Consider the following 57,671-nt stretch of genomic DNA (forward strand, 5'->3'; position numbering starts at 1 on the left):
CCAGACCGCGAGGTTGATGAAGGTGGCAGGGATCGAGGGCGCAAGGCGCTCGAAACGGGTGAAGACGACCAGGCCGGATCCGGCGTCCGCGCGACACCCGGATCTGGTGCAGCGGGAGTTCACCGCGACCGCTCCGAACCGGCTCTGGGTGACGGATCTGACGTTCGTGGCGACCTGGGCCGGTGTCGCGTACGTGTGCTTCATCATCGACGCGTTCTCCCGCATGATCGTCGGGTGGCGGGTCGCGTCGCACATGCGCACCGAGATGATCCTCGACGCCATCGAGATGGCCCGCTGGTCCAGAGGTCACCGCCACGCGGACCTGCGGTGTCACAGCGACGCGGGGTCTCAATTCACGTCCATTCGCTACGGCGAACGCCTCGCGGAGATCGGCGCGACGCCGTCGATCGGGACCGTCGGTGACAGCTATGACAATGCCCTGGCCGAGACGGTGAACGGGTACTACAAGGCCGAACTCGTCCGCGGGCCGGCCCGGTCCGGGCCGTGGAAGACGGTCGAGAATCTCGAGCTCGCCACCCTCGGTTGGGTGCACTGGCACAACACGCAGCGCCTCCACAGCTACCTCGGCGACGTCCCGCCCGCCGAGTTCGAGAACGCGTTCTATGCTGTCCAAGCCGACCGCGAACACCTGGTCGGAATCAAATAGCGCGAGTCTCCATCAGACCCAGGGCGCTTCACATCATGACCTGCGCACCGCGTTTGAACACGAGCTCCCGGTCCACGGGGATCTCGAACCCGTCCAGCTGCCCGGTGAGGATCGCGGAGTGGTGCACGGCCGGCTCGGGGATCTGCTCGAGCATCCCGCGGTTGCGGGACGTGGCCATCCGGTTGGTCGTGGTCAAGGTCAGCCAGAACTCGTCGATGGGCGGGGTGAACTCGGGGTCGGTGCGGGCGTTGAGCTCCCGGCGGGCCTCCTCGAGCAGGGCGCCCTCCCGCACGGCATTGAGGATGTCCACGAGACGGTCGTCCCCGAGCTGACGGAACACCGTGGTCAGTTCCACCGTGGCGAAGTCGTCCCGGTGGTAGGTGTCCGCGGAGAAGAAGTATGGGGTGGAGTAGCGGGTCGCGAAGTACTCGCGTTCGTGATCGGTGACCACGGGCGGCAACTGGTAGAGGTCCCCCACCAACACCAGCTGCACACCGCCGTACTTGCGCCCGGGTTTGGGGCCGAAACGTTCCAAGGCGGCCACAAGGCAGTCGAAAAGATCCGCCCGGACCATGGACGCCTCGTCCACGATCAGCGTGTGCAACTCGCGCAGGGTGGCCGCGAACCGGCCGGGGTAGTACCGCCCGCGCCGCACCTCCTCCGGAGACATCCCCGGGGCCAACGAGAGCAACCGGTGGATCGTGTACCCGCCCACGTTCAACGCCGCGATACCCGTGGGTGCCACGACCACCACGTTGCGCCGGGTGTGGGCCATGAACTCCCGGATCAGGGTGGACTTACCGGTCCCGGCCTTGCCCGTGAGGAACACGCTCTCCCCGTGGTGCAGCCGCTGCAGGGCCTCCCGGAACTCGCCGGTGAGAACCAGCTCGGAGGGATTGGTCGCGTTCACCCGGGCATATCCTTTCCATGCGGCGGTGCACGTGTGACCCTACCGCGCCCACCGCGGGGTCCGGCCTCCCCGCCCTGAATGAGGCTGACCAGCGGCACCCACCACCGGCCGCATCCACCACCCGCGAGTCCGAGGACGGTCCACCCGTGAGCACCCAGCACACATCCCAGTCCCACGGCCCCGGGACGGATGTGCTCGCCGAGGACTTCGCGGCACGGATCACGGCCGCCGTGGTGGCCAACGGCGGAACGGTTGCTGAAGCAGTCCGCTACGGTCGCGAGATCCTCTCCCGGGCCGGCGTCGAACACTCGGACCTGGACGTTAGCTACGCCGCGGTGGGGCCACCTCCAACGCGACGGACTCGACGGCCGTGGGGGACGACGGCAACCGCGACGGCACACGGTAGCAGGCATCCCGAGCGTTCGACCCCTCGCCCCGACGGCGTCGGCGACGGCGCGCGGCAAGCCGGGCCCGCCGACACGCTCCCGCACCCCGATGGTCTCCTGGCATCCCCGGGGAACGGGACCCCCGCTCGGTGGACCGCCCTGCTCCCTGCTGGGTGAAGCATCCCGTCGCACTTATGGTCATAACGACTTTAGCAAGTTAGAGTCATCTTGACACTAACGATCCGGCCCCGCGGGGCGTCGAAGACCGGGGAGCCGCCATGACCGATCAGCGCGTGCTGCTGGCCGTGTCCACGGTGATCTTCACGGTCCGCCCCACGGGCGAGAACAGTGCCCACGAGCTGTGGTTACCCCTGGTCCGCCGGATTCGCGATCCCTACCGCGGCATGTGGGCTTTGCCGGGCGGTCCATTGCGATCCACTGAAGATCTCGAGGACTCCGCCCTGCGCAGCCTCACCCTGACCACCGGGTTGGCCCCCACCCACCTGGAACAACTGGCCACGTTCGGCGGACTGACCCGCTCCGCCGGGGCCGAAGAACGCCAGGTCACCGTGGTCTACTGGGCCTCCCTCCCGCCGCACGAGGCCGCGATGGGCGAGAACGACCTCAACGTCACGTGGCTGCGCGTCACCGACCTGCCAGACCTCGCGTTCGACCACTCACTCATCGTGGCCCACGCCCTGGAACACCTGCGCGGTCGCATCGCCGAGCCAACCGTGGCCCGGGCGTTCCTGCCGGAGACGTTCACGATCGCGGCCCTGCGCGAGGTGCACGAAGCCATCATCGGCAAAGCCCTGGATCCCCCTAATTTCCGGCGCCACGTCCTGTCCTCCGGCCAGCTCCGGGACACCGGCGAGCGCCTCGCCGGCGCCCGACACCGCCCGCCCACGCTCTACCGTTTCGCGGCGGCCGAGCCACCCCGCCTTTTCAGCCCCACCCCGTCAGACCGTACCGAGGAGACCCCATGACCTCCGTGGCCACCCGCCTCACACTGCTGCCCACCCGCCCGTCCGGCACCGCGGCGACCCTGGACGGCGGTTCGTGCAACGCCGCCCTCGCACAGGACCCGTGGGAGTTCCCCACCCCGCTCGCGGCGGGTTACGGCCCGGGCGCTTCCCAGGACGACGCCGCTCCGGCCGACTCCCCCGCACAGCCCACCATTCCGCAGCGCTACCGGGACGCCTCCCCCGAGGAACTGGACGCCATGATCACGGCGGCCAAGAAGACATTGGGCGAGCGCGCCGTCGTCATGGGGCACTTCTACCAGCGGGACGAAGTGGTCACGCACGCGGACTTCATCGGCGACTCGTTCCAGCTCGCGCAGCAGGCCAAGGCCCACCCGGAGGCGGAAGCGATCGTGTTCTGCGGCGTGCACTTCATGGCCGAGACGGCGGACATCCTCTCCCGAGACGGCCAGTCGGTGATCCTGCCCAACCCCGCCGCGGGGTGTTCCATGGCGGACATGGCGGACGCGGACTCCGTGGAGGAGTGCTGGGCGGATCTCATGGACGTGTTCGGCCCGCACGCCACGGACGCCCACGGCCGGACGCTCACGGACGAGAACGGGGAGCCGCTCGCCGCCGTGATCCCCGTGACCTACATGAACTCGTCCGCCGCGCTCAAGGCGTTCTGCGGTCGCAACGGGGGCATCGTGTGCACGTCCTCGAACGCGCGGACCGTGCTGCAATGGGCGTTCGAGCGCGGGCAGCGTGTACTGTTCTTCCCCGATCAGCACCTGGGCCGCAACACCGCCAAGGCCATGGGTGTGCCGCTGAAGCACATGCCCCTGTGGGATCCCCGCAGGGAACTGGGCGGCAACACCGCGCAGGAGCTCCGGGACTCCCGCGTGATCCTGTGGCACGGCTTCTGTTCCGTGCACAAGCGGTTCACGGTGGGCCAGATCCAGAAGGCCCGCGCGGAGCACCCCGGTTGCACCGTGATCGTGCACCCCGAATCCCCCATGGAGGTCGTGGACGCCGCCGATTCCTCGGGCTCCACCGACCACATCCGCAAGGCCGTGGAGGCCGCGGAGCCGGGGCAGACGTTCGCGATCGGCACCGAGATCAACATGGTCAACCGCTTGGCCGCGGAACACCCCGAACACACCATCTTCTGCCTGGATCCCGTGATCTGCCCGTGCTCCACGATGTACCGCATCCACCCGGGCTACCTCGCGTGGGTCCTGGAGGAACTCGTGGCCGGCCGGGTGATCAACCAGGTGTCCGTGGCCGACGACGTCGCACGGGAGGCGTCCGTGGCGCTCGAACGCATGCTCGCCGCCGTCCCGAGGGCCTGAGTCATGACTGACGTCCTGGTCATCGGCACCGGGGTGGCCGGTCTCAGCGCGGCATTGTCCGCAGCAGAGGCCGGTGCCCGCGTCACCGTGGTCACCAAGGCCGCGCTGAGCCACACCGCGACGGATCGCGCACAGGGCGGGATGGCCGCAATGACCGGATCCCTCCCCGGCGGAAACCCCACGGATTCGGTACGGCTGCACGTCCAGGACACCCTGGTGGCCGGCGCGGGCCTGTGTGATCCTTTGGTGGTGCACGGCGTGGTCCGGGATTCCGCCGCGGCCGTTCGGGATCTCACCGGCCGCGGCGTCGCCTTCGACCGCGTGGCCGGCCCCGACTCCCCGTGGGTGCAGGGCCTGGAGGCCGCGCACAGCGTCTCGCGCATCCTGCATGCCGGAGGCGATGCCACGGGCCACGCGATCCAGGAGGCCCTATCCGCTCGGGCACGCGAGATGGCGCACGGGGGACATATCCGTCTGTGCGAATACACCCTGGTCACGGACGTCATTGTGGCCGGTGACCGGGTCGTGGGCTGCACCGCCCGCCCGGTTCTTCCCGGCCGCGAGCTGGGCGGCGAGGAGTTCCTGCCCGCGGACCACGTGGTGCTCGCCACGGGCGGCGCCGGTCAGCTGTATCCGTGGACGACCAACCCCCCGGTGGCCACCGGGGACGGCATCGCACTGGCCCTGCGCGCGGGTGCCGAGGTGCGTGACCTGGAGTTCTTTCAGTTCCACCCCACCGCGTTGGCGGCACCGGGTTCGTTCCTGATCTCCGAGGCGGTCCGCGGTGAGGGAGCGGTACTGCGCAATCAGCACGGCCGCCGCTTCATGACCGATGTGGACCCCCGCGAGGAACTCGCTCCCCGGGACGTGGTGGCGCGCGCGGTCTTCGCGGTGCGCACGGCATCCGACGACGGCGCCGCGTACCTGGACTGCTCCACGATCCCCGTCCCGTCCGGGCTGACCCGCGCCGAGTTCCTGGCCCGCCGCTTCCCGTCCATCCACGCCGAACTCACGAGGCGAGGCATCGACTGGTCCACCGAGTGGGTCCCCGTGAGCCCCGCCGCGCACTACCTCATGGGTGGTATCGCCACCGATGCGCTGGGCCGCACCACCGTGCCCGGGCTGTGGGCCGCCGGCGAATGTGCGCGCACGGGCATGCACGGGGCCAATCGCCTGGCCTCCAACTCCCTATTGGAAGCGGCGGTCCTCGGACGGCGGATCGGCGAGCTACTCGGCGACTCGGGAGCACCTTCGGACGTGTGGCCCGTGGCCCGCGGCACCGATCCGGAGCCGCGCGAACTTCCTCACTGCGATTCGACCACCGCCGAATCGTTCTCCCGCGCAGCACTGCAGCGCACCATGTGGCAGGGCGCCGGGGTGTTCCGCACCGCCGAGGGCATCGAACGGGCGAAGGCGGGGCTGGAGAGCTGGCTCGCGGCGGCGTCGTCATCGGACGAGGAGGATACGGCGGCGGCCCCTGGAACCCTGACTGACGCGGAGGACCGGAACCTCCTGACCGTGGGGCACGCGCTCGTGTGCGCGACACTGGCCCGCGCCGAGTCCCGCGGGGCCCATCAGCGCGCGGACCACCCGGCCACCGACCCCCGCCTGGCCACGAGCACCGCGTGGATCGCCTCCGGATCCGCAGCACCCACCCCCGAAAGGACAGACCATGCTGACTCGCTCAGCCGTTGAGACCGTGATCCGTGCGAGCCTGGCCGAGGACGCGCCGTGGGGTGACATCACCTCCGAGCTCGTGATCCCCGCCGCGGCGACCGCCACCGCCACGCTCACCTCGCGTGAGGAAGGGATCTTCGCCGGGGAGGAGGTCATCCGGACCGGCTTCACCACGGCGGACCCGCGCCTGGAGGTCACGCTCCACGTGCATGACGGTGACCCGCTGACCCCCGGAACCACCATCGCAACCATCACCGGCCCGGCGCGGCCGCTGCTGAGCGCGGAACGCACCGTGCTGAACCTCGCGCAGCGGATGTCCGGGATCGCGACGCTCACCGCCCGGTACGTGGCCGAGGTCGAGAAGGCCGTGGCGGAGGTGGAACGCGCCAACAATCTGCCCGCCGGAACCATCACGCGCACCCGCGTGACCGACACCCGCAAGACCACCCCCGGGCTGCGAGCGCTGGAAAAACATGCGGTGACGTGCGGCGGCGGCCACAACCACCGCTTCGGGCTCTCGGACGCCGTGATGCTCAAGGACAACCACCTGGCCGTGCTCACCGCGGACGGCACCTCCGTGACTCACGCACTGCGCGAGCTGCGCAGGAAGCTGCCGCACACCACGCACGTGGAGGTCGAGGTGGACCGGCTCGATCAGATCGAGGACGTCCTGGCCGGCGGGGTGGACACCATCATGCTGGACAACTTCGCCCACGCGGACCTGATCAGCGGCGTGGCCGTCGTGGACGGTCGCGCCATCGTGGAGGCGTCCGGTGGCATCACGCTGGAGACCATCGGCAGGGTGGCCTCCGCCGGCGTGGACGTCATCTCCGTGGGCGCACTCACCCATTCGGTGCGCGCGCTGGACCTGGGTCTGGACGTGGCCGTGGCCTAGCCCTTGTTCACGAGCGTCAGCAACACCACGGAGTCCTCATGCGCGTGCAGGGAGTGACGCTGCTGCGGGATCACGGCGTGCTGGGCAGGACCGAGCTGCACGGATTCATCACCGGCGACCAGCTCCACCCGACCCGTGATCACCTGGATCGTGGCCTCACCGGGGTTCTCGTGTTCCTTGAGGTCCTGGCCCTGGACCAGCGCGATCATGGTCTGCTGCAGCGTGTGCTCGCGGCCGCCGTTGAGGTGGTGGGCGGAACGCCCGCTGGACGCCTCGCGCGCCTCGGTGAGCATGTCCTGGGCAATGGTGGTCAGCGTGTTTTCTTCCATGGTCCATCTTTACAGTCCGGCTCACCGCCCGTCACGGGCACGACACGTCCGTCATCACGAGAGGTCACATCATGATCTACCTGGATCACGCGGCGACCACCGCCCCGCACCGTGAAGTGCTCGAGGCCATGTGGCCGTGGTTGACCGGCGGGTTCGGTAACGCGTCCAGTCACCACGAGCGCGGCCAGCGTGCGGCCCGCGCCCTCGAGGGCGCCCGCGAGCGCATTGCCGCGGTCCTCGGGGCCCGCCCGGGCGAGATCATCTTCACCTCCGGCGGCACCGAGGCGGACAACCTGGCGGTCAAGGGCATCGCCCTGGCGCGCCGTGAGCGGCAGCCTTCGCGTCACCGCGTGCTGGTCGGCGCCATCGAGCACGACGCCGTCCTGGAATCCGCCCGCGCGCTCGCCCGGCACGACGGTTTCGAGGCGCTCGAACTGCCCGTCGATCCCTCCGGTGCGCTCTCCCCCGACACCTTCCGCGCCGCCCTCGTGTCCGACGACGACGCCGCTCACACCCTCCCCGACCGTGCCGCACCTTCCCGCGGCGTCGCCTCCCATGCCCCTCCCGGGAGCAGCGGCGTCTCCGATCCAGCCACCGTGGCCATGGCGTCGGTGATGCTCGCCAACAACGAGGTGGGGACCGTCCAGGACATCCCCGCCCTCGCGGAGATCGCAGCGGAGCACGGAGTTCCCCTGCACACGGACGCCGTGCAAGGGGCCGGGAGCCTACCGCTGAACGTCCGAGACCTGGGCGTGGCCGCACTGACCCTGGCGGGACACAAGATCGGCACACCACAGGGCATCGGTCTGCTGTGGGTCAAGCGGGGCACTCCCCTGCGACCGCTCATGAGCGGCGGCGGTCACGAGCGCGGGCGCCGCTCGGGAACCTCCAACGTGGCCGGTGCCGTGGGCATGGCGGTGGCACTGGAGCTGGCCGAGCGGGAACGGGTTACCTACGCAGCCCGCTCGACAGCCCTGCGTGACCACCTGATCTCGGGCATCCTGAGCCGCGTACCGGGCGCAATCCTGACCGGCCCGGATCCGCGACCGGAGCGCCTCGGACATGTGCACGCCCCCTCGGACCGCGCGGAACCGGCGGCCACCGATCCCCTTAGCCCATCCGCAAGGATGCCGACGTCGGGACGGAACGGGATCACGCGACTACCGACCAACGCGTCCTTCTGCTTCCCGGGCGTCAACGGCGAAACCGTCCTGGTGGACCTCGAGAACGCGGGGGTGCTCGTGTCCTCGGGCTCGGCGTGCGCGGCCGGCTCCAGCGAGCCCTCCCACGTGCTCACGGCCCTGGGGATCCCCGCGGAGCTCGCCACCACGTCCGTGCGCTACAGCCTCGGTCGGGACACCACGGAGGAAGAGGTCGATGCCGCCGTGCGGGCAACCGCGGAAGTCGTCCGCCGGCTGAGCGCCTAGGGCGTCACCTCGTACGGCGGCTTCTCACCGCGGGCCATGGCCACGGCGTTCTCCGCGGCCTTGCGGGCCATCCCCGCCCGTGAGCCCACTTCCGCGGAGCCCACGTGCGGCAACAGGAACGCGTTGGGCAGATCGGCCAGACCGTCCGCGAGCTGGGGTTCGTTCTCGAACACGTCCAGCCCGGCCGCGAAGATCTCCCCGTCCCGCAGCGCAGAAACCAATGCATTTTCATCGACCACGGGGCCGCGGGCGGTGTTCACGAGCACCGCGGTGGACTTCATCCGCCGCAATACGTCCGCGTCGACCAGGTGCGTGGTGTCCTCGGTGAGCGGCACGTGCAGCGAGAGGTAGTCACTCGTCTCGACCAGTTCGTCCCACGGCACCTGACGCACCCGCCCGGCCAGGTCGCCCAGCTCGTTGTCGGAGACCTCGCGGTCCTCGGGCGGGCGCTGCGTGAAGATCACCGTCATGCCGAAGCCCAGTGCGCGGCGGGCCACAGCCTTGCCGATCCGACCCATGCCCGCGATCCCCAGGGTGGCCCCGGTGATGTCCTGACCGACCAGCAGTTGGGGTCCGATCCCCGTGAACTTCCCGTCCCGCAGGTACTCGGCGGCCTCGTGGGCGCGCCGCGCGGCTCCGAGCAGAAGCAGCATGGCGGTGTTGGCGGTCGCGTCATTGAGGACGTCTGGGGTGTTGCCCACGGCGATCCCGTGTTCGGCGGCCGCCGCGACGTCGATGTTGTTGTACCCCACCGCGTAGTTCGCGATCCCCCGGATCCGCGCTTCGCTCAGCAGGTCCGCGTCGAACCGGTCGGAGACCTGCGAGACCACCACGTCGTACTCGCCGCCGGTCACCGCCTTGCGCAGTTCGTCCCCACTCATCCCGTCCCGGATCTCGACGTCGCCCGCGTCCTCCAGGATGGACGGCCCCGGTTCGGGGATCTCACGTGTGACCAGGAAACGCGGTGTCTTCATGAACTCTCCTCGGGTGCGACACGCACCGACTCATGCGGCACGGACCGGGCGGATGGGCGTGGGAGGTGGGGAGCGGCGTCGTCGGCGGCCGCCCGAAGGAACACGGAACCCCGCGCGGCCACGAGAACTGCCGTGCGGGGTTCCAATGCACCCCGTGGGGTGCGAACGTCACATCCGGATCAGATGAGGGACTTGGCGCCGCCGCGAGCCTTCTCGAAGCGCTCGGCCACGTCCGCCCAGTTGACGATGTTCCAGAAGGCCTTGACGTAGTCGGCCTTCACGTTCTGGTAGTCCAGGTAGAAGGCGTGCTCCCACATGTCCAGCTGCAGCAGCGGGATGGTGGCCACGGGCACACCGTTCTGCTGGTCGTACATCTGCTCGATCACCAGGTTGCCGGCGATGGGCTCGTACGCCAGGATGGCCCAGCCGGAGCCCTGGATGGTGGTGGCCACCGCGGTGAACTGGTCGCGGAAGGCGTCGAAGGAACCGAAGAAGTTGTCGATCGCCGCGGCGAGCTCACCCTCGGGCTTGTCGCCACCCTCCGGGGAGAGGTTCTTCCAGAAGATGGAGTGGTTAATGTGGCCGCCCAGGTTGAACTGGAGGTCCTTGGAGAGCTTGGCGGCACCGGCGGCGTCGCCGTTAGCGCGGGCCTCCTCCATCTTCTCGAGCGCGGTGTTGGCACCGGTCACGTAGGTGTTGTGGTGCTTGTCGTGGTGCAGCTGCATGATCTGGGCCGAGATGTGCGGCTCGAGCGCTGCGTAGTCATAGGGAAGATCGGGGAGAGTGAACTTTTCAGCCACTGTGAATCATCCTTCCTTTGCGGGTGCGTGATGCTTCAACTGTCCGTCGCTGCGGTTCGGCGGGTCAAGGACGTTCAGCCACTAGCGTATGTTTCATGGAGCCCGTCATCTTCCGTCACAACCGGTGCGTTGCCGCCCGGGCCGTGACCTATCCTCGGGCCCATGTCCACCCCCGATACTGCCCTGGAGGTCACCGCGACCGCGACCGGTTCCGGCGGCGCCACCGCGAGCGCCCACGCGCCGGGACGCGCCGCCGCCGCCCACGCCCCGTTGGCGGCCCGAACCGGCGAGGGCGACCCCGCGGGCCTCGAGATCGCGCGCGCGCAGGCTTCGCACGCGCAGGGCATCGTGAACCTGCGGGACCGTCTGGCGCGGTGGTTGCAGGGCCGGGGCATCGACCAGTGGCGCGAGGGCGAGTTCGACCCCGCCGAGGTGCGCCGCGAGATCGACCGCGGCGAGTGGTGGGTCGTGGAATCCCCTGTGCAGCCCGGCCTGATCCTGGCGAGCATCCGTGTGATCTGGGCGGATCCTGAGATCTGGGGCGAGCAGCCGGAGCCCGCCGGTTACACCCACGGGGTCGCGGTGGACCGCTCGCTCGCAGGCACCGGCACGGGTGCCCGGCTGATCCGCACCGCAGAACGGGTGATCGTCGAGTCCGGACGGAGCGTCTCCCGCCTGGACTGCGATGACGAGAACCTGGTGCTCAAGCGTTTCTACACGGGTCTGGGCTACACGCCCCGCGGTGCCGTGGATTTCACCGTCCCCCGGTTGGATTACCGGGTCACGGTCATGCGCATGGAGCGCCGCCTCAGCCCGTAATCCGGTGCCGACGGGCGCCGCGGGACACCCCCCGTTGGTCCCGGTGGCGTCCGCACAGCTCTCAGTAGTACGCGCGTTTCAAGCGGTTCACGCGCGTTGCGCGCGTCGCCGCCCCGTGGCCTTGCGGTGCGTTCCCGCGTGCCTGCCGTGGGCAACAGCCCGCACGCCGTGGCCGGTGCCGCGAGAGGGATGCTCGGTCGACGACGTCGCCAGCTCGCCTGGCTGCCCCGCGGCCAGATCCCGCCGCATGCGTTCCAGCCCCTGGGCAAGTCGGCGATGGGCCATCATCCGGGCCCACGGGCGCTTCCACCACAACCCCCCGCGCAGTCGGAAATCCGCGCGCAGCTGGACGGTCACCCCCGAGCTCGTGGGCTGCCACGCGTACTCCATGATCACGTCCGCGAACCCCTTGGTGGTGCGCAGCATGAGCGATTCACCGGGCACGCGGTCCGCGACGATCATGACGTAGTCGAACGTGAACGGCCCCACCGGAGCGTCGAACTCGATCGCCGAGCCCACGTGCAGTTGATCGTCCAGGGACGTGGGCCACGTGACGTGGATCCCGAACCATCGGCCCATCCCCCTGGGCCTGCCCAGGGCCAGATCGAACTCCTGGGCGGTGACCGCCACGTCCTGCTCCACGAGCAGCGAGAATCCGTGGTCGGTGGAATCGACCTCGGAGATGCGAACAGACATGTTTCCCCCTTGGTGCGTGCTTCCCCCCATGGCGTTCGTCCCACCGAACACCAACTACACGCGAGTAACTTATGACGCTCAGTCTGATGCAAAGACGACAAGCCGTCACTCCGCCGGGGGAAGTGTGACGCGTCCACAAGAGGTGGAGAAAAGTTATCCACAGGGGTGGAAAAGTCTGTGCACAATTCGAACACAGTTTCGACGCACACACCCTGGGCAGGCGCCGCAACGGCAGAAAACGACGCATGACCAGGGTAAATACCGAACAACCGTCCGGTCAGCCGGGTCGAATGACAGTCGTGTGACTTATCCACCCCTGTGGAGAAGCATTGTGGATAACGCTCGCTGTCCACTTATCTGCGTTGAGTTACCCCCTTTTAGGGGGACAGTTATGTGACGCTGTGATTTCCAGCGTGTCAGGAGGCGGGAATCACGCGCAGCCACCGAAAACCGTGGGCCTCCACCAGGATCCCCCCGCGCAGGTCCACCCGCTCGTTCTCGTGCAGCATGGTCGCCGAGGGCAGGAAACCGCTCAGCGTCTCACCTGTGACGAACTGGGGCCAGTCGCTGAAGTTCGCCAGGCACAGCACCACGCTGTGCTCGCCGGGACGCTGATAGCCCAGGACATGGCGGTTGTGCGTGGTGAACGGGATGAGCGCGGTGCCCTCGAACTCCGGGGTGGCACGGCGCACCGAGATCATCCCCCGGATCCCGCCGAAGATCCGCCCCTGCACCGAGAACAGGTCGTGGCGGCGTTCGTAGTCGTCGCGGGGGTAGCGCGGGCGGTGGACCCAGCGGGCGTCGTCCGCGGCGTCCGGGTTCTCGTCCCAGTGGACGTCGTTGCGCTGGCCCACCTCGTCACCCAAGTAGAGCAGGGGGACCCCGCCGGTGCTCATGGCCAACGAATGCGCCAGCAGGATCCGATCCACGGCCGGACCCGGTTCGGTCTCCAGACCCAACAGGGACGCGGTGGTGCCGCAGATCCGGCAATCGCCCGTGCGGGGGTTGCCCTGGAACGCCACGCCGTGCGCGAAGCTACCGGGGTGGCGCCCGGTGTAGAAGGCGTTGAGGAAGCGGCGGTGGTCGTGGCCATCGACACCCAGGCGAGCGGCGTCGTCGTCGGAGAACGTCCACCCGATGTCGTCATGGCCGCGCACGTAGTTGACCCACGCAGTGCCCGCTGGCGTCTCGTGACGTTCGGCGAGCGCGGCGGAGAGCAGGGAGACGTCCCGGGTGGCCATGGCCTCCCATGTGAGGGCCATCTGCAGGGGGTTGTAGGACAGCGCACACTGGTCCGGGTGGACGTAGCGGATGACCTCGTCCGGGTGGACGATCGCCTCCGACTTGAACTCCACGGCCGGGGCGGCCAGGGCCGTCACGGCGTTGAACGCGCGCAGCAGATCGTGAACCTGTGGCTGGGACTCGCACGAGGTGCCGAGTTGCTTCCAGATGAACGCCACGGCGTCCAGGCGCAGCACCTGGGCCCCCTGGTTGGCCAGGAACAGCATTTCCGCGGCCATGGCGTGGAAGACGTGTGGGTTGGAGTAGTTGAGGTCCCACTGGAAGTGGTGGAACGTGGTCCATACCCACCGGGGATCCGGGTCGTAGGGGCTCGCGTCCCGTCCCACCGGGGTGCTGTCCACGCGCGTGAACACCCCGGGGTGGTCGTCCGGGAAGATCTCCCGCGCGGTGCGCTCGAACTCGTCCGGCACGGTGCGCTCCGAGTACATCCAGTAGAAGCGTTCGTAGAACGGGTCCCCGGCGGCCGCGGCCCGGGCCCACTCGTGCTCGTTGGAGGTGTGGTTGAACACGAAGTCCAGCACCAGGGCGATCCCGTGGGCCCGCAGCTCGGCGGCCAGGTCCGCGAGCTCCGCCATGGTCCCCAGCTCCGGGTCCACCCGGCGGTATGAGGATACCGCGTACCCCCCGTCCGAGTTGCCGGCGGGGCTCTCGTAGAGGGGCATGAGGTGCAGGTAGGTCAGCCCGAGTTCCTCAAAGTACGGGATCTTCTCCCGGATCCCCGCGAGGTCCCCACCGTAGCGGTCCACGTAACACACCCCGCCCACGGCCTCCCGGGACGTGAACCACGGCGGTTGGTCCTCGCGGCGGCGGTCCAGGTCCTTGAGGTCCCGGGGGCGCTGCACGTAGGCCTCCCACGCGGTGAGGACCGCGCGGGTCACGGTGTCCCAGATGCCGGGCCCGGGTCCGTAGACCGCGTGCAAGGAGGTGATCAGACGGTCCAGCTGACGGCTGAGCCGACCGAGGAAGACGGTGAGTTCCTCGGGGGTCGCGCGCGTATCCAGAGCGAGATGCTCACGCACCGATTCGAGCACGTGTTCGCGATCGGTGGTGTCCCGGGGGATCGAGGGTTCGGACAGCACGGGAATGCCTCCTCGGTTGACGCACGTCACGTGCGTGGGGAGTCATGGTGCCCGGGATCCCCCTTGATGCCGAGCTCGGATCGACCGCCTCCGCGTTCCCGCGGGCCGGTTGCGTCCAGGATACGGGCGCGGTTCCACTCGACGCTCAGGTGACGTCCGCGTGACTCGTCCCCACACCCCGTGTTCACCCCACAGGTTGTGCACAGAGTTATCCACAAGTGTGGAAACCCCGACGTGTTCCACAGGCGGCCACGTGGGGCGATACCCCTGAAACCCCAGGTCAGAGCGATATGACGTGAATCCCCAGCGGGTGTGGACAAGCCTGTGCAGAACCGCGCACACGGCCGTGGAGAACATGCTCGGCCGGACGCGGATGAACGGAACATGACGGACGCCCGGTGCTTCCCCGTGCGGGGAGCACCGGGCGCTCCCACCCCGCGGGGTGGATCCCGGACGTCACCAGGTGACCATGACGGCGGTTCGTCAGCCGACGTCGCTGCGGAAGTCGCGGATCAGGAGGCCTTCTCGTACCCGTGGTCGGAGAGCCACTGCTTGGCGGCGTCCGCGGGGTTCTGTTGCTGGTCCCCGCTGACCTTGCGGTTGAGGTCGATCAGGTCCTGGGTGGTCAGCTTGGTGGAGAACTCGTTCAGCGCGTCCACCGCGTTCTGCGGCAAGCGGTCCGGGGCGGTGAGCGGGAGCACCTGCTGGGCGATGAAGTTGTTCTTGGGGTCCTCGAGCACCGTGAGGTGCTGGTCCTGGATGGCCGGGGTGGTGGTGAAGATGTCCGCCACCTGGGCGTCGTCCTGGGTCAGGGCCTGCACGGTGAGGGGGCCGCCGCCGTCGTTGATGGGCTGGAAGGACTTGAAGGAGCAGTCGTACTTCTGTTTCAACCCATCCACGCCGTAGGCGCGTTCCTGGAATTCGGGCGGGCCGGCCATGACCAGGTCCCCGCACACCGAGGAGAGGTCCTCGATGGACGTCAGACCGTACTTCTCGGCGGTGGCCTGCGTGACCACCAGGGCGTCCTTGTTCTCCGCGCGGGAGGGGTCGAGCACCGAGAGCTGCTGGCCCTCCAACGCGGAGGGCAGTGCCTTCATGATGTCCTCGGCGGAGGCCGCGGTGGCGTCCTTGTCCGCGAAGAGCAACAGGTTCCCGGAGTAGTCGGGGACCACGTCCACGGAGCCGTCCTTGACGGCACCCACGTAGGCCTCGCGCGCGCCGATGCCCGGCTTGGTCTCCACCGTGACACCCGCGTCCCGCAGCACCCCGGCGTAGAGCTCGGCGATGACCTGTGACTCCGGGAAGTCCGCCGAGCCCACGGTGACGGCGTCCGAGGAGCCACCCGAGGCGGCGTCGCCCGAGTTCTCCGCGAGCGGGTCGGAACCGCCGCCGCACGCGGTGAGTGCGAACACGGCCGTGGCGGTCACGGCGGCCCACGCGGCGGGGCGGAGGACGCGGTGCGCAACGCGCGTGCGCTGCGTAGAGGGGGACGGTGTCATGGTCGATCTCCTGCCAGTCTGAGGCCCGGCGACGTCACCAGGCGTTGTACGAGAGCGAGTACTGCATCCGCGGCCAGTGCGAGCACGGCCACGAGTACCACGGACGCGAGCATGCGCGCGTAGTCGCGCACCGCGAGCCCGTCGATCAGATAGCGGCCCAGACCGCCCAGGTTGATGTACGCCACGATGGTCACGGTCGCGAGCACCTGCAGCGCGGCGTTGCGGATCCCGCCCAGGATCACCGGCAGCGCCACGGGGATCTCCACGCGCGTGAGCACCTGACCCTCGGTCATGCCCATGGAACGGGCGGCGTCCACGAGCGCCGGGGAGACCGCCGCGACCCCCGAGTACGTGCCCGAGAGGATGGGCGGGATGGCCAGCAGCACGAGCGCCAGGATGGGGGGCATGAGCCCCAATCCCATGAGCAGCGTGAACAGGGTCAACAGACCCAGGGTGGGCAGCGAGCGCAACGCGCCGGCCAGGCCCACGATCATGCCGCCGCCGCGGCGGGTGTGGCCCACCCACAGGCCCAGGGGCACGGCGATCGCGAGCGCGATCCCCATGGTCAGCACGCTGTAGCCCACGTGTTCGAGCAGTCGTTGCGGGATCCCGGTGGCCCCGCTCCAGTTGGCGGGGTCGGTCAGGAACTGCGCGGCTTCCGAGAACAGGTTCACGCGCGATCACCCCGGGCTTCCACGGCGGCGACGGCGCCCGCGCCCCCGGGCGCACCGGCCACGGAATCGCGGCCCTCAGGATCGCCGCCCCCGGTCCGGTCGTCTCGGCCGCTCGCGCTGGCGTGCCGCGCCGCGCCGGCACGACGCCGCTCGCGCGCCGTCGTGGTCCCCGTGCGCTGCCAGCGGGTCAGGACGTGGCCGAGCAGACGCAGCAGCTGATCCAGCACGATCGCGATCAGCACGGTGGCCACGATGCCCACCACGATCTCCGAGACGATCGAGCGGCGCAGCCCGTCCGTGAACAGCGTGCCCAGGGACTGGATGCCGATCACGGCGCCCACGGAGACCATGGAGATGTTGGAGACCGTGGCCACGCGTAGCCCCGCGATCATCACGGGCACCGCCAGCGGCAGTTCCACCCCGAAGAGGCGGCGCACGGGTTTGTACCCCAGCGCGGTGGCGGCCTGCAGGACGTCCCGGTCCAGGGACTCGAACGCGTCCACGCACGAGCGCACCAGGATCGCGATCACGTACAGGGTCAGTGCCACGATCACGTTGACCACGGATGTGATGCCCGTGCCCAGGATCAGGGGCAGGACCACGAAGAGGGTCAGCGAGGGGATCGTGTACAGCAGTGACGAGCCCGTGACGAACACCGGACGCAACCAGCGTCTGCTCGTGGCCAACCGGGCAAGCGGGACGCTGATCAGCAGGCCCACGACCACGGGCACGATGGACTGGATCAGGTGCGCGCCGGCGAGGTCCAGGACCGTGGACCAGTTGTTCGACAGCCAGTTCACGAGCGTTCCGACCTGTCGTAGCGCGCCGAGCGCTGCTCTTCGATCGCGCGCATCACGTCCTCACCGGGCACCACGCCCGCCACGGAGCCGTCACGGTGCACGGCCACGGCCTGCCCGGACGGGGAGGACAGGGCGGCGTCGAGCGCGGTGCGCAACGACCCGCCGTCGTGCCACAGGGTCCCTCCCACGCGCAGTTCCTCGCGCGCGGCCGGTTCCCCGGACGCCGTCACGGGCAGCCAGCCCAGCGGGTGGCGGCGCTCGTCCACCGCGAGCACCCAGTCCGACGACGACGCGCCCGCCGCCTGCCACGGCGCGGGGTCCTCGCTGCCGGGGCCCACCAGGAAGCGCTCGCCGGTGTCCACGGCCAGGACCGTGACGGGCTGCAGTGCCACGGACGCGTTGTCGAAGCTCAGCGAACGGAACCCGCGGTCGCGGCCGATGAAGTCCGCGACGAAGTCGTCCGCGGGGGCCCGCAGCAGTTCCTCCGGGGTCGCGTACTGCGCGAGCCGGCCACCGCGCGCGAACACGGCCACGCGATTGCCCAGCAGGATCGCCTCGTCGATGTCGTGGGTCACGAAGATGATGGTGCGGTGCAACCGCTTCTGCAGGTCCAGCAATTCGCTCTGCAGGTCCTGGCGCACCACGGGGTCCACGGCGGAGAACGGCTCGTCCATGAGCAGGATGGGTGGATCCGAGGCCAGCGCACGTGCCACGCCCACGCGTTGTTGCTGACCGCCGGACAACTGCGCCGGGTACCGGGTGGCCACGGACTCGTCCAATCCCACCGAGCCCAGCAGCTGCCGGGCGTTCGCGCGGGACTCCCGTTTGGACACCCCGTTCAGCCGGGGGACCGTGGCGATGTTGTCCTCCACGGTCTTGTGGGGCAACAGACCCGATTGCTGCATCACGTACCCCATGGAGCGGCGCAGCTTGGCGGCCGGGATGCTCGCGACGTCCTGACCGTTGACCTCCACCGTCCCCGAGGAGGGCTCCACCATGCGGTTGAGCATCCGCAGGGACGTGGTCTTGCCGCAACCGGACGGGCCCACGAACACCGTGAGGGAGCCCGCGGGAACGTCCAGGTCCAGGTTGTCCACCGCGGCCGTACCGTCCGGATAGACCTTGCTCACCCCGCGGTAGCGGATCGCCAGATCGGTCATGGGGCCGTATCCCTTCGTAGCCGTGGCCTCATCCTAACGGAGCACAACCATCAGTGAGCGAACCATTTCCGGTTTCATGACCGTTCACCCGATGGCGACACCACAAGTGCCGCCGAAGCCGAAGCATGCCGCCCGGACGGAAGGCACGTGGAAGACGTCCGCGATGGCGTCCGAGGATCGGAACCGCGTGGGCAGCACCCGCGAGTCCGGGCCGGACCAGAAGATGTGCGAGCGGGGATAACGCACGGCCACGCACATTTCTCAGCCCCGACCACGGCGATGGGCGGAACACTCGGAGATGACCCACCCATTTCATTTTACACTCACGCGCGCCGCTCAAATGTCAGATTTGTATGATGTCCCCGGTCTGGATGAACACCGGGGTTGCCAGTATCCCACTGATGACGGAAACGCAGATCAATATGCGCCGGCCGGTCTTGAGGTCCCTGTCAATGTCCTGCTCACTCGCACTACCGGATCTGTAGGCGTTCGATGCCCACCGCATCTGATTTCCCCCCACGGTATCCGAAATCACGAGAAAGGATGTTATGAGAGATCCCAGACAGAAAAATGCCAGAGTCAGGGCCAAGGTGAACACAACCCCTTCAGAAATCAGCAACCATCCGCAAATGATCAATCCGATCACTGCAAAAGCACTGCAGTAGACCGTGATCGGGCTTTTGAACTTCACGACATTCTCTTTCTACGAGGTTCCACCAACCGAGCCTGCTATGGAGCATCCCTGGGACTTCGCCCATGCCCCACCGGAGTGGGTGCCGTTCATCATCAGTCAGTTCACCGATCATGTGGCGCATCACGTGGCGTGTCCCCGATGTCATCGGTCAGGAACTCCTCCGGGATCCGGTCCGCCCCGGCCACGTCCGCAAGGATCCGGCGGTCGATGGGAACCCCGCGGCGCAGCACACTGATCCCGCCCCCGGGTTCGTGCAGCACGCACGCCACCTCGCGGTAGGAGCGCACCCCCGCCCGACGCAGCGCCCCGTTGAGCTCCGGGTGCGTGATGTGTGCGCGGCGCAGGGCCTGCTCGTCCACGCGGTCCCCGATCATGAGCAGGCGGGCGGGTGAATTGAACACGCGCTGCCACCGGGCGCGCGTACCCAGGTGGCCGAACACCACTTCCAGCAGGAACAGGGTGCCCAGGCCCAGCACACCGCTCATGAGTGTGGGTGGATGCCCCAGGATCACGCGCCCGGCCACCGCGCCCAGCATCACGGTGATCACCACGTCGAACGTGGACATGGCCGTGAGCACCCGCTGGCCGAAGATCCGCACGAACACCAGGAACGCCACGTAGATCCCCACCGCGGAGAGCACCACCGCGATCGCGTGGGTGGGCGTGATCCCCAGTTCAGCGCCCAGGCCCTCCCAGGACGGCATGCCTCAGCCCCGGCCCGTGCCGCGTTCCACCGACGACGCAGGCCCGGCGCCGCCCATGGGCCGGGCGGCGTCATCGAGCTGGGCCGCGGCGTCGTCCTTGCGGCCCGCCGCGAACTGCGTGGCGTGCAGCTCCGCGTAGCGGCCACCGCGCGCGAGCAGTTCCTCGTGGGAACCGCGCTCCACGATCCGGCCGGCCTCGATCACGAGGATCTGGTCCGCCTGGCGGATCGTGGACAGCCGGTGCGCGATGACCACGGCGGTGCGCCCGGACATCGCTTCGTCGAGTGCGGCCTGCACGTGGGCCTCGTTCGTGGAGTCCAGGGCGGACGTCGCCTCGTCCAGGATCACCACGCGGGGTTGGGCCAGCAACAAGCGAGCGATCGTGAGGCGCTGGCGCTCGCCACCCGAGAGCCGGTAGCCGCGCTCCCCCACCACGGTGTCCAGACCGTCCGGGAGGGACTCGATCACGTGCCGCAACCGGGCACGGTCCAAGGCGTTCCACAGCTCGGCGTCCGTGACCCCCTCGCGGGCCACACCGAGGTTCGCGCGGATCGTGTCGTGGAACAGGTGCCCGTCCTGCATGACCATTCCCACGGAGCGGCGCAGGGACTCGAAGGTCGTGTCCCGCACGTCCTGGCCGCCGAGCCGGACCGCGCCGGAATCGACGTCGTACAACCGCGCGACCAACTGCGCGATCGTGGACTTGCCGGCCCCGGAGGACCCCACGAGGGCCACGGTGTGGCCGGGGGCCGCCCGGAAGTCGATGTCGTGCAGGACTTCCTCGCCGCCGCGCGAGTCCAGGACTGCCACGTCCTCGAGGGACGCGAGCGAGACCTTGTCCGCGGACGGGTAGGAGAAGCGCACGTGATCGAACTCCACCGCCACGGGCCCCTCGGGCAGGGCGCGCGCCTCGGGACTCTCGGTGATGAGGGGCTTGATGTCCAGGACCTCGAAGACGCGCTCGAAGCTGACCACGGCGCTCATGATGTCCATGTGGGCGTTCGCCAGCATGGTCAGCGGGGTATACAGCCTGGTCAGGAGCATACCCAAGGCCACGACCGAGCCCGCGTCCAGGTGCCCGAGCAAGGCCTGCGCCCCGCCCACGCCGTACACGAGCGCCAGCGCGAGGGCGGAGACCAGCGTCAGGGCGGTGACGAACGTGGTCTGCAACATGGTCGCGCGGATCCCGATCCCCCGGACGTCGTTCGCGCGGGCCGCGAACTCCCGCGATTCCTGCGTGGGATCGCTGTAGAGCTTGACGAGGGTGGCCCCGCCGGCGGAGAACCGCTCGGTCATCCGCATGGACATCTGCGCGTTGTACTGGGCGGAGCGGCGCTGCAACGCGGCCAACCGGCCACCCATGGCCCGGGCGGGGATCAGGAAGATGGGCAACAACAGCAGGGACAGCGCGGTGACCTGCCACGAGATGGTGACCATGACCCCCACGGTCAGCACGAGGGACACCACGTTGGACACCACACCCGAGAGGGTCCCGGCGAACGCGCGCTGCGCGCCGATCACGTCCGTGTTCAGCCGGGACACGAGCGCCCCGGTGCGCGTGCGGGTGAAGAAGGCGAGCGGCATGGTCTGCACGTGGTCGTACACGGCGGTGCGCAGATCGTAGATGAGCCCCTCACCGATCCGCGAGGACTGCCACCGGTTGAGCAGGGACAGCACGGCGTCCGCGACGGCCACCACCGCGATGGCCACGGCGAGCCACACCACCACGGAGACGTCGTGCCCGCCGGTGATCGCGTTGACCACCCGCCCGGCCAGCACGGGCGTGACCACGCCCAGGACGGCCAGGGCCACCGACACCAGGACGAACGCCAGGATCGCGTGGCGGTGGGGACGCGCGAACGTGATGATCCGCCGCACGGTGTCGCCGCTGATCTTGCGGCCCTTGTTCTCCTGCCCCTTCATGGTCCGCCACATGGCCATGTGGGCGCTCTGCATACTCACGCTCGCAACTGTATCCCCGGGTCAGGACATCAGGCGGGGCAGTCCAGCCCCATGGCACCGCGGGTATTGGAGCCGCGGTTGAGGGCGCGGCCGATCTCACTGAGCTGGCCCACCTGCTCGGGGGCCAACCGGTCGAAGACGATCTCCCGCACATGACGCACGTGGGCCGGAGCGGCCTCACGCAAACGTTCGAGACCCGCGGGGGTGATCTCCGCGATCACCACGCGACGGTCGTCCTGACGGCCCGCGCGGGTGACCAGCCCGTCCTTCTCCATCCGCGCGACGATGCGCGAGAGCCGGGACTGGGACGTGTTCGTTGCCGTGGCCAGTGCGGACATCTTGTGCCGGTGGTCCGGGGCGTCGGACAGCATGGCGAGGACCAGGTATTCCGCGAGCGACATGTCCTCCTCGCTGCGCAACTGCCCCTCCACGGCACCCGGCAGGCGGAACATGATGGAGACGAGCGCGAGCCACGCTTCCCGCTCGTCCTCTGACAGCCACTTGGTCTCATCCATACTCACGAGTGTAGTGAGCATATATTGACGCGGCAAATATTTCTTATATCTAAGGACCCGGGTGGCTCGACCCGCCCCGTGCAGTCCGCTCAGGCACCCAGCGTGCGACGCCGCCCCGCGAGCGCGATGAACACGCCCTGCGCCACGGCCACCCCGACCATCACGAGCAGCGGTACGGTCCAGGACCCGGAGGCGTCCTTCAACACCCCGATCATCACGGGACCGAGAGCGGCGAAGAGGTACCCCACGCTCTGCGCCATGGAGGACAGGGCCGCGGCCCGGTGGTAGTCCGTGGTGCGCAGCCCGAACAACGCCATGGCCAGCACGATCGCCCCGCCGGTGCAGAACCCGATGAACAGCGCCCACAGCAGGGACAGGGAGGGGACGAACAGCAGACCCAGCAGGCCGATCACCGCCGAGGCCGCGAAGACCGCACCCAGACCGGACTGCGCCCGGAGCCGGGGGATCATGAACGCGGCGAAGAGCGTCCCCACGAGCCCGCACGCCTGGAACGCGAAGTGGTACCACCCGGCCTGGACCGGGGTGGCACCGTTGGAGATCTGGATCGCGGGCAGCCACGTGACCATCGTGTAGTACACGGTGGACTGCAGGCCCATGTACACGGTCACCTGCCAGGCTAGGGCGGAGCCCAGCGGGAGCCGGGCCCGGGAGCGCGCAACGGACGCGGTGACGGCCGGGGGAACCGCCGGCGCGGCGTCGTCGTCCGCCCTTGGAACCGGAGTCTGCGAACCGGGCGTCGTAGCATCGGGGGCCGCCGAGCCGGGGGCCCCGGCCCGTGAGGCCGCGGGGCTCGAGCCCGCGCGGGAGGCCATCCCGAGGATCCAGGGCAGGAAGACGGCCACGCCGATGATCGCCACGGCGGCCCAGATCCCGAGCGCGAACCGCCACCCGGACGGCGCGACGTCCGCGATGGGCACCACCACGCCGGACGCGAGCGCCGCGGTCAGCGCCGTGACCGCTTGGTACACGCCCGTCATGGGGCCGATCCGATGCGGCCAGTCACGCTTGATCAGGGACGGGATGAGCACGTTGAGCACCGCGATGGCCGCACCCAGCAGGCCCGTGCCCACCCAGATCAGTCCGGGTCCGGGAACCGAGCGCACCACGATGCCCGCCGCGAGGACCACGAGCGCGAGACCCAGGACCCGCTCGAGCCCGAGCGCCTCCGCGAGCCGCGGGGCGAACGGGGAGATCACGGCGAACGCCACGAGCGGCAGGCTCACGAGCAGCGACGCCTGGGACGCACTCAACCCCACCTGGTGCTCGATCTGCGGCAGCACCGGACCCACCGCGGTGATCCCCGCCCGCAGGTTGGCCCCCAGCAGGAGCACGCCGACCAACAGCAGTCCCGCGCGGGGCCCACGGGCGGACACGGAACGCTCGGGGCGTGGATTGACTGCGGGCACGGGGCCACCTCTCCTGGACGTCCTTGCCACCATAATGGGAGGCATGGACTCCCACGACACCTGGCCCGCGCCCGTGACCGTTGACGACCGCGCGTTCGACGCCGCAGCCATGCGCCAGTTGGGCCGCGCACCCGCGTCGGGCGACGCCGCAGGGACCGGTTCCGCGGGCACCGGCACCGGGGCCCCGGGTGCCGATCCCGAGCTGTCCGCCAAGCCCACCCTGCGCGAGAAGTGGACCACGTCCCTGCTGCTCGTGATCCCCCTGGTCTCCGCGCTCGTGGTGGTGCTCAGCGCCATCCGGTACACGGACACCCGCAACGGGTTGTGGCTCGGGGTCATCGCGGTGGTGCTCGTCCTGGCCGCGCTGTCCTGGGTCGCGGTGCTGCGCGGCGCGTTCGCCCGCGCCCGGGGCCACCTGGCCGCGCGGTTGCCGGGAGTGATCGGCCACGGTGTGGGCATCGTGCGTGAGCTGGAGGTGTCCTCACCTTTCGACGAGAACGGGGTCTCGGACACCGTGACCGCGCACCTCACGCTGCGGGTCAATCCCACGCAGGGCAAGGCGTTCACGGCCCAGCTGGACGCGGTCTACGCGGTCGCCGACGCCGAGAAGCTCGCCGTGGGATCCCACGGTCTCGTCCGCTACCTGCGTTCGGACCCGGAGAACACGGTGGGGATCGAAACCCGCTTGCCCGAACTGACGGTGCAGCAGATCTACCGTGCCGCGGCCATGAACTGACCGCGGGGCGCGGCGCCGTGCAGCGCCGTCGTCATCAGCTCCGATGCTGCGCAACGACGACGCACTGCCGGGGGCAGGGTCAGTGGCGAGAACCCTCGCGTGCGTCCTGGACCCGCTCCTCGTCCCGGCGCAGGGACGACGAGCCCGCAGGAGACGATCCGGCGGGCGGGACCGCGGCGTGCTGCTCGGTGTCCGCCTCGGGCTCCACGACCACCCGGGTGCCGGCACCGCGAGCGCGGGACGCGGAGTCGGGAACGTCCGTGACGCTCACGGTCACCACGTTCAGGGCGATACCCAGGAGGAAGAAGATCCAGGCGGCCACGGCCACCGAGGCCAGGGCGAACAGCAGACCGATGAGCAGGAGACCCACGGACGTGAGGTAAGCGGGGGATTTGACGCGCCGGAAATTGAACTGCATACCCCTATTCCATCATGTTTCCGCGGGGCCTCCCGCCCGGATACCGGCCCCCACCAGGGACTTCACCCAGAACGTAAAGGGCTTGTCAGAACCACCCGGTAGGCAGTTGACTGAGCGGTAGTTGTCAACGAAAGGATTTGCCCTCATGCCCACCAACCAGACCGTGCAGCTCAACGACGGAAACACCATCCCCCAGTTCGGGTACGGGGTGTGGCAGGTCGCGGCGGACGTCGCCGAGGACGTCGTGAGCAAGGCACTCCAGATCGGCTACCGACACATCGACACCGCCAAGATCTACGGCAATGAGGAAGGTGTGGGTCGTGCGATCGCCAAGAGCGGGATCCCCCGCGAGGAACTGTTCGTGACCACCAAGCTGTGGAACGACGACCAGGGTCACGATTCCGCACTGCAGGCCATCGACGCGTCCCTCGAGCGGCTCGGCCTGGACTACGTGGACCTCTACCTCATCCACTGGTCGCAGCCCGAGAAGGGCAAGTACGTGGAGACCTGGAAGGCGTTCCAGGAGATCAAGGAGTCCGGTAAGGCGCGTTCCATCGGCGTCTCCAACTTCACGGAGAAGGCCCTGCAGGACGTCCTGGACACCGGCGTGGTCCCCGCGGTGCACCAGATCGAGCTGCACCCGTACTTCACCCAGGAGCGTCTGCGCGAGATCGGCGCCCAGCACCAGATCGTGACCGAGGCGTGGTCCCCTCTGGGCCAGGGCAAGGTGGAGCTGCAGGACGAGACCATCGGTGAGATCGCCCGCGCCCACGACGCCACCCCCGCGCAGGTCATCATCGCGTGGCACCTGGCCCTGGGCAACGTGGTGTTCCCCAAGTCCGTGACCCCGGAGCGCATCCAGGAGAACTGGGACGCCCAGGAACTCACCCTCAGCCAGGACGAGATCGAGCGGATCAGCGGGCTGTCCCGCGAGGACGGGCGCCTCGGCCCCGACCCCGCCGATTTCAACAACTGACATCTCCGACACGCGCGTCCCGTGACGCGGCGCACATTGCTGTAACGCGGCGTCGGCCGGTCACGAGGCGGCGTCGGCTCCCCGCGACACGGCGGCAACATACCCCGGAAACGTGCCCCCGAGGTCCTCACGAGAGGGCCCCGGGGGCACGTTCGTACGGCGTCAAAGGTCACCGCACCCGGCGCGCGGGTGCATCATAGAGAGTTATGAGTCACGACACTTCGGACGGCGGCCAGGCCAGCAGCGTGCCCGTCGCTCCCAATACACACGTGGACCCGCACAACCCCGCGGGTCGCAAATCCTTCTTCGGCCAGCCAGGAATGCTGGCCAATCTCTTCTCCGTGGAGATGTGGGAACGCTTCTCCTTCTACGGCATGCAAGCACTGGTGCTGTACTACATGTACTACGCGGTCTCCGATGGCGGCCTGGGTATCGACCAGGGCGTCGCCGCGGGCATCGTGGGTGCTTACGGCGGTACCGTCTACCTGTGTTCCATCCTGGGCGGTTGGATCGCGGACCGGTTGCTCGGCTCCGAGCGCACCATGCTCGCCTCGGCCGTGCTCATCATGGCGGGACACATCGCCCTGGCCCTGATCCCCAGCGTTGCCGGGCTGACCATCGGTCTGCTGTGCATCGCCGTGGGGTCCGGTGGCCTCAAGACCACGTGCGTGAACCTCGTGGGAACCCTCTACGACCGTGAGGACCCCCGCCGTGACGCCGGCTTCTCCATCTACTACATGGGCGTGAACATCGGCGGCTTCCTGGGCCCCCTGCTGACCGGCTTCGCCTGGAACACGTGGGGCTTCCACTTCGGCTTCGGCCTGGCCGCCTTCTTCATGGCGATCGGCCTGATCCAGTACGTCCTCACCCGCAAGGGCCTGCCCGCCAGCGTGCACACCGTAGCCAACCCCCTGCCGCGCTCGCAGTACGGCAAGTGGATCGGCATTGCCGTGGCCGCCGTGGTGATCATCCTGGTGCTGCTGTTCACGGGCCTCCTCAACCCGGGCAACCTGGCCGACGCCGTGGTCCTCGTGGTGCTGGTGGCGACCATCCTGTTGTTCACGATCATGCTGCGGGACAAGGACCTCTCCCCGGAGGAACACTCCCGGGTCCTGGCCTTCATCCCCATGTTCATCGCCACCGCGGCATTCTTCGCCCTGTTCCAGCAGCAGTTCACGGTGCTCGCCATCTATGCGGACACCCGCCTGAACCTGAACTTCCTGGGCTACGAGTTCCCGCCCTCCTGGGTGCAGTCCATCAACCCGGTGTTCATCATCCTGTTCGGCATGGTGTTCGCGGCCATGTGGACCAAGCTCGGTACCCGTCAGCCCAGCACCCCCGTGAAGTTCGGTGTGGCTCTGCTGGCGATCGGCGTGGCGTTCCTGCTGTTCATCACGCAGGCGAACACTGCCTCCGTGTTCGTGGGGTGGATCGTCCTGGTCCTGTTCTTCGCGACCATGGGTGAGCTGTTCCTCTCCCCCGTGGGGTTGTCCCTGTCCACCAAACTCGCCCCGCGCAAGTTCCCGGTGCAGATGGTGGCCCTGAACAACCTCGCGGTGGCCCTCGGTACCGCCCTGTCCGGTTCCCTCGCGAGCTTCTACTCCCGTGAGAACGAGGTCGGCTACTTCGGCACCATGGGTGCGATCACCATCGTGCTCGGCATCATCATGCTGCTCGCCGCCAAGCCGATCCTGCGGCTCATGCGCGGCATCCGCTGAGTTCCCCTTCCGTGGGCGCGCGCCCCGTACCCGCAGCGGCGGGTGCGGGGCGCGTCGTCGTACCGGACGACGACGCCGCCCGCGCCTTTCCCCCACGCGGCTCGCCGCGCCGGGTCCTCCGGTGCTCCCACCACCCGGACCGCATCCTTTAGGGTTACCTGTACGCATGAGCCGCGGGTCACATCCATGTCATCGGAAACGGGTGCCAGTCAGCGGCTGCACGAGGCCGATCCGTGGAGGACACCATGAGCGATTCACCAGCGTCGAAGGGTGCCACGTCGGCATCCACGGCGAACAGCCGGACACCGGGCGCATCCGGTGTCTCCGGGGCACCCGCGTCCTCGGGGGGCGGGCACGAGCTGAAGCGGGTCATGGGTCCGGGACTGTTGCTCCTGTTCATCGTGGGCGACATCCTGGGCACGGGCGTCTACGCGCTGACCGGCAACATCGCCGGTGAGATCGGCGGCGCCGCGTGGGCACCCATTCTCATCGCGTTCGTGGTGGCCACGATCACCGCGTTCTCCTACCTGGAACTCGTGACCAAGTACCCCGGGGCCTCGGGTGCGGCGCTCTACACGCACAAGGCGTTCGGGATCCACTTCCTCACGTTCCTCGTGACGTTCGCCGTGCTGTGCTCGGGACTGACGTCGGCCGCGACGGCTTCAAGCACCGTGGCCTCCAACTTCGCCAAGGGTTTCCACCTGGACGTGGGCCCGCTGGGGATCACCATCGTGGCCGTGGCCTTCCTGGCGATCCTCGCGCTGATCAACCTGCGCGGGGTGTCCGAATCGGTCAAGCTCAACGTGGTGCTCACGTGCATCGAACTCACCGGCCTGCTGATCGTGATCCTGGTGGGGTTCTGGGCCGCGGCCCAGGGCAACGCGGACTTCAGCCGCACGGTCATCTTCGAGACCTCGGACGACAAGGGCATGTTCCTGGCCCTGACCGCCGTCACGTCCCTCGCGTTCTTCTCCTTCGTGGGCTTCGAGGACTCGGTCAACATGGTCGAGGAGACCAAGGACCCTACGCGTAACTTCCCGCGCGTGATGCTGCTGGGCCTGTGCATCACCGGCGTGATCTACGTGCTGGTGTCCGTGTTCACGGTGGCGATCGTGCCCATCGGTGAATTGGGACAGTCCACGACCCCGCTGCTGGACGTGGTGCGCATCGGCGCCCCCGGGCTGCCGATCGACACCATCTACCCGTTCCTGACCATCTTCGCGGTCGCCAACACCGCGTTGATCAACATGCTCATGGCCTCGCGCCTGCTCTACGGCATGGCGCGGCAGGGCGTGATCCCGGGCTTCCTGGGCAAGGTGCTCCCCGGGCGCCGCACCCCCTGGACCGCGATCATCTTCACCACCGTGCTGGGCATGGTGCTCATCATCCTGGTGAACAACGCGATGGGTAAGGGCACCGCCGCGGCGCTGGGCGGCACCACGGCGTTGCTGCTGCTCGCGGTGTTCACCGTGGTCAACGTGGCCGCCGTGATCCTGCGCCGCGACCGCTCCCAGGAGGGTCACGACTACTTCCACGCCCCGCGCGTCCTGCCCTACCTCGGCGCCATCACGTGCGCGTTCCTGCTGGGGCCGTGGGCGCAGGACGTCATCGAGTACCAGATCGCGCTCGTCCTGATCGCCCTGGGCCTGGTCCTGTGGTTGCTGAACTTCCTGTACGCCCGCCTGTTCACGGGTCGCCGCACCCGCTTCCAGCGCCCCGAGGACCTCGCCAACCTGGAGGACGTGGACCGCTGAGTCCGCTCCCCCGCCCACCCGCTCACGGACCCGGAGACGTCATGAACATCGTTGTCGGATACCTTCCCACCCCCGCCGGCCGGGCCGCCCTGCGCGCCGGGATCGCCGAGGCCACCCTGCGTTCGGCGGACCTCGTGGTGGTCCAGGGCCATCACACCAAGCGCTGGGGGCGGCACACCGGCCCCGAGGACACCGAAGCCGCCATGCAGGAGGACCGCGCCGCGCTCGACGAGAGCGGCGTGTCCTACGAGCTGGTCCCAGTGGCGCACGACGCCGATCCGGCGGACGTCATCCTCGAGGCCACCGATCGCGACCGGACCGCTCTGCTCGTGATCGGGACCCGCCGGCGCACCCCGGTGGGCAAGTTGATCATGGCCCCCACCACGCAGCGTCTGCTGCTCGAGGCCGGGTGCCCGGTGCTGTGCGTGAAGGCGGGGTACGACGCCGCCTGAGCGAGCGACGTCGACAGCCTCCCGTCACGCGCCGACGAACCCGGCGGGCGGGACCGCGCGAGCACTGACCATCGCCCCATGGAACGGCGGGCCGGACCCCCAAGGTCCGGCCCGCCGTCGTCGGTGGGACGTGATGGAAAGAGCGCTCAGGCCGCGCGGTCGGTGCGCTCGTCGTGCTGCGCGGCGCCGTCCAGAGGGGTGCTGCCCCGCGCGGGCCGGTACGACGGCGCGGGCGCGGTTGCCGTCGTGGAGCCGGCGCGGCGCACGGTCGCGGGTGCGGGCTGGGACACCCCGGCCTGACGCCACGAGAACCCGAACGCGAGAGCGGGCACCACCTTGTTGGCCAGGGCGCACCCGGCCATGACCCCGGCCCAGGCCACGGGCACGGCGGCCAGGACGTCCAACGGGTAGTGCGCGCCCGAGTACATGCGGGCGGCCCCGACGATCACCACGGCCAGCGTGCCGAGCAGCGCGATCCGACGCCGTGAGGAACGGCGGGAGGCCACGAGACCCAAGGCCAGCACGATCGCAACGACCGCACCCGTGTGCGAGGACGGGAAGGACATGGAGCCGGTGACCGGTGCGAGGGCCTCCCCGCTCAGGAACGTGGGACGCGGCCGCTCCACGAACACCTTGACCAGACCCACGGCACCCCACCCGGCGAGGGCGGTGATCCCGAAACCGGTGGCGTCGAGGGGGCGGCGTCTGAGGACGGCCAACCACCCGATGACGGCGGCGATGATCAACACCACCGCGCCGTTGGACAGTGCGTACTGCACCGCGGTGGCCACCGCGTCCAGAAGAACGTTGCGATGCTGGGAGAGCCCCTCGAGCAACGCGGTCTCCCCGTGGGTGATCTGCGGTGACAACACCACCAGACGCCCAAGGGTTGCCGTCAGCAACACCGTGACCAAGGGAACGGCCACTCGGTGACGCAACTGCGGCAACCGCCACGGGGACCCGCCCGGCGAGGGGGAAGTGTGCTGCGCCGGATAGGTCATGTGTCAATGGTGACACGAGACACTCAACGATTCCTGAAGTGGGCGTGTCGCACGCGGTGTGGCGTCCCTGACGCGAGGTTCCGGGGTGTTCCACGGCCGGTATCGCTGCGCGGCCGCACCGTGCCCCGCGGGCTGGGAACGAAGTTTCACGTGAAACACGTAGTGCTAATACACCTTTTTAAGGTTGCATGTTTCGATTGGTATGTGCTCCGCGAGGACGAATAGTCCATTCACGTGCGTCTTCCTGGTGCGGACACCGTCACGGGGCGCTCCAAAAGTTCATTTCCCGAACACTGACTACACTCAGCCCTCAAGAAATATTCGAGAAGGGAAGAGACGATGGCGTCCACACCCCCACCCCCGCGCTCCACGCGAGAGTCTCGGGCCCAGGCCGGCCCGCCCTCCACACACCCGCCCTCGCCGCAGCCCGCCTCCGCGCAGCCGCCCGCCCCGGGGTCGCAGGCCGCACTGCGCCTGGCCAATCGCCGCAGGGTCGTGGACGCGGTGCGCGAGCTGGGTGCGGCGACCCAGGCGAGCATCGCGCGGGAGACGGCCCTGGCGCCGTCGACGGTCTCGTCCATCGTCCATGAGCTCACCGCGTGCGACCTGCTCGCCATGGAACCGGAGCACGGCGGGCGGCGCGGGCAGCGCGTGCACTTCAGCGAGAGCGCCGGCTACCTGGTGGGCGTGGACGTGGGCCACCGTCACGCGAGCGTGGCCGTGGCGGACCTGAACCTGGACGTCCGCGCGCAGCGGCGCATCGACCTCCCGGCCGGGCACCGCGCCGAGGACGTACTGACCGGGGCACGGGAGATCCTCGACGAGTTGCGGACCTCGCTCGACGTCCCCGCCCAGCGCATCCTGGGCGCGGGGCTCACCCTTCCCGCGCCCGTGGACGCCGAGTGCCGCGGCCTCGGCTCGGAGGCCATCCTCCCTGCGTGGGCCGGGCTGGACCTGCGAGCGCTGGCCACCGGGACGCTGGGCTGTCCCACCGTGGTGGAGAACGACGCGAACGCCGGGGCCGTGGCCGAACACGCGCTCGGCGCGGGGCGCGGGACGGCCCACATGGCGTACCTCAAGCTCTCGCACGGCGTGGGTGCCGGGCTGATCCTGGGCGGCGGGCTGTACCGCGGGGCCACCGGGTCCGCGGGCGAGATCGGCCACGTGACGCTCGACGAACGCGCAGGGCTGTGCCGGTGCGGCAATCGAGGGTGCCTCGAGACCTTCGTGTCCTCCCAGACCGTGCTGGACGTCGTGGCCTCCTCGGGGCGGCGCGCGGAATCGGTGGGTGACGTGGTCCGGGAGGCGCTGGCCGGCGATCCCGGATGCACCCGGGTGATCACGGACACCGGGCGGTTGATCGGCGGTGCCGTGGCGCAGCTGTGCAATGCGTTCAACCCGGAACTCGTGGTCGTGGGCGGAGAGCTCGCGCGCGCCGAGGACCTGCTGCTCGATCCCGTGCGGGACGCGGTGCAGCGCTACGCGGTGCGCGGTTGCGTGTCCGGGCTGCGGATCGTCACAGCGCAGCTCGGGGCCCGGGCGCATCTCATGGGTGCGCTCATCCGTGCGCGGGCCGAGACGTCCCTCCCCGTGTAGGACATCCGGGGCACGCCGGCCGCCGCAGACGACACGCACGGAATTTGTCTTCGACTCATGGACATTTTGTGACCTGGGTCCTACCCTGGGTTCACTGTCCTTCCCCGGCAGCCGCCCTCCCTGGTCCCACGAGCTGGTTCCAGGAGACGAAAACCCGCCTCGTACGGGCCCCTCGACCGGTACATCCCCGGAACGGACGGCATGATCCCCGGGAGCGGGAAGCGTTGAATTTCGGTACAGCAAGGGAGCTGCGGGATGAGCAATCCAGCGCAAGCACACTCGCCGGAGCGTCATCAGACGAACACCGGCGCGGTCATTCGCATCACCACCGTGGCCGCGTTCGGCGGCCTCCTCTTCGGGTACGACTCCGCCGTGATCAACGGCGCGGTCTCCTCCATCCAGTCCACGTTCGACGTGGGTCCGGGGCCCCTGGGCTTCGCGGTGGCCGCGGCCCTCCTGGGCGCCGCCGTGGGTGCGTTCTTCGGTTCCCGCATCGCGGACCGCACGGGGCGCATCCCCATCATGAAGATCGCTGCGCTGTTGTTCCTGCTCTCGGCGATCGGCTGCGGTTTCACGCAGTCCATCGAATGGCTCGTGTTCTGGCGGGTCGTGGGCGGTATCGGCGTGGGTGTGGCGTCCGTGATCGCACCGGCATACATCGCGGAGGTCTCCCCCGCACACCTGCGCGGACGCCTGGGCTCCCTGCAGCAGATGGGTATCGTGCTGGGCATCTTCCTGTCCCTGCTCATCGACGCCCTGCTCGCCCACTGGGCCGGTGGCGCCGCCAACGAGCTGTGGTTCGGACTGGCCGCGTGGCGCTGGATGTTCCTGGTCATGGCCGTGCCCGCCGTGCTGTACGGCATCGGCGCGTTCCTGATCCCCGAGTCGCCGCGCTACCTGGTCTCGGTGGGTCGTCCGGACGAGGCGCGCGCCGTCCTCTCCCGGATCCACGGTGACGACGCCGTGGACGCCCGCGTCTCCAAGATCCGCAGCACCGTGGACAACGAGCGCAAGCCCCGCTTCGCGGACCTACGCGGTTCCATGGCCGGGCTCAAGCCCGTGGTGTGGGTGGGCATCGGCCTGGCCGCACTGCAGCAGTTCGTGGGCATCAACGTGATCTTCTACTACTCCAACGTGTTGTGGGAGTCGGTGGGCTTCAAGGAGTCCGATTCGTTCACCATCTCCGTGGCCACCTCCGTGGTCAACGTGGCGGTGACCATCGTGGCCATCTTCCTGGTGGACCGGATCGGGCGCCGGCCGCTGCTGCTCGTGGGCTCCGCCGGCATGGCCCTGTCCCTGGGTGTGATGTCCGTGGTGTTCGCGACCGCCACCAAGGTCATGGTGGACGGCCAGCTCACCCCCGAGCTCGGCCCCGTGGCCGGACCCGTGGCGCTGATCGCCGCCAACCTGTTCGTCGTGTTCTTCGGTGTCTCGTGGGGTCCGCTCATGTGGGTCCTGCTCGGCGAGATGTTCCCCAACCGCATCCGTGGCGCGGCGCTGGCCGTGGCCGGTGCGGTGCAGTGGATCGCCAACTGGGCCGTGACCGTCTCCTTCCCCTCCCTGTCCAACTTCTCGCTGGGGCTGACCTACGGCATCTACGCGTTCTTCGCGCTGGTGTCCCTGGTCTTCACCATCAAGATGGTGCGGGAGACCAACAACGTGGAACTCGAGGACATGCACGCCTGATCCCACTCTCCCCGTCCCGATGCCCCGGTTCGCAGTACACGCGCACCGGGGCATCGTCATACCTGGTTCACGTTCGTGATAACAGCTCGTCGCAATACCGGCAGGGGTCCGGTGTTCGGGTATTTTCAAGACAGATTTGCCGCTGCCCGGGCATCGGGGCCCGGGAAGCACGACACGTTCAACGGCGAAAAGAGAGCCTCCCATGACGCAGCACACCGACTCCTCGACCTCAGGACGCAAGTCCGCGGGCCACGTGATCGTGGATTCCCTCGCGGCGCACGGGGTCGAGCGCGCCTACGTGGTTCCCGGCGAGAGCTACCTGGACGTCCTGGACGGTCTCTACGACTCCCCCATCGACACCGTGGTGTGCCGCCAGGAGGGTGGCGCCGCGTACATGGCGGAGGCGGACGGGAAGATGAACGACGTCCCGGGCGTGGCCATGGTGACCCGCGGTCCCGGCGCAGCCAACGCGCACGTGGGCCTGCACACCGCGTGGCAGGACTCCACGCCCATGGTGCTGTTCGTGGGACTCATCCCGTTCGAGCACCGTGAGAAGGAAGCGTTCCAGGAGTTCGACCCGCACCAGTGGTTCGCCTCCGGGGCCAAGCGCGTGATGGTCCTGGACCACGCGGAGCGGGCCTCCGAGTACGTGGCCGAGGCCATGTTCGCCGCGCGTTCCGGGCGTCCGGGGCCCGTGGTGGTGGGCCTGCCCGAGGACGTGATCACCCGGCAGATCGAGCCCACGGTGCACCCGGAGATCCCGGTGGCCGGCGGCGGGATGACCGTGGAGGACTGGAAGGCCCTCGAGTCCGCGCTCAAGGAGTCCCAGAAGCCCCTGTTCGTCTTCGGTGGTAACGACTGGACCCCGCAGGGCGCGCAGCGCTTCACCGCCTGGCTCGAGGAACACCACATCCCCGCCGCGGCGGAGTGGCGCTGCGAGGGCACCGTCCCGTTCGACTCCCCCTCGTACGTGGGACCCATCGGTTACGGCCGCCCCAAGCCCACCTACGACCTGCTGGAGGAGACCGACCTGCTGGTGTTCGTGGGCACGGTCCCCGGTGACGTGATCACCAACGGCTTCCTGGTGCGCCAGGACTGGACCAAGAAGAACTTCATCGTGACCATGGACCCCTCCATGCGCGGGCGTTCCGGCGCGGTGACCTACCAGATCGTGGCCAAGCCGGACGTGTTCGTGCGTGACCTGGTGCGCATGGACCTGCCCGTCTCGGACGTGTGGCGGGACTGGTGCGCGCGGATGCGTCAGCAGCAGGTGGATTTCTCCACCCCCAAGGACGCCTCCCCCGCGGACGGCCCGGCCTCGATGGACACCATGATGGCGAACCTCGTCGCGACCCTCCCCGAGGACGCCATGGTCACCTTCGGCGCGGGCGAGCACACCAACTGGGCCCACCGCTACTTCCCCACGAACGGCTACGCGTCCATGATCTCCGCGCGCAACGGCTCCATGGGTTACTCGATCCCCTCCGCCGTGGCGGCGTCCCTGAACTACCCCGGTCGCCGCGTGATCTCGATCGCCGGGGACGGTGAGTTCCTCATGAACGGCCAGGAGCTCGCGACCGCCGCGCAGTACGGCGCCACTCCCCTGGTCATCGTGATGGACAACCAGGAGTACGGCACCATCCGCACCCACCAGGAACAGCACTACCCGGGTCACGTCTCAGGGACCCAGCTGAAGAACCCGGACTTTGCGGCCATGGCCACGGCGTTCCACGGTTTCGGCGTGCGCGTGGAGCGCGAGTCCGAGATCCCCGGGGCGCTCGAGCAGGCCTACAAGGCGATCGACGAGGACCACACGTTCGCGTTGATCCACCTGGTCGTCCAGCAGCGCAACAAGGCATACTGATCCCGATATAAATACTTGTCACGACGCCGCGGCGCCCGTCCTCAGGGAGGGGCGCCGCGGCGTCGTCGTCCGTTCAGGACACGCGCGCCGGGATCACCGCAAGGGGTGGGCGGCCTGGTCCCGGTACATCCGCCCGACGACGACCGCGACCACGCCGAGCGCGGGGGTCAGCAGAGCGACGCCCCAGAAGATCGCTTCCGGGGACAGCAGCTGTGAGACGGGCCCGGCCACGGCCATGGAGATGGGCATGAGGGACAGCGAGACGAAGAAGTCCAGGGACGAGATCCGCCCCAGCATGTGCCCGGGCACCCGCCGCTGCAGCAGCGTGCCCCAGATGACCTGACCCGCGCCACCCGTGGCCCCGAAGATGCACAGCGCCGCCGCCATGACCCACCACGAGTCGGTGCCGCCCACCAGACCGAACGGCAGGGTGCCGAAACCCCACAGCCAGACCATGGTCGTGAGGTACTTGCGGGGCAGTTGGACGGACGCCATGATGCTCGAGCCCACGGCCGTGGACACTCCGTACAGCCCCAGCATGGCGCCGTAACTCGCGAGCGATCCGCCCAGCCGGTCCACCACCAGGAACGGGACGAGTACCTCGAGCGGGCCGATGAACAGGAACACCGCGCTCATGGCCCACAAGAGCGTCCACAGCAACCACGGGGTGCGCACGCAGTACCGGAACCCGTCCACGAGATCGCGCAGGACGGAGGGCCGGGCGGTGTCCACCGCGGGGATCGGCCCGGTGACCTCGCGTTCCGGGATCCGTAACCGCAGCATGAAGGACAGCGCGATCGCGTGGCACACCGCGATCGCCAGGACGGACGCCCCCGGGAGGGCCAGGCCCGTGAGGACCCCGCCCACCGCGGGCCCGGCCGCGATCTGCAGCAGGGGGCGGGCCGTGCCCTCCACGCCGTTGGCCGCGAGCAGCTGATCGGGCGGCAGGATCCTGGGCAGGGCCGCGGAGTAGGCGGGGTAGAAGAACCCCACGGCGGCGGCGAAGACGAACGCGGCGAGCGCGAGGTGCCACAGGGCCAGGGTGTCGGTCCAGGTGAGGATCACGATGGTCAGGGCCGTGACCAGGTTGGTGACCTCCACGCACCGCAGGATCAGACCCAGGGGCAGCCGGTCCGCCGTGACGCCGCCCAGCAGCACGAAGCACACCATGCCCACCGCGCCGGCAGCCGTCACGAGGGACAGCTGCACCGCGGAGCCCCCGAGCGCCATGACCCGTGCCACGAGGGCCACGGCCCACAACCCGGAGCCGAAGACGCTCATGCACATGGCCACGGCGAGCACCGTGTACGCACGTGACGAGAACGGCCGCAGGGCCCGGGGAAGTTTCACCCGCACAGGTTACCGGTACGTTGTCACGCGGACCACACCGGTGCCGTACGGTGAGGACGGAAGCCTGTTCGTCCCCGCCGTGGAGGAGTCATCGTGCGCGCAACCCATGTCCCCGAGAAGGGGACCATCCTGATCGAGCAGTGGCCGGCCCCGGAGGCCACGCGGGACGGCGAGTTCGTGGTGCGGGTCGTGGCGGCCTCCGTGTGCGGCTCGGATCTGCATGCCGTGCTGCACGGCACGCTGCACCCCCTGGGCCCCACGCGGGCGGGATACCCCGGGCACGAGGGCGTGGGGGTCGTCACGGAATCGCGCTCACGGAGGTTCCCCGTGGGGACCCCGGTGCTGTGCGTTCCCCCCGGGGAGATGGGCGGGACGTTCGCGCAGTTCATGCTTTTGGACGACGACCACGCCGTGGCCCTGCCCGGTGATGTGGATCCCTCGGACCTCACGCAGATGCGCCGCTACATGATGGCCCAGCAGATGGGCACGTGCCTGTACGCGATGGACCTCTACTGGCCCACCGAGGTGCCCGAGCGCCATGCGGGAACGTGCGTGATCATGGGCGCGGGCTCGGCGGGCCTGTTCTTCCTGCAGGACGCGCTGCGCCGGGGCTTCGAGCAGGTGATCGTCTCGGACAAGCAGGAATCACGCCTGCGGATCGCCCGGGAACTGGGCGCGCACACGGTCCGGGTCCCGGACGAGGACCTGGCCTCCGTGGTCTCGGAACTCACGGGCAACAACGGTGCGGACCTGGTGATCGAGGCCGTGGGCTCGGACGCGCTGCGCGCGGAGGCGGTGCAGATCGTGGCCCACCGCGGGATCGTGGGCTGGTTCGGACTGTACGAGAGTTTCGATCCCGCTCCCGTCCCGATCTTCGAGACCTTCCGCAAGTGCGTGCGTCTGCAGGCCTCCGTGGCCGCCCAGTCCGAGCCCGGTCTCGTGTCCTTCCACGAGGCCGTGCGCCGCATCCACGACGACGAGGTGAGCGTGGACTACTGCCTGGGTCCCGTGCACCCGCTCGAGGAGGCCGGTGAGGTGCTGCGGATCGCCGAACGCGGCGGGGACGGCCACGTGAAGTTCACGATCGTCCCGTAGGGCTCTCCTGCGGTCCCCGGTCCCGGAACCCCTTGAGGATCTGCAGGGCCACCGGGATCACGGAGATCACCACGATCAGGATCGCGATCAGGTCCACGTGGTCACGGATCAGCGGGATCCCGCCCAGCAGGGACCCGGCCACCACCATGATGGTCACCCACAGGAAGCCGCCCAGGACGTTCCACCCCACGAAGCGGCGGTACGGGTGGCGCGCCGTACCCGCGACGAGCGGGACGTACGTGCGGATGATCGGGACGAAGCGCGCGAGCACGATCGCCCTGCCGCCGTAGCGCAGGAAGAAGTCCTCGGTGCGGGTGAGGTAGGAGGTCTTCAGGAACCGGGCGTCGTCGGAGAAGAAGCGCCGGCCGTACCGGTTACCCAGGAAGTAGCCCACCTGGTCCCCCGCGACCGCGGCGATGAACGGCACCAGGATCATGAGCCACAGCGGGACCTGCAGCGCCTCGTGCAGCAGCCCGCCCGTGAACAACAGGGAGTCCCCGGGCAGGAACGGGAACAACAGCCCCGATTCCACGAACACCATCAGGGTGGTCCCGGCGAGCGCCCACGGCCCCAGCTGCTCGAGCAATTGGGCGGGATCCCCCAAGGGTGGCAGCTGCGGGATCAGCGTTCCCGCGGTGTGCAGCAGTTCAAGCGTCATGGTGACCCACTCTTCTCCTCGTGGGCCGGGTGCCGCGCACCACGGTCCTGTTCCTCCCCGGACGACGGCGCTCGCCCGGGGTAGCTCGTTCGTCCCGCGGTGTGCCCGCAACCGGGGTCGCGCGGGGTGCGATCACGGCTGCTGCGGCTTCGCGAACGGGAAACTCAGGACGTCGCGGATGGTCGTGGCGGTCATGAGCATGACCAGCCGGTCCAGCCCGATCCCCATGCCACCGGCCGGGGGCATGCCCACCTCCAGGGCGTCCAGGAAATCATTGTCCACCTGCATGGCCTCGAGGTCCCCCGCGGCGGCCTTGAGCGACTGCTCCGTGAGCCGGTGGCGCTGGACCACCGGGTCGGTCAGCTCGGAGTACGCCGTACCCAGTTCCATGCCGTTGACCACCAGGTCCCAGCGTTCCACGAGACCGCGCTCGGAGCGGTGGGGTGCGGTGAGCGGGGAGGTCTCCTCCGGGAAGTCGCAGTAGAACGTGGGGAACACGGTGTGCGGTTCCACGAGCTCCTCGTACAGGCTCTCGAGCACCGCCCCGGGGCCCATGCCTGGACCGATCTCCACGTCGTGCTGCGCGGCCACCGCGAGCAGGGTCTCGAAGTCCGACTCGATCGAGATCCGCCGCCCCACCGCCTTGCTCACCGCATCCGTCACGGTGATCACGGGCCACGGCCCGGACACGTCGGTCAGCACGGGCGCGGCGTCGGGGTCGTGCACGTCGTACAGGGGCAGTACCTGGGTACCGTGCAACGCCTGGGCCACCGTCTTGATCATCGTCTCGGTCAGCTCGCGCATGACCGTGTAGTCCGCGAACGGGTGGTACGCCTCGAGCGCGGTGAACTCCGGGTTGTGGGTCGCGTCCGCGCCCTCGTTGCGAAAGTTGCGGGCCACCTCGAAGATGGGCCCGCTGCCCGCCACGAGCAGTCGCTTGAGGTACAGCTCGGGGGCGATCCGCAGCGTGAGGTCCATCCCGTACGCGTTGATGTACGTGCAGAACAGGCGCGCCGAGGCCCCACCGTGCACCGTGTTCAGCACCGGTGTCTCGACCTCGCGGTAGCCCTGCCCGGTCAACACGCGGCGCACGGTGTCCACCGCGAGCGAGCGCTGACGCAACAGGTCCATCCCGCGCGGGTGGGGCGTCAGACGGCCTGTTGCGAGGCCGTCACCGGGAGGCCGGCCTCGAGCCGACGCCGCCGGTCCGCCTTCTGGCGCTTGACACCCGCGAGCGCGAGGAGACCTCCAATGACTGCCAGCGCGGCCGCCACGAGGGCCGGGGAGCGGTAGCCGAAACCGGCGGAGATCACCGCACCGCCCAGTAGGGCCCCGATCGAGTTGGCCACGTTGAACGCCGCGTGGTTGAGCGATGCGCCCATGAGTTGGGCGGGTCCCGCGGCCGTAATGAGCCAGCTCTGGATGCTGGGCATGATGAACGAGTTGGCCAGTGCCATGAGGAACCCGGCCACGAAGATCCCCACGGGGGATCCCGCGAGCGCTCCCACGAGCAACAGTGCCGCGGTGAGCACCGGGAAGCCCACGGCCATGGTGCGCCGGGCGCTGCGGTCCGCGCTGATCCCGCCCAGGATGTTGCCCAGGGTCATGCCGATTCCCACGACCGCGAGCAACCACGGGATGCCGGCGCCGGACAGCCCGGCCAGCTCACGGCTCATCTGGGTGAGGTAGCTGTAGATCGCGAAGAACCCGCCGAAACCGATCCCCGCGATCCCCATGACGATCCACACCTGGGGCAGCCGGAACGCCCGCAGTTCACGGCGCCGGTTCGCTCCGACCACCCGGTCCTGGTGGGGGACGGTCAGCCACACGCCGATCGCCGTGACGGCGAAGACCACGGCCACCGCGATGTACGCCATGCGCCAGCCGTAGGCCTGACCGACCGCCGTCATCACGGGGACACCCACGATGTTGGCGACCGTGAGCCCGGACAGCGCGAGTGCCACACCCTTGGCCTGGTTCCCCGGCCCCATCACGGTGGCGGCCACGAGGGATGCCAGACCGAAGTATGCGCCATGAGGAATACCCGCCAGGAACCGCATGACCAGGAGGGACTCGAACGTGGGCACGATTGCCGAGGCGAGGTTGCCCATGAGCAGTGCCGCGGCCATCACCAGCAGCATCGTGGTGCGGGAGGACTTCGCGGCGAAGAAGGAGATGACCGGGGCCCCGACCACGACACCTATGGCGTACGCGCTCACGAGCCACCCGGCGCGTGCGATCCCGGTCTCGGAGGACGCACCGTAGAGATCGGGCAGGAGGTTCTGGGCGATCTGGGGCAGCAGTCCCATGGACGCGAATTCCGTGCAGCCGATGCCGAAACCACCCAGGGCCAGGGCGAACAGCGCGAGTCTGCGACGGGCGGGGGTCAACTGGGACATGGACGCGCGACCTTTCGAGGATTCGCAGGTGGGGCTCCCCGGAGGGAGGTGGGCGAGTGGCCGGAGAGGCCGCGCCGATCGGTCCGTGGCCGACGACGGCGCACCGCGCAGGCGCTCGTAGCGGGCGAACCGCGCGGGCGGACCATTCGGACAGCACCCGGGCGGGCACAGGATCAATACAACACGGTGCACGCGCGTTTTATTCACCAGCCCGCGCACGTGTGGGTGAGGTCACGATCGTGAACTGTCCCCACCCCGTGCACGAGGGCTATCCACAGGTGTGGAGAACCTTGTGCATATCGCGATCGACATGTCCCCTACAGGGCAGTCCTAGCGCGCTGTCACGGTATACACAGGGGTGTTCACAGCTGTGGAATTACACATCTGTAAGTTGTTAACAGGTGTGGACAACCCCTGTGGACAGCCATCGGGTCGGCAATGTCAGAACCGGCGGCGCAGCCCCGGCAGCATGGCGAGCGCCACCACGGCACCCGCGATCAACCCACCCACGTGGGCCTGCCACGCGATGCCGCCCACCAGGAAACCGAAGGCCAGGTTGATCGCGATCAACACCGCGATGGGCGTGATGTTGTTCTTGAAGTGGCGCATGAAGACGAACATGGCGCCGAAGAGCCCGAAGACGCCGCCGGACGCCCCGATGACGAGCACCCACGGATTACCGAGCAACAGCACTCCCACGGATCCGCCCAGCACGGACACCACGAACAGGACGGCCATCCGCCAGGTCCCCAGCAGCGGCTCGAGCATCCGACCGAAGAGATAGAGCGTGTACATGTTGAGCAGCAGGTGCAGCGGGGAGGGCATCGCGTGGACGAAACCGCTCGTGAGCATCCGCCACGGCTGGGTGTCCGTGAGCGCGGGGGCGTAGCCCAGGATGCTCGTCAGGCTGTAGGGCGTGAACAGGCTCGTGAGCCACTGCAGGCCCCACATGACCGCGCAGATCCCGATGAGCGTCCACGTGACGGGCATGGCCCCGACCCGGCGTGGGCGACGACGACGCTGCGCAGCGTCGTCGTGACCCCCGCGTTGCGCACCGCGCGGGTCGGCGGACGTCTGGCCGTGCACGTACTGCCCGTACCGGGGCGCGGGAACGGGTTCGCCGCTCCACGGGGCGGGGCCGTCCGGTGAGCCTGCGGGCCGTCGATCGTCCCGGGGGTCGTGGGGGTGGTGGGTCATGGTCATCCTCCGGGAGTGGGCGGGGCGGCTGGACGGGGCCCGGATACGGGCGAAGCCCACCCGGGGACCGGGTGGGCTTCGTGCCGGGCGTGGAAGCTGCGGGTCAGAGCTTCTCGATATCGATGGAGGTGATCACGCAGTCCTCCACGGGGCGGTCCTGGCCGCCGGTGCGCACGTTGTTGAGCTCGTCCACGACCTTCTTGGACTCGTCGTCCGCGACCTCACCGAAGATGGTGTGCTTGCCCTGCAGCCACGTGGTGGGCGCGGTGGTGATGAAGAACTGGGAGCCGTTGGTGCCGCGGCCGTTGCGGGTACCGGCGTTGGCCATGGCCAGCACGTACGGGGCGTTGAAGTTCAGTTCGGGGCTGATCTCGTCGTCGAAGTTGTAGCCCGGGCCGCCGATGCCCTGGCCCAGCGGGTCCCCGCCCTGGATCATGAAGTCCTTGATGATGCGGTGGAAGACGACGTCCTTATAGAGCGGGCCGTTCTGCTTCTCACCCGTGCGGGGGTCCGCCCATTCCTGGGTGCCGTCCGAGAGACCCACAAAGTTCTTGACCGTCTTGGGCGCGTGGTTGCCGAAAAGGTCCACCACGATGTCCCCGTGGTTGGTGTGGATGGTGGCCTTGTGCGTGGCGATAGCGGAAGTCATGATTCACATTGTGGCACGGCGTCCTCGGGGCCGACAGAACGCTCCCGAGGTGTTCAGCGCACAGTGAAAAGGGCTGGGGTGTCGCTTTTCCCCGGGAATCCCGGGGTTGTCAGACCGTATGCTGAAGGTGGAGATTTTTACGGTCACCACTGTAGGAGGGACACACAATGAGCTTGTTCAAGAGCAAGGCCCAGACGCAGGCCGAGCACGCCCGGAAGAACGCCGAGTCCAAGGTCGTCAGCGCCGGGGACTGGCTCTCCACCGAGATCGGTGAGCTCGGGGAGAAGCTGCAGCACGGCGTGCAGGCGGGTGCGTCCGCCCTCGCGAGCGGTGTGGAGGCCACGGGTCCCTACGTCCAGGACGGTTTGGGCAAGGCGCAGAACCTCGGCGAGGACATCAAGCACCGCGGCGAGAAGGCCAAGGCCGCCGGTGCCGCTGCCGCCGCTCCCCTGGCCGCGAAGGCCGCCAAGAAGACCGCCGAGGGTCGTGCCGTGGCACAGGACAAGTACTCCGGTGCCGTGGCCGCGCTGGCCTCCAAGGTCGCGGACGCCGACACCTCGGACCAGTTCGACGCCCTCGTGGCCAAGCTGACCGGTGACAAGAAGACCGTCAAGCGCATCCAGAAGGCCGCGAAGAACTCGGCCAAGGAATACGCCAAGCAGCAGAAGAAGGCCCAGGGTGGCCACAAGGGTCTGCTGCTCCTCGGTCTGCTGGCCGCCGGTGGCGTGGCCGGTGTGGCCGCGTGGCGCGCGTCCCGCCCGGTGCAGGACCCCTGGAAGACCCCCGCCACCGCCTCCCCGCGCGTGTCGGCCTCCCCGGTCAACACCAACTCCACGGTCGCCGCCGGCACGGGTGTGAAGGTGGACGACGTCGAGGACCCCACCTCCTCCGCCCAGAAGGAGGGCACCGCCTCCCAGGCCGCCCACCGCGCCTCGGACAGCGTGAAGTCCGTGGCCGAGGACGCCAAGCAGACCGTGAACGAGGTCAAGGAGCAGATCAAGGGCTCAAAGACGGACGACATGGGCACCCCGGACAACCGCTCCAAGCACAACCCGGGCGATCCCAAGCACTGAGCCGGTTCTCGCGCTCACCGCGCGTAGCCGCATGACGACGGCGCCGCGTCCCCTGAGGGGGCGCGGCGCCGTCGTCGTCGGACTAGAAGAACACGCACGAGCCGTACGCGGAGAACGCATGGGCCGTACGGGGAGAACGCACGGACCGTGCGGGGAGAACCGCGGCCTCGTGCGATGGGGCTCAGGCGAAGATGCCGGAGACCGTGTCCCACAACTGGTAGATACCCAGGATGATGAACAGCACGGCGCAGACCACCAGGACTGCATTGGTGAACATACCGTTACGCCAGCGCTTGGGTGTGCGGGACGTGTTGAGCAGTCCCAGCAGCGTGACCGCCAGGAACGGCATGAACAGTGCCCCGAGCACGCCGTAGAGCAGGATGAGGAACACGGGCCGGTCCAGCAGCAGCAGGAGCATGGGCGGGAACGTGAGCCACAGCAGGTAGAACTTGAAGTACTTGCCGCCGTTGCGGGTGTCCGGGTGGCCGCTGGGCTTGTGCCGGACGTTGCCCCAGTAGTCGGCGAACATCAGGGACACCCCGGACCACACGCCCACCACGGAGGAGAACGAGGCCGCCCAGAACCCCACGAGGAACGTGATGCCGATGACGTCCCCGTAGCGGTCGCGTAACACCTGGTCCAGGTCCAGCAGGCCCTTGTCCCCGGCGCTGATGGCGTAGCCGGCGGAATAGAGGACCTCGGCGCCCACCACGAGCATCGCGAGCACGAAGATGCCGGTCACGGTGTAGGCCACGGTGTTGTCGAGCTGCATCACGCGCATCCACCGCGGCTGGTGCCAGCCCTTCTCCCGCAGCCAGTAGCCGTAGGCCGCGAGGGTGATCGTACCGCCCACACCGCCGGCCAGCGCCAGGGTGTAGACCACACCGCCCTGCGGGATCACGGGGATCAGCCCGGTGAGCATCTGAGGGATGTTGGGCAGGGTGATGATCGCGAGCCCCACCATGACCAGGAACATGATCCCCACCATGGCCGCGGTGATCTTCTCGATCACCGCGTAGCGCCCCGCCCACACGATCACGAACCCGATCAGGCCCATGAGGATGGCCCACGCCCACAGGGGCAGGATGGGGAACAGCGCGGCAAGCGGCAGGGCGGAGGAGGACATGGCCGTGGCGCCGTACACGAATCCCCAGATCAGGATGTACGGACCGAAGTACCAGGAGGTCCACCGGCCCAGGGAGCGCCAGCCCTCGAAGATGGTGCGCCCGCTCGCGAGCGAGTACCGACCGGCGCCCTCCACGAGCACGATCTTCATGATCGTGCCCGCGATGACTGCCCACAACAGGGTGTAGCCGTAGCGCGAGCCGGCGGTCAGCGTGGCCACCATGTCCGCGGCACCCACGCCCGTGGCCGCCACCACGAGACCGGGGCCGATCAGCTGCCACCGTTTGACCTTCTCCAACGACTCATCGGGGTCGATGGACGGAAGGGGTTGCAGCGGGGTCTTGTCGCGCATCGGGGGCTCCACACTTCGGGCATGAGTCAGGTCACAGTTGTGCTCATGCAGTCTTTCACGCTGGGTGCGCCACACCCTTTCGGTGGCGAAGTGTGGCGGGTGTGTCCCCGCGGAGGACCGGGGACGGGCCCGGCACGAAGGAACCCCCGAGGACCGATGCTGCGGTCCCCGGGGGTTCTCGGGTGTGGAGCCTAGGAGATTCGAACTCCTGACATCCGCCTTGCAAAGGCGGCGCTCTACCAACTGAGCTAAGGCCCCGTGTTCAATTGTGGTGCTGATCCCGCAGAACGCGGATCGCGGTACCGGGACGGTCAGTCCACGGGGTCCACGGCCGAATTCCACGCCTCGCGCTTGGCCTCCGCCTCGCGCCAGGACTTGAAGGCTGCCACGGACAAGCCGGCCAGTGCGGCCAGGGCTGCGATTCGTGCCTTCATGGGGACCCTCCGAACGAGATCGTCTCGCGGTTGGTGGGAATTCGATGGGTGGGCGTACCAGGAATTGAACCTGGGACCTCTTCGTTATCAGCGAAGCGCTCTAACCGTCTGAGCTATACGCCCTCAGCGTGCACCGCCAGAATCGTCCTCTGATCGGCCACGCCAAGACTTTACCGGAGTTTCATCCGCCGCACAAAATCGGGCGGACCGCGGGATCAGTCGTCGGTCAGGGTCACCCCGATGCCACCGATCAGGGACGCCGCGATGTTGTACACGAGCGCCCCGAGCACGGACAGCACGGTCAGCAGGATGACGTTGACCACGGAGATGATCGTGGCGAACAGGGCCACGTTGCCGAGCGAGAGGAACCGCTTGATGTCCGCCCCCCCGGCGCTGCCGCCGAGCATGGACAGCAGTTCGTTGATCCCGTCGAACAGCCCGGTGAGGCTCAGCACGATCCACAGCACCAGGGACGCCACGACCGTGATGATCCCGAGCGCCACGGAGAGCAGGAAGGCCAGCTTGAGCACGGACCACGTGTCCACCTTGGACACCACGAGCCGTGCGCGGCGCACCTTGGCCCGGGGGGCGGGTCGCACGAGTCCCTTGCCGGAGCTCTTGGCGCTCTGCGGGGACGGCTTCTGGGGGGAAGAAGTCTTCACGGGCTGGCCCGCCTTCGAGGCTGAGCTCGCGCTCATGCGTCACCTCCGTTGTCGTTGTGCTCCAACGCTACTGCATCGTCGTCACCGACCGGCGCAGCGGCGTCGGCACCGTCCTGGCCCGCGGGGGCGTCCGCGGTCGCGGCCTCGGCGGAGTCCGTCGCGGGGCCGGGGGCGACGTCGCTCGGCCCGGTGGCCTCGGCGGCGTCCTCCTCGGCGACCTCCTTCTCGATCTCCCGCTCGGCGTTGCGGGCGACCCCCACGATGGCGTCGTTGGGACCCGGCTTGGCGAAGATCACACCCATCGTGTCGCGGCCGCGGGCGGGGACCTCGCTCACGTTGGAGCGTACGACCTTGCCGCTTTCCATGACCACGAGCACCTCGTCGTTCTCGCCCACGATCAGCCCGCCCACCAGGCCACCGCGGACCTCGGCGAGCTTGGCGACCTTGATGCCCAGGCCGCCGCGGCCCTGCACGCGGTACTCCTGGACGCTCGTGCGCTTGGCGTAGCCGCCCTCGGTCACCACGAACACGTAGGAGTCGTCGCTGACCACGTTGGCGGAGAGCAACTCGTCCCCGGAACGGAACTTCATGCCCGTGACACCGGAGGTCGCGCGACCCATGGGGCGCAGGGCGTCGTCGTCAGCGGTGAACCGCAGGGACTGGCCCAGGCGCGAGATCAGCATGACGTCGTCGTCGGTGTCCACGAGCATGGCCGAGACCAACTCGTCGTTCTCGCGCAGGTTGATCGCGATCACGCCCGCGGAACGATTGGTGTCGTAGTCCGTGAGCCGCGACTTCTTGATCAATCCGTTGCGGGTCGCGAGCACGAGGTACGGGGCGTCCTGGTAGGAGTGCAGCTCCATGACCTGGGCGATACGTTCCTCGGGCTGGAACTCCATGAGGTTGGCCACGTGCTGGCCCTTGGCGTCCCGGCCGGCCTCCACGAACTCGTACGCCTTGACGCGGTAGACGCGCCCGAGGGTCGTGAAGAACAGGATCCAGTTGTGGGTGCTCGTCACGAAGAAGTGCTCCACGACGTCGTCGCCGCGCAACTGCGCGCCCTTGATGCCGCGGCCACCGCGGTGCTGGGCTCGGTACTCGTCCGCACGGGTGCGCTTGACGTAGCCGTCGCGCGTGATGGTCACGACCACCTGCTCCTGCGGGATCAGGTCCTCCATGGAGACGTCCCCGTCGAAGCCGTAGAGCACCTCGGTGCGGCGGTCGTCACCGTAGTGGTCCACGATGCCCTGCAGCTCCTCCGAGATGATCTCGCGCTGGCGCTCCTCGGACGCGATGATCGCCTCGTACTCGGCGATCAACCGCTGCAGCTCGGCGTGCCGGTCCTGGATCTTCTGCCGTTCGAGCGCGGCCAGACGACGCAGCTGCATGTTGAGGATCGCCTGGGCCTGGGCCTCGTCGATCTCGAGCAGCTCCATGAGCCCGGTGCGTGCCTGCTCCACCGTGGGCGAGCGCCGGATCAGGGCGATGACCTCGTCCAGGGCGTCCAGGGCCTTGAGCAGGCCGATCAGGATGTGCGCTTCCTCCTGCGCCTGCTTGAGGCGGTACTTGGTGCGCCGGACGATGACTTCCATCTGGTGGGTGACCCAGTGGTGCACGAACGCGTCCAGGGACAGCGTGCGGGGCACCCCGTCCACGAGCGCGAGCATGTTCGCGGAGAAGTTCTCCTGCAACTGCGTGTGCTTGTAGAGGTTGTTGAGCACGACCTTGGGCACGGCGTCCCGCTTGAGCACGATCACCAACCGCTGACCCGTGCGTCCCGAGGTCTCGTCGCGCATGTCCGCGATGCCCTGGACCCGCCCGTCCTTGACGAGGTCCGCGATCTTGATGGCCAGGTTGTCCGGGTTGACCTGGTACGGCAGCTCCGTGACCACGAGGCACGTGCGGTTGTGGATCTCCTCCACGCTGACCACCGCGCGCTGCGTGATGGAACCACGACCGGTGCGGTAGGCCTGCTCGATGCCCTTGTGACCCAGGATCTGCGCTCCGGAGGGGAAGTCCGGACCCTTGATCCGCTTGATGAGTTCCTCGAGCAGGGTCTCGCGGTCCACGTGCGGGTTCTCGAGGTACCACTGCACCCCGTCCGCGACCTCGCGCAGGTTGTGCGGGGGGATGTTGGTGGCCATGCCCACCGCGATGCCGGAGGACCCGTTGACCAGCAGGTTGGGGAACCGCGCGGGCAACACCACGGGTTCCTGCTGCTTGCCGTCGTAGTTGTCCTGGAAATCCACGGTGTCCTCGTGGATGTCCCGGACCATCTCCATGGCCAGAGGCGCCATCTTGGTCTCGGTGTACCGGGGGGCCGCGGCGCCGTCGTTACCGGGGGAACCGAAGTTGCCCTGCCCCAGCGCGAGCGGATAGCGCATGATCCAGTCCTGGATCAGGCGCACCAGGGCGTCGTAGATCGCGGAGTCACCGTGCGGGTGGTAGTTGCCCATCACGTCGCCCACCACGCGCGCGCACTTGTTGAACGAGCGATCGGGGCGATAGCCGCCGTCGTACATCGTGTAGAGCACCCGCCGGTGCACGGGCTTGAGACCGTCGCGGACGTCCGGCAGGGCGCGCCCCACGATCACCGCCATGGCGTAGTCCAGGTAGGAGCGCTGCATCTCCGTCTGGAGATCGATCTGCTCCACGCGGTCGCCCGTGATCGCCACCTCGTCGGTCACGACGCCGTCGCCGGCCTCGGGTGCGTCCTGCGGGTCCACGGGCACGTTGCCGTCCTGCGTCTCGTCACTCATGCGTTGCTGTTTCCTTCTCTTATCCCCGGGGTCATCGTCTATGCTCGCGCCGGAATATTCCGGACGTCACATGCTCAGATGTCCAGGAACCGGATGTCCTTCGCGTTCTGCTGGATGAACTCGCGGCGGGACTCCACGTCCTCGCCCATCAGGACCGAGAACACCTGGTCCGCCGCGGCGGCGTCGTCCATGGTGACCTGCAGCAGCGTGCGGTGCTCGGGGTCCATGGTGGTGTCCCACAGCTCGGTGTAGTCCATCTCGCCGAGGCCCTTGTAGCGCTGGATGCCGTTGTCCTTGGGCAGGCGCCGGTTCTCCGCCAGGCCCTTGGCCAGGGCGGCGTCGCGTTCGGCGTCCGAGAAGACGTAGTCGTGCGGCGCGTTGGACCACTTGATGCGGTACAGCGGCGGCTGTGCGAGGTACACGTACCCGTGCTCGATGAGCGGGCGCATGAACCGGAACAGCAGCGTGAGCAACAGCGTGGTGATGTGCTGGCCGTCCACGTCCGCGTCCGCCATGAGCACGATCTTGTGGTAGCGGGCCTTCTCGATGTCGAAGTCGTCACCGATGCCCGCACCGAAGGCCGTGATCATGGACTGCACTTCCGCGTTGGACAGCGCACGGTCCAACCGGGCCCGCTCCACGTTGAGGATCTTCCCGCGCAGCGGGAGGATCGCCTGGTGCGCGGGATCGCGACCCTGCACGGCGGAACCGCCCGCGGAGTCACCCTCCACGATGTAGATCTCGGAGACCGTGGGGTCCTTGGACGAGCAGTCCTTGAGCTTGCCCGGCATGCCGCCGGACTCCAACAGACCCTTGCGACGCGTGGTCTCGCGCGCCTTACGGGCGGCCAACCGCGCCTGGGACGCGTATATGGCCTTACGGATGATGTCCTTGGCGGGGTTGGGGTTGCGCTCGAGCCACGCCCCGAACAGGTCGAACATCTCACGCTGGACGAAGGTCTTGGCCTCCGAGTTGCCCAGCTTGGTCTTGGTCTGGCCCTCGAACTGGGGTTCGGCGAGCTTGATCGAGATCACCGCGGTGAGCCCCTCGCGCACGTCCTCGCCCGTGAGGTTGTCGTCCTTGTCGCGCAGCAGCTTGTTCTCCCGCGCGTAGCGGTTGATGAGCGTGGTCAGCGCGGTGCGGAAGCCCTCTTCGTGGGTGCCGCCCTCGTGGGTGTTGATGGTGTTGGCGTACGTGTGCACGGACTCGTTGAACGCCGTGGTCCACTGCATGGCCAGTTCCAGGGACATCTTCTTGTCCGGGTCGTCCACCTCGAGCGAGATGACGTCGTCGTGGATCAGGTCGGCCTTCTTGGCCGAGTTCAGGAACGTGACGTAGTCCAGCAAGCCGTGGTCGTAGCAGTAGACCACCCGGCGCGCGCCCCCGTGGGCGGGGACAGCGGCGTCGTCCGTGCCGGCCGTCCCACCGTCCTGTCCCTCGACCGGACCGGAGGTGTCCACGGGGGACTCCCCCGCGATCTCCTCACCGGTCTCGTCCGTGGCGCGCTCGTCCGTGAGCGTGATGCGCAGACCCTTGTTCAGGAATGCCATCTGCTGGAACCGCGCCCGCAGGGTCTCGAAGTCGAAGTCCACGGTCTCGAAGATCTCGGGGTCCGGGTAGAAGACCTGGGTGGTCCCGGTCTCGTCCGTCTGCTCGCCGCGTTCGAGCTCACCCTGGGGGTGGCCGCCGTTCGCGAAGCTCATCCGCCAGACGTAGCCCTGTCGGCGGACCTCGGTGTCCACGCGCCGGGACAGGGCATTGACCACCGAGATGCCCACGCCGTGCAGACCGCCGGACACGGCGTAGCCACCGCCGCCGAACTTGCCACCGGCGTGCAGGATGGTCATCACGACCTCCACGGTGGGCTTGCCCTCCGTGGGGTGCATGTCCACCGGGATGCCGCGGCCGTTGTCGCTCACGCGCACGCCGCCGTCCGACTGGAGGGTCACCTCGATGTGGTCGCAGTACCCCGCGAGCGCCTCGTCCACGGAGTTGTCGACCACCTCGTAGACCAGGTGGTGCAGGCCGCGGGGGCCCGTGGAACCGATGTACATCCCCGGGCGCTTCCTGACCGCCTCGAGGCCTTCCAGAACGGTGATGTCGCTCGCGCCGTACTCGTGCTGTAGGGGATCCTCTGTAGCCACGGGGTCTCCGGTCCTCCTGCGTAATCGATGGCGATCATCACCCGACCCACATGAATACAGCCGATGAGACGGCTCGCGGCTCATCGGCTGGCGGGACGGGAAGATCTTTGGCTTCCCATTCTACCGCATAAAGCGCTGGACGGCCCGCAGACGCCCCGGAACCCCGCCGCGCAGGGTGGACCCATTTTCGGGGTGCGGTGCGCCTCGCGTGCTTCTGGCGCGTTTTTGGCGATTTCGGCTCACCCGTAGGTGTCCCGTGGCCCCCTGCCCTGCACCGACCAGCGCCCGCGTTTCCAGCTCGGCCCCACGGGACCGTAGATCTCGAGCCGCGTGACGATCCCCTCCCCCAGCTTGTCCGAGAACTTCCTGAGGATCTGGGGTTGGATCAACCGCAGCTGGGTCGCGTAGGCCGTGGAGTCGCAGCGCACACGCACCACGGTGTCCTCGAAACTCTCGGGCCAGGTGTGCTCGGCGTTGCGCGCCCCCACGAGGGACGGCCAGTCCGCGAGCACACTGCTCACGTTCACGGGCGTCTTCCAGCCCCGGTGGGTCATCAGCGCGTCCACCACGGTGGACAGCGGTCGGGGGTCCCGCGCGGAACGCCCCGGTCCCGAGAAGCCCCCGAGCTGGCGCGGATCCGCGCCGTAACGGTCCCGCGCGCGCAATGCCGGGGAGCCCGTTCCCTCCTCCATGGCCGTGCCGAAGGCGCGCATGTTCTTGGCCGCGGCCGCCTTGGACAGGGGCGTGTCTCCGCGGTCCCGGGCGGCCTTCCGGGCCCGTTGCAGGGCCACGGCCGCCGCGTCCACGACGTCGCGGTGCACGGGCTCGCTCACGGCTGCTCCGCCTCGGGGGCGTTCTGGTTCCCGCCGAACCCGGGATCTGCTCCGGCCTCGGGCTCGGGTCCGGACTCGGACTCGGCCTCGGTCTCGGGTTCGGCCGGCGACGCCGCGCGGTTCCGTACCGCCCCCGCCTCCACCTCGATCACCGTGGGCGAGTCCTCGAGCAGCGCCGCGGGTAGGTCCTCGTCCACCGCGGCGGTCACGAGCACCTGCTCTGCCTGCCGCACGAGCTCGGCCAGGCGGCGTCGTCGGCGCGCGTCCAGTTCCGCGAACACGTCGTCCAGGATCAGCACGGGCGCCGAACCCCGGGCCGGATCGTCGGCGAGGTGGACGTACCACGAGCCCAGACGAAGGGCCAGGGCCGTGGACCAGGTCTCCCCGTGGGACGCGTAGCCCTTGGCGGGGGTGTCCCCCAGCCGGATCACGAGGTCGTCCCGGTGCGGTCCCACCAGGGTGATCCCGCGATCCCGCTCATGACGTTCCATGCGCTCGAAGGCATTCATCATGAGCTCGTAGAGGTCCGTGACCGAGAAGTGTTCGAGCGCTTCCTGATCGGCACCGGGTGCCACGGACGAGCTCTCATAGCCCAGGGACACGTGTTTGGGTCCGTCCGTGAGCTGTTGGTACGCCCGGTCCACCTCGGGCTCCAAAGCCTTGAGCAACTGCAACCGCGCGCCCATCACGGCCGCGCCGGCGCGCGCGAGCTGGTCGTTCCACACCGCGAGCGTCGCACGGTCCGAGTCCGAGAACCCCCGGGAGCGTCGCGCCGATTTCAGCAGGGCGTTGCGCTGCTTCAGCGCCCGGTCGTAGTCCGAGCGCGCGGCACCGAGCACCGGTCGCATGGCCGTGGCGAGATCGTCCAGGAACCGCCGCCGGTGGGAGGGGTCCCCCTTGACCAGGGTCAGGTCCTCCGGGGAGAACAACACGGTGTGCAGGGTCCCCAGGGCCTCACGGGCGCGGACCGGGGCCGCCCGGTTGATCCGCACGCGATTGGCTCGTGCGGCATTGAGTTCGTACTCGAGGACCGTGCGCTGTCCCCCGCGGTTGACGCGTACCCGGATGATCGCCTGGTCGGATCCCGTGGTGATGAGCGGTCCGTTGCCCGAGACACGGTGGGAGCCCAGGGTCGCGGCCCAGTCGATCGCCTCCACGATGTTGGTCTTGCCCACACCGTTGGGTCCCACGAACACCGTGAGTCCCGGGGCGAGCGGGAGGTCCAGACCGGGATAGGTCCGGAAGTTCGCGAGCGACAGGTGGTCTACGAACACACGATCACTGGTTGGGCAGACGCACCGGCATGAGCAGGTACTTGTAGTCCACGCTGTCCTCGCCGTCGGGCTCGCTCTGGGCCGAGAGTACGGCCGGCTTCGGAGGGGCCGTGAACGAGAACCGGACGTAGTCGGAGTCGAACGCGTGCAGTCCCTCGGAGAGGTAGGTGGGGTTGAAGGCCACGGTGATGTCGTCGCCGTTGAGCTGGGCGTCCAGGATCTCGGAGGCCTGGGCATCCTCCCCGGTTCCCGCGTCGAGCGCGACCTGGGACTCGCTGAACGCGAGCCGCACGGGGGTGTTGCGTTCGGCCACGAGGGACACGCGGCGCACCGCTTCCACGAGTTCCGAGGTCTTCACCACGGCGGTGATCGGTGTGTGTTCCGGGAACAGCGAGCGGATCTTGGGGTACTCGCCGTCGATCAGTAGGCTCGTGGTGCGCCGGCCGCCGGACTCGAATCCCACGAGTTCCGTGTTCTGAGCGAGCGCGATGTTCACGTCACCGGAGGATCCCAGGGTCTTGGCGATGTCGTTGAGGGTCTTGGCCTTGATCAGGGCCGCCGTGGAGATCGTGGGATCGGTGGGCCGCCAGGTGAGTTCCCGCATGGCCAGCCGGTAGCGGTCCGTGGCCAGCAGGGTCATCTTCTCGCCCTCGATCTCCATGCGGATGCCCGTGAGGATCGGCAGGGTGTCGTCCTTGGACGCCGCGATGTTGACCTGTGCCACGGCGTGCGCGAACTCGTCCCCGGCCACGACGCCGGACAGGTCCGGCAGTCCGGGCAGCTGGGGGTAGTCGTCCACGGGCATGGCCGCGAGGTTGAACTTGGCGGATCGGCACGTGAGGGTGACCTTGCCGCCGTCGGCCTCGAGTTGCACGGGTGCGGAGGGCAAGGACCGGCAGATGTCCGCGAGCAGACGGCCGGAGACCAGGGTGGTGCCCTCCTCGAGGACGTCCGCGCTGATGGTCAGGCGCGCGGAGATCTCGTAGTCGAAGCTCGCGATGGACAGCGAGCCGTTCTCCGCCTTGATGAGCAGTCCGGACAACAGGGGAACGGGAGGCCGCGGTGACAGCGAACGGGCAGTCCAGGTGACTGCTTCAGCCAGTACGTCGCGCTCGACCGAGAACTTCACGGGGTGCCCCTCTTTTGGTTCGGAACTGAAGTGTTTTGTCTGCATGGTATCCGGCCGCGGGGACGTGATCCGAACCCCCGGATCATCGGGTTCGTGCAGGATTCGCCCGTGGCGGTTCCCGGATTCTTGTAATTACAGAGATCCCGGGGACCCGTTCGGCCGGGGAGGACCGGATTTTTGTTATTCGGTCGATCTTTTCTTAAGGGGTAGAAGTGTTAATAACCCCTGTGGACTCTGTGGATAACTGCCTGCTCCTCAGCAATCCCGCGGTTCGGGGGTGTTGATCCGGTGTGGACGATTGTGGATCGCCTTGTGCGTGCCGAGTGCACAACTTCCGCGTGATTCCGCGGATTCCACAGGCTCGCCCACCGTTGCGGGCGGGTTGTCCACCGCGGTTTGCTCGTTGTCCACAGATTTTTCCACACGGCCCCGATCGGGACTGTGCACAGCGCGTCCACACCTCCGGATTCCCCTGTGCACGGTGGGCGCCGAGGGCAGTGGATCCGCGGGCTCGGCCTGTGGACGAATCACAAGAAAAATGGGCCCCCGGAACCGTGTTCCGAGGGCCCATGTCCGGGTGTCGCGTGATCGGAGGGGTGCTCAGCCCTCGCGCGATTGTTGTTTGATCCGGTTGGTCAGTTCCGTGACCTGATCGAAGATCTGCCGGCGTTCGGCCATGAGAGTGCGGATCTTGCGGTCTGCGTGCATGACCGTGGTGTGGTCCCGCCCGCCCAGTTCCTGGCCGATCTTGGGCAGGGACATGTCCGTGAGTTCCCGCAGCAGGTACATGGCGATCTGGCGCGCGGTCACCAGCGTTCGTGTGCGGGACTTGGACTTCAGCTCGTCCAGGGTGATGTTGAAGAACGCCGCGGTCTGCCCCAGGATCGAGGCCGCCGTGATCTCCTGTCCCCCGTCATCGGTGATCAGGTCCTTGAGCACGAGCTCGGCCAGTGGGAGATCGACCGGTTGTTTGTTGAGGGACGCGAAGGCCGTGACCCGGATCAACGCCCCTTCCAACTCGCGGATGTTGGTGGAGATGTGGGAGGCGATGTACTCCATGACGTCGTCCGGGGCGTCCATCCCCTCGCTGATCGCCTTCTTGCGCAGGATCGCGATCCGGGTCTCGAGCTCGGGCGGCTGCACGTCCGTGATCAGACCCCACTCGAAGCGGGAGCGCATCCGCTCGGCGAATCCCGTGAGCTGCTTGGGCGGCATGTCCGAGGTGATCACGATCTGCTTCTCGTGGTTGTGCAGCGCGTTGAAGGTGTGGAAGAACTCCTCTTGCGTGTGCTCCTTGCCCGCGAGGAACTGGATGTCGTCGATCAGCAGCAGGTCCACGTTGCGGTAGATGCCCTTGAAGGACGAGCCCTCGTCGTCGCGGATGGAGTTGATGAAGTCGTTGGTGAACTCCTCCGAGTTCACGTACCGCACCCGCAGTTTGGGGTAGAGCCGCTTGGCGTAGTGCCCGATCGCGTGCAGCAGGTGGGTCTTTCCGAGCCCCGAATCCCCGTAGATGAACAGCGGGTTATATGCCTTGGCGGGGGTCTCCGCCACGGCGAAGGCCGCCGCATGGGCGAACCGGTTGGACTGGCCGATCACGAAGGAGTCGAAGACGTACTTGGGGTTCAGCCGGGCCGAACTGTCCCATTCCGAATCCGCGGGGCTGGTGTCCGAACCGTTGCCGGTGCTCAGTACCTCGCGTTGTTGGGGCGCCGGCGGAGCCGCTTCCGGAACGCGTCGCGGGGGCAGGTCGTCGTAGTCGCCGGCGCCGTCGTCGTGCGCGGAGGAGGTCGGTGCGCCGGCCGTGGATCGCGGGCGGGTTTCACCCGACGGCGCGTCCCGGCCGGGAGCGGGCTGGAACGACCCGGGGGACCGTTCGGCCTCGAGCTCGTTGAGGGAGGGGATGTTGCGATCGGAGGAGCGCGCATCGGTCGCGGCGCGCGTGGTGGGCGGCTGGACCTCGAGCTCGGGGTCCACGACGAATGCCACGAGGGTGTCCGCACCCAGGACCCGACCCACGCTCTCGTCCAGGATCTCGGACATGGGGCGGTTCTGCAGGAATTCCCGCGTGGCCTCGCTCGGGACCGCGATCAGCAGCGTGGTGCCCATCAGGCCGCGGGGTTCACACACCGCGATGGTCCCGCGTGCCCGTCCCGTGACCCGCGGGTTCTCGTTCATGACGCGGACGCACTCTGCCCATTGCTCGAGCAAAGCCCTGTTGTCCTGCTGCATGAACGACTCCTGACGTGAGGTACGGGGAAGCCCCAGTTTTCCACAGACTTGTACACAGCGGTGGATAAACCTCGTGGGGGGCGGCCGCGAACCTCAGCCTAGAGCATCGTTCCGGGCTCGTCATAGCCCGTTCGAGCCGGTGTTCAGAACTACAACTGTGTAGTTCCCACCTGGGGATAACTCGCTCCGCCGGGGTTTGATCCGGCGCTTTTCCACATGCTCCCGGGAGGCGGTGTACACACCTGTGGAGGGACGCGGCTGCCCGCCGGACCGCCGATCGTAGTGTGCGGCAATTTGACCGGTGTGGCCCTTTTGACTACTGTGAATCAGTCTTGTGCGTGTAGGATTGCGATTTCTGCGTGTCCGCATGCCCCCAAATACGTACCGCGTGCGTC

At 68.5% G+C, this 57,671-nt stretch carries 49 protein-coding genes and 2 tRNA genes; 17 read left to right on the top strand and 34 right to left on the bottom strand.

Annotated elements, in window-relative coordinates:
- Positions 1 to 667 (top strand): IS3 family transposase (locus tag AS25_RS05070; RefSeq protein ID WP_035959088.1); only part of this gene is annotated, 667 nt, incomplete at its 5' end.
- A gap of 28 nt (positions 668 to 695) precedes the next feature.
- Here the strand turns inward: AS25_RS05070 and AS25_RS05075 are convergent.
- A complete protein-coding gene (locus AS25_RS05075; protein WP_035962953.1) occupies positions 696 to 1,577 on the bottom strand; it encodes an AAA family ATPase in 882 nt (293 codons plus the stop codon).
- Positions 1,578 to 2,241: 664 nt separating this feature from the next.
- Here AS25_RS05075 and AS25_RS05080 point away from each other — a divergent pair.
- The 4 genes from AS25_RS05080 to nadC are packed head-to-tail and all read left to right on the top strand — an operon-like array spanning position 2,242 to position 6,849.
- Entirely contained in the window at positions 2,242 to 2,949 is a 708-nt protein-coding gene (locus AS25_RS05080) for an NUDIX hydrolase (RefSeq protein ID WP_035962689.1), read from the top strand.
- A complete protein-coding gene (gene nadA, locus AS25_RS05085) occupies positions 2,946 to 4,277 on the top strand; it encodes a quinolinate synthase NadA (RefSeq protein WP_035962693.1) in 1,332 nt (443 codons plus the stop codon). The genes AS25_RS05080 and nadA overlap by 4 nt, the downstream gene beginning before the upstream one ends.
- Before the next feature lie 3 nt (positions 4,278 to 4,280).
- Positions 4,281 to 5,972, top strand: coding sequence for an L-aspartate oxidase (gene nadB / locus AS25_RS05090; protein WP_084118028.1), 1,692 nt, complete (start codon positions 4,281 to 4,283; stop codon positions 5,970 to 5,972).
- Positions 5,950 to 6,849: a carboxylating nicotinate-nucleotide diphosphorylase gene (gene nadC, locus AS25_RS05095; RefSeq protein ID WP_035962698.1), complete on the top strand. Its 900-nt coding sequence runs from the start codon at positions 5,950 to 5,952 to the stop codon at positions 6,847 to 6,849. The genes nadB and nadC overlap by 23 nt, the downstream gene beginning before the upstream one ends.
- Here nadC and AS25_RS05100 read toward each other — a convergent pair.
- Positions 6,846 to 7,178 carry a cupin domain-containing protein gene (locus AS25_RS05100; protein WP_035962706.1) on the bottom strand — a complete coding sequence of 111 codons (333 nt, stop codon included), beginning with the start codon at positions 7,176 to 7,178 and terminating at the stop codon, positions 6,846 to 6,848. The two genes, nadC and AS25_RS05100, sit on opposite strands and share 4 nt — an antisense overlap.
- A gap of 71 nt (positions 7,179 to 7,249) precedes the next feature.
- On the opposite strand from AS25_RS05100, the gene AS25_RS05105 reads away from it, so the two are divergent.
- Entirely contained in the window at positions 7,250 to 8,605 is a 1,356-nt protein-coding gene (locus AS25_RS05105; protein WP_035962712.1) for a cysteine desulfurase family protein, read from the top strand.
- On the opposite strand, the gene AS25_RS05110 is transcribed toward AS25_RS05105, so the two are convergent.
- Complete coding sequence (locus AS25_RS05110; RefSeq protein ID WP_035962722.1) at positions 8,602 to 9,579, bottom strand: 2-hydroxyacid dehydrogenase; 978 nt, start codon at positions 9,577 to 9,579, stop codon at positions 8,602 to 8,604. The two genes, AS25_RS05105 and AS25_RS05110, sit on opposite strands and share 4 nt — an antisense overlap.
- Before the next feature lie 179 nt (positions 9,580 to 9,758).
- Positions 9,759 to 10,379 carry a superoxide dismutase gene (locus tag AS25_RS05115; RefSeq protein WP_035962724.1) on the bottom strand — a complete coding sequence of 207 codons (621 nt, stop codon included), beginning with the start codon at positions 10,377 to 10,379 and terminating at the stop codon, positions 9,759 to 9,761.
- A gap of 162 nt (positions 10,380 to 10,541) precedes the next feature.
- Here AS25_RS05115 and AS25_RS05120 point away from each other — a divergent pair, with 162 nt between their 5' ends.
- Positions 10,542 to 11,198 carry a GNAT family N-acetyltransferase gene (locus tag AS25_RS05120; protein ID WP_084118015.1) on the top strand — a complete coding sequence of 219 codons (657 nt, stop codon included), beginning with the start codon at positions 10,542 to 10,544 and terminating at the stop codon, positions 11,196 to 11,198.
- An 87-nt stretch (positions 11,199 to 11,285) separates the two neighbouring features.
- Here the strand turns inward: AS25_RS05120 and AS25_RS05125 are convergent, their stop codons facing one another.
- The 11 genes from AS25_RS05125 to AS25_RS05175 all read right to left on the bottom strand — a co-directional run bounded on the left by AS25_RS05125 (position 11,286) and on the right by AS25_RS05175 (position 23,710).
- Complete coding sequence (locus AS25_RS05125) at positions 11,286 to 11,894, bottom strand: SRPBCC family protein (protein ID WP_035962726.1); 609 nt, start codon at positions 11,892 to 11,894, stop codon at positions 11,286 to 11,288.
- A gap of 416 nt (positions 11,895 to 12,310) precedes the next feature.
- The gene (locus AS25_RS05130; RefSeq protein WP_035962728.1) at positions 12,311 to 14,275 is read right to left on the bottom strand and encodes an amylosucrase; all 1,965 of its coding nucleotides are present in this window, start codon (positions 14,273 to 14,275) and stop codon (positions 12,311 to 12,313) included.
- Between the two features lie 512 nt (positions 14,276 to 14,787).
- Positions 14,788 to 15,774, bottom strand: a complete 987-nt coding sequence (locus tag AS25_RS05135; RefSeq protein ID WP_035962730.1) for an ABC transporter substrate-binding protein — start codon at positions 15,772 to 15,774, stop codon at positions 14,788 to 14,790.
- Entirely contained in the window at positions 15,771 to 16,448 is a 678-nt protein-coding gene (locus AS25_RS05140; RefSeq protein ID WP_035962732.1) for an ABC transporter permease, read from the bottom strand. Before AS25_RS05140 ends, AS25_RS05135 begins: the two co-directional genes overlap by 4 nt.
- Positions 16,445 to 17,248 (bottom strand): ABC transporter permease, encoded by an 804-nt coding sequence (locus AS25_RS05145; protein WP_084118016.1) that lies wholly within the window; start codon positions 17,246 to 17,248, stop codon positions 16,445 to 16,447. Before AS25_RS05145 ends, AS25_RS05140 begins: the two co-directional genes overlap by 4 nt.
- On the bottom strand, positions 17,245 to 18,408 hold the full coding sequence (locus tag AS25_RS05150; RefSeq protein WP_035962734.1) for an ABC transporter ATP-binding protein: 1,164 nt from the start codon (positions 18,406 to 18,408) through the stop codon (positions 17,245 to 17,247). Before AS25_RS05150 ends, AS25_RS05145 begins: the two co-directional genes overlap by 4 nt.
- Positions 18,409 to 18,751: 343 nt before the next feature.
- Positions 18,752 to 19,099 carry a hypothetical protein gene (locus AS25_RS05155; RefSeq protein ID WP_035962738.1) on the bottom strand — a complete coding sequence of 116 codons (348 nt, stop codon included), beginning with the start codon at positions 19,097 to 19,099 and terminating at the stop codon, positions 18,752 to 18,754.
- A gap of 104 nt (positions 19,100 to 19,203) precedes the next feature.
- Positions 19,204 to 19,806: a DUF421 domain-containing protein gene (locus AS25_RS05160; RefSeq protein WP_052160728.1), complete on the bottom strand. Its 603-nt coding sequence runs from the start codon at positions 19,804 to 19,806 to the stop codon at positions 19,204 to 19,206.
- Between the two features lie 3 nt (positions 19,807 to 19,809).
- A complete protein-coding gene (locus AS25_RS05165) occupies positions 19,810 to 21,768 on the bottom strand; it encodes an ABC transporter ATP-binding protein (protein WP_172644414.1) in 1,959 nt (652 codons plus the stop codon).
- 29 nt (positions 21,769 to 21,797) lie between these two features.
- Positions 21,798 to 22,283 carry a MarR family winged helix-turn-helix transcriptional regulator gene (locus AS25_RS05170; RefSeq protein WP_035962741.1) on the bottom strand — a complete coding sequence of 162 codons (486 nt, stop codon included), beginning with the start codon at positions 22,281 to 22,283 and terminating at the stop codon, positions 21,798 to 21,800.
- 89 nt (positions 22,284 to 22,372) lie between these two features.
- Complete coding sequence (locus AS25_RS05175; RefSeq protein WP_052160729.1) at positions 22,373 to 23,710, bottom strand: CynX/NimT family MFS transporter; 1,338 nt, start codon at positions 23,708 to 23,710, stop codon at positions 22,373 to 22,375.
- 43 nt (positions 23,711 to 23,753) lie between these two features.
- Here AS25_RS05175 and AS25_RS05180 point away from each other — a divergent pair, with 43 nt between their 5' ends.
- On the top strand, positions 23,754 to 24,446 hold the full coding sequence (locus AS25_RS05180; RefSeq protein WP_084118029.1) for a hypothetical protein: 693 nt from the start codon (positions 23,754 to 23,756) through the stop codon (positions 24,444 to 24,446).
- Positions 24,447 to 24,525: 79 nt separating this feature from the next.
- On the opposite strand, the gene AS25_RS05185 is transcribed toward AS25_RS05180, so the two are convergent.
- Positions 24,526 to 24,864, bottom strand: a complete 339-nt coding sequence (locus tag AS25_RS05185; protein WP_052160730.1) for a hypothetical protein — start codon at positions 24,862 to 24,864, stop codon at positions 24,526 to 24,528.
- Positions 24,865 to 25,009: 145 nt separating this feature from the next.
- Between AS25_RS05185 and AS25_RS05190 the strand changes: the two genes are divergently transcribed.
- The 4 genes from AS25_RS05190 (at position 25,010) to AS25_RS05205 (ending at position 29,764) form a co-directional block, all read left to right on the top strand.
- On the top strand, positions 25,010 to 25,840 hold the full coding sequence (locus AS25_RS05190; protein WP_035962754.1) for an aldo/keto reductase: 831 nt from the start codon (positions 25,010 to 25,012) through the stop codon (positions 25,838 to 25,840).
- Between the two features lie 206 nt (positions 25,841 to 26,046).
- Complete coding sequence (locus AS25_RS05195; protein ID WP_052160731.1) at positions 26,047 to 27,558, top strand: peptide MFS transporter; 1,512 nt, start codon at positions 26,047 to 26,049, stop codon at positions 27,556 to 27,558.
- A gap of 245 nt (positions 27,559 to 27,803) precedes the next feature.
- On the top strand, positions 27,804 to 29,312 hold the full coding sequence (locus AS25_RS05200; RefSeq protein WP_035962988.1) for an APC family permease: 1,509 nt from the start codon (positions 27,804 to 27,806) through the stop codon (positions 29,310 to 29,312).
- A 41-nt stretch (positions 29,313 to 29,353) separates the two neighbouring features.
- Positions 29,354 to 29,764, top strand: coding sequence for a universal stress protein (locus AS25_RS05205; RefSeq protein WP_035962758.1), 411 nt, complete (start codon positions 29,354 to 29,356; stop codon positions 29,762 to 29,764).
- A 146-nt stretch (positions 29,765 to 29,910) separates the two neighbouring features.
- Here the strand turns inward: AS25_RS05205 and AS25_RS05210 are convergent, their stop codons facing one another.
- Positions 29,911 to 30,765, bottom strand: a complete 855-nt coding sequence (locus AS25_RS05210) for a phosphatase PAP2 family protein (protein ID WP_035962760.1) — start codon at positions 30,763 to 30,765, stop codon at positions 29,911 to 29,913.
- Positions 30,766 to 31,104: 339 nt separating this feature from the next.
- Between AS25_RS05210 and AS25_RS05215 the strand changes: the two genes are divergently transcribed.
- The 3 genes from AS25_RS05215 (at position 31,105) to AS25_RS05225 (ending at position 35,911) form a co-directional block, all read left to right on the top strand.
- Positions 31,105 to 32,361: an ROK family transcriptional regulator gene (locus AS25_RS05215; protein WP_035962761.1), complete on the top strand. Its 1,257-nt coding sequence runs from the start codon at positions 31,105 to 31,107 to the stop codon at positions 32,359 to 32,361.
- 255 nt (positions 32,362 to 32,616) lie between these two features.
- Entirely contained in the window at positions 32,617 to 34,047 is a 1,431-nt protein-coding gene (locus AS25_RS05220) for a sugar porter family MFS transporter (RefSeq protein WP_035962763.1), read from the top strand.
- Positions 34,048 to 34,249: 202 nt separating this feature from the next.
- On the top strand, positions 34,250 to 35,911 hold the full coding sequence (locus AS25_RS05225; protein WP_035962765.1) for a thiamine pyrophosphate-dependent enzyme: 1,662 nt from the start codon (positions 34,250 to 34,252) through the stop codon (positions 35,909 to 35,911).
- 93 nt (positions 35,912 to 36,004) lie between these two features.
- Here AS25_RS05225 and AS25_RS05230 read toward each other — a convergent pair whose 3' ends face one another.
- Positions 36,005 to 37,261 (bottom strand): MFS transporter, encoded by a 1,257-nt coding sequence (locus AS25_RS05230; RefSeq protein ID WP_035962995.1) that lies wholly within the window; start codon positions 37,259 to 37,261, stop codon positions 36,005 to 36,007.
- Positions 37,262 to 37,354: 93 nt separating this feature from the next.
- Between AS25_RS05230 and AS25_RS05235 the strand changes: the two genes are divergently transcribed.
- Complete coding sequence (locus AS25_RS05235; protein WP_035962768.1) at positions 37,355 to 38,356, top strand: zinc-binding dehydrogenase; 1,002 nt, start codon at positions 37,355 to 37,357, stop codon at positions 38,354 to 38,356.
- Here the strand turns inward: AS25_RS05235 and AS25_RS05240 are convergent.
- The 5 genes from AS25_RS05240 to AS25_RS05260 all read right to left on the bottom strand — a co-directional run bounded on the left by AS25_RS05240 (position 38,340) and on the right by AS25_RS05260 (position 43,259).
- On the bottom strand, positions 38,340 to 39,014 hold the full coding sequence (locus AS25_RS05240) for a DedA family protein (protein ID WP_035962770.1): 675 nt from the start codon (positions 39,012 to 39,014) through the stop codon (positions 38,340 to 38,342). The two genes, AS25_RS05235 and AS25_RS05240, sit on opposite strands and share 17 nt — an antisense overlap.
- 132 nt (positions 39,015 to 39,146) lie before the next feature.
- The gene (locus tag AS25_RS05245) at positions 39,147 to 40,145 is read right to left on the bottom strand and encodes an amino acid--tRNA ligase-related protein (RefSeq protein WP_035962773.1); all 999 of its coding nucleotides are present in this window, start codon (positions 40,143 to 40,145) and stop codon (positions 39,147 to 39,149) included.
- Between the two features lie 17 nt (positions 40,146 to 40,162).
- Complete coding sequence (locus AS25_RS05250; protein WP_035962775.1) at positions 40,163 to 41,413, bottom strand: MFS transporter; 1,251 nt, start codon at positions 41,411 to 41,413, stop codon at positions 40,163 to 40,165.
- A gap of 441 nt (positions 41,414 to 41,854) precedes the next feature.
- Complete coding sequence (locus AS25_RS05255; protein ID WP_253270482.1) at positions 41,855 to 42,610, bottom strand: rhomboid family intramembrane serine protease; 756 nt, start codon at positions 42,608 to 42,610, stop codon at positions 41,855 to 41,857.
- A 103-nt stretch (positions 42,611 to 42,713) separates the two neighbouring features.
- Positions 42,714 to 43,259 carry a peptidylprolyl isomerase gene (locus AS25_RS05260; protein ID WP_035962777.1) on the bottom strand — a complete coding sequence of 182 codons (546 nt, stop codon included), beginning with the start codon at positions 43,257 to 43,259 and terminating at the stop codon, positions 42,714 to 42,716.
- Between the two features lie 167 nt (positions 43,260 to 43,426).
- On the opposite strand from AS25_RS05260, the gene AS25_RS05265 reads away from it, so the two are divergent.
- A complete protein-coding gene (locus AS25_RS05265; protein WP_035962782.1) occupies positions 43,427 to 44,332 on the top strand; it encodes a hypothetical protein in 906 nt (301 codons plus the stop codon).
- A gap of 181 nt (positions 44,333 to 44,513) precedes the next feature.
- On the opposite strand, the gene AS25_RS05270 is transcribed toward AS25_RS05265, so the two are convergent.
- The 11 genes from AS25_RS05270 to dnaA form a co-directional block, all read right to left on the bottom strand.
- Complete coding sequence (locus AS25_RS05270) at positions 44,514 to 45,809, bottom strand: Nramp family divalent metal transporter (protein WP_035962789.1); 1,296 nt, start codon at positions 45,807 to 45,809, stop codon at positions 44,514 to 44,516.
- A 185-nt stretch (positions 45,810 to 45,994) separates the two neighbouring features.
- Positions 45,995 to 46,067, bottom strand: a tRNA-Ala gene (locus AS25_RS05275).
- Positions 46,068 to 46,120: 53 nt separating this feature from the next.
- The gene (locus AS25_RS15440; RefSeq protein WP_255359867.1) at positions 46,121 to 46,243 is read right to left on the bottom strand and encodes a hypothetical protein; all 123 of its coding nucleotides are present in this window, start codon (positions 46,241 to 46,243) and stop codon (positions 46,121 to 46,123) included.
- Between the two features lie 49 nt (positions 46,244 to 46,292).
- Positions 46,293 to 46,366 (bottom strand) — tRNA-Ile (locus tag AS25_RS05280).
- 92 nt (positions 46,367 to 46,458) lie between these two features.
- A complete protein-coding gene (locus tag AS25_RS05285) occupies positions 46,459 to 46,941 on the bottom strand; it encodes a DUF3566 domain-containing protein (protein WP_035962792.1) in 483 nt (160 codons plus the stop codon).
- A complete protein-coding gene (gyrA, locus tag AS25_RS05290) occupies positions 46,938 to 49,664 on the bottom strand; it encodes a DNA gyrase subunit A (protein WP_035962793.1) in 2,727 nt (908 codons plus the stop codon). Before gyrA ends, AS25_RS05285 begins: the two co-directional genes overlap by 4 nt.
- A gap of 74 nt (positions 49,665 to 49,738) precedes the next feature.
- Entirely contained in the window at positions 49,739 to 51,808 is a 2,070-nt protein-coding gene (gene gyrB / locus AS25_RS05295) for a DNA topoisomerase (ATP-hydrolyzing) subunit B (protein WP_035962794.1), read from the bottom strand.
- A 239-nt stretch (positions 51,809 to 52,047) separates the two neighbouring features.
- Positions 52,048 to 52,641 (bottom strand): DciA family protein, encoded by a 594-nt coding sequence (locus tag AS25_RS05300; RefSeq protein WP_035962795.1) that lies wholly within the window; start codon positions 52,639 to 52,641, stop codon positions 52,048 to 52,050.
- Positions 52,638 to 53,915 (bottom strand): DNA replication/repair protein RecF, encoded by a 1,278-nt coding sequence (recF, locus tag AS25_RS05305; RefSeq protein ID WP_052160732.1) that lies wholly within the window; start codon positions 53,913 to 53,915, stop codon positions 52,638 to 52,640. Before recF ends, AS25_RS05300 begins: the two co-directional genes overlap by 4 nt.
- A 4-nt stretch (positions 53,916 to 53,919) precedes the next feature.
- A complete protein-coding gene (dnaN, locus tag AS25_RS05310) occupies positions 53,920 to 55,044 on the bottom strand; it encodes a DNA polymerase III subunit beta (protein ID WP_035962798.1) in 1,125 nt (374 codons plus the stop codon).
- Between the two features lie 600 nt (positions 55,045 to 55,644).
- Positions 55,645 to 57,222, bottom strand: coding sequence for a chromosomal replication initiator protein DnaA (gene dnaA / locus AS25_RS05315; RefSeq protein ID WP_437123708.1), 1,578 nt, complete (start codon positions 57,220 to 57,222; stop codon positions 55,645 to 55,647).
- Positions 57,223 to 57,671 lie beyond the last annotated feature (449 nt).

Source organism: Kocuria marina (assembly GCF_000786655.1).
Taxonomy (GTDB): Bacteria; Actinomycetota; Actinomycetes; order Actinomycetales; family Micrococcaceae; genus Kocuria; species Kocuria marina_A.

Coding starts and splice junctions, on each gene's coding strand:
- AS25_RS05080 (WP_035962689.1), top strand. CDS start 2,242: ATGACCGATCAGCGCGTGCTGCTGGCCGTGTCCACGGTGATCTTCACG.
- nadA (WP_035962693.1), top strand. CDS start 2,946: ATGACCTCCGTGGCCACCCGCCTCACACTGCTGCCCACCCGCCCGTCC.
- nadB (WP_084118028.1), top strand. CDS start 4,281: ATGACTGACGTCCTGGTCATCGGCACCGGGGTGGCCGGTCTCAGCGCG.
- nadC (WP_035962698.1), top strand. CDS start 5,950: ATGCTGACTCGCTCAGCCGTTGAGACCGTGATCCGTGCGAGCCTGGCC.
- AS25_RS05100 (WP_035962706.1), bottom strand. CDS start 7,178: ATGGAAGAAAACACGCTGACCACCATTGCCCAGGACATGCTCACCGAG.
- AS25_RS05105 (WP_035962712.1), top strand. CDS start 7,250: ATGATCTACCTGGATCACGCGGCGACCACCGCCCCGCACCGTGAAGTG.
- AS25_RS05110 (WP_035962722.1), bottom strand. CDS start 9,579: ATGAAGACACCGCGTTTCCTGGTCACACGTGAGATCCCCGAACCGGGG.
- AS25_RS05120 (WP_084118015.1), top strand. CDS start 10,542: ATGTCCACCCCCGATACTGCCCTGGAGGTCACCGCGACCGCGACCGGT.
- AS25_RS05125 (WP_035962726.1), bottom strand. CDS start 11,894: ATGTCTGTTCGCATCTCCGAGGTCGATTCCACCGACCACGGATTCTCG.
- AS25_RS05135 (WP_035962730.1), bottom strand. CDS start 15,774: ATGACACCGTCCCCCTCTACGCAGCGCACGCGCGTTGCGCACCGCGTC.
- AS25_RS05150 (WP_035962734.1), bottom strand. CDS start 18,408: ATGACCGATCTGGCGATCCGCTACCGCGGGGTGAGCAAGGTCTATCCG.
- AS25_RS05160 (WP_052160728.1), bottom strand. CDS start 19,806: ATGCCGTCCTGGGAGGGCCTGGGCGCTGAACTGGGGATCACGCCCACC.
- AS25_RS05170 (WP_035962741.1), bottom strand. CDS start 22,283: ATGGATGAGACCAAGTGGCTGTCAGAGGACGAGCGGGAAGCGTGGCTC.
- AS25_RS05180 (WP_084118029.1), top strand. CDS start 23,754: ATGGACTCCCACGACACCTGGCCCGCGCCCGTGACCGTTGACGACCGC.
- AS25_RS05185 (WP_052160730.1), bottom strand. CDS start 24,864: ATGCAGTTCAATTTCCGGCGCGTCAAATCCCCCGCTTACCTCACGTCC.
- AS25_RS05190 (WP_035962754.1), top strand. CDS start 25,010: ATGCCCACCAACCAGACCGTGCAGCTCAACGACGGAAACACCATCCCC.
- AS25_RS05195 (WP_052160731.1), top strand. CDS start 26,047: ATGAGTCACGACACTTCGGACGGCGGCCAGGCCAGCAGCGTGCCCGTC.
- AS25_RS05200 (WP_035962988.1), top strand. CDS start 27,804: ATGAGCGATTCACCAGCGTCGAAGGGTGCCACGTCGGCATCCACGGCG.
- AS25_RS05205 (WP_035962758.1), top strand. CDS start 29,354: ATGAACATCGTTGTCGGATACCTTCCCACCCCCGCCGGCCGGGCCGCC.
- AS25_RS05210 (WP_035962760.1), bottom strand. CDS start 30,765: ATGACCTATCCGGCGCAGCACACTTCCCCCTCGCCGGGCGGGTCCCCG.
- AS25_RS05215 (WP_035962761.1), top strand. CDS start 31,105: ATGGCGTCCACACCCCCACCCCCGCGCTCCACGCGAGAGTCTCGGGCC.
- AS25_RS05220 (WP_035962763.1), top strand. CDS start 32,617: ATGAGCAATCCAGCGCAAGCACACTCGCCGGAGCGTCATCAGACGAAC.
- AS25_RS05225 (WP_035962765.1), top strand. CDS start 34,250: ATGACGCAGCACACCGACTCCTCGACCTCAGGACGCAAGTCCGCGGGC.
- AS25_RS05240 (WP_035962770.1), bottom strand. CDS start 39,014: ATGACGCTTGAACTGCTGCACACCGCGGGAACGCTGATCCCGCAGCTG.
- AS25_RS05245 (WP_035962773.1), bottom strand. CDS start 40,145: ATGGACCTGTTGCGTCAGCGCTCGCTCGCGGTGGACACCGTGCGCCGC.
- AS25_RS05250 (WP_035962775.1), bottom strand. CDS start 41,413: ATGTCCCAGTTGACCCCCGCCCGTCGCAGACTCGCGCTGTTCGCCCTG.
- AS25_RS05255 (WP_253270482.1), bottom strand. CDS start 42,610: ATGACCCACCACCCCCACGACCCCCGGGACGATCGACGGCCCGCAGGC.
- AS25_RS05260 (WP_035962777.1), bottom strand. CDS start 43,259: ATGACTTCCGCTATCGCCACGCACAAGGCCACCATCCACACCAACCAC.
- AS25_RS05265 (WP_035962782.1), top strand. CDS start 43,427: ATGAGCTTGTTCAAGAGCAAGGCCCAGACGCAGGCCGAGCACGCCCGG.
- AS25_RS05270 (WP_035962789.1), bottom strand. CDS start 45,809: ATGCGCGACAAGACCCCGCTGCAACCCCTTCCGTCCATCGACCCCGAT.
- AS25_RS15440 (WP_255359867.1), bottom strand. CDS start 46,243: ATGAAGGCACGAATCGCAGCCCTGGCCGCACTGGCCGGCTTGTCCGTG.
- AS25_RS05285 (WP_035962792.1), bottom strand. CDS start 46,941: ATGAGCGCGAGCTCAGCCTCGAAGGCGGGCCAGCCCGTGAAGACTTCT.
- gyrA (WP_035962793.1), bottom strand. CDS start 49,664: ATGAGTGACGAGACGCAGGACGGCAACGTGCCCGTGGACCCGCAGGAC.
- dnaA (WP_437123708.1), bottom strand. CDS start 57,222: ATGAACGAGAACCCGCGGGTCACGGGACGGGCACGCGGGACCATCGCG.